Source organism: Catenibacterium sp. GCM10023432 (genome assembly GCF_042651925.1).
GTDB classification, from domain to species: Bacteria; Bacillota_I; Bacilli_A; order Erysipelotrichales; family Coprobacillaceae; genus Catenibacterium; species Catenibacterium mitsuoka.
The window spans coordinates 1-41,185 of record NZ_JBHSEB010000069.1 but is presented as its reverse complement, the minus strand read 5'-3'; the positions used below and the strand labels follow the sequence as shown (position 1 = coordinate 41,185).

The 41,185-nt window shown below is 35.1% G+C and carries 40 protein-coding genes and 1 other annotated feature; of the genes, 2 read left to right on the top strand and 38 right to left on the bottom strand.

All coding sequences use genetic code 11. The annotated features are described in order from the left end of the window. The first annotated feature begins 72 nt into the window (after positions 1-72). Positions 73-729, top strand: a complete 657-nt coding sequence (locus tag ACFOZZ_RS09090) for a sensor histidine kinase (protein ID WP_376815104.1) — start codon at positions 73-75, stop codon at positions 727-729. Positions 730-750: 21 nt separating this feature from the next. Here ACFOZZ_RS09090 and ilvB read toward each other — a convergent pair whose 3' ends face one another. The 38 genes from ilvB to ACFOZZ_RS08900 form a co-directional block, all read right to left on the bottom strand. Continuing rightward, positions 751-2,427 (bottom strand): biosynthetic-type acetolactate synthase large subunit, encoded by a 1,677-nt coding sequence (ilvB, locus tag ACFOZZ_RS09085; RefSeq protein WP_278779405.1) that lies wholly within the window; start codon positions 2,425-2,427, stop codon positions 751-753. 16 nt (positions 2,428-2,443) lie between these two features. Then, the gene (ilvD, locus tag ACFOZZ_RS09080; RefSeq protein WP_376815103.1) at positions 2,444-4,117 is read right to left on the bottom strand and encodes a dihydroxy-acid dehydratase; all 1,674 of its coding nucleotides are present in this window, start codon (positions 4,115-4,117) and stop codon (positions 2,444-2,446) included. A gap of 9 nt (positions 4,118-4,126) precedes the next feature. Then, entirely contained in the window at positions 4,127-5,209 is a 1,083-nt protein-coding gene (leuB, locus tag ACFOZZ_RS09075; RefSeq protein ID WP_278779407.1) for a 3-isopropylmalate dehydrogenase, read from the bottom strand. Between the two features lie 5 nt (positions 5,210-5,214). After that, entirely contained in the window at positions 5,215-5,706 is a 492-nt protein-coding gene (gene leuD, locus ACFOZZ_RS09070; RefSeq protein ID WP_006505167.1) for a 3-isopropylmalate dehydratase small subunit, read from the bottom strand. Continuing rightward, positions 5,706-6,983: a 3-isopropylmalate dehydratase large subunit gene (gene leuC / locus ACFOZZ_RS09065; protein WP_278597099.1), complete on the bottom strand. Its 1,278-nt coding sequence runs from the start codon at positions 6,981-6,983 to the stop codon at positions 5,706-5,708. The genes leuD and leuC overlap by 1 nt, the downstream gene beginning before the upstream one ends. 196 nt (positions 6,984-7,179) lie before the next feature. Next, entirely contained in the window at positions 7,180-7,710 is a 531-nt protein-coding gene (locus tag ACFOZZ_RS09060) for an RNA-guided endonuclease InsQ/TnpB family protein (protein WP_376815105.1), read from the bottom strand. A gap of 19 nt (positions 7,711-7,729) precedes the next feature. Beyond that, positions 7,730-8,317 (bottom strand): RNA-guided endonuclease InsQ/TnpB family protein, encoded by a 588-nt coding sequence (locus ACFOZZ_RS09055; RefSeq protein ID WP_376815102.1) that lies wholly within the window; start codon positions 8,315-8,317, stop codon positions 7,730-7,732. Between the two features lie 665 nt (positions 8,318-8,982). Then, on the bottom strand, positions 8,983-9,999 hold the full coding sequence (gene ilvC / locus ACFOZZ_RS09050) for a ketol-acid reductoisomerase (protein WP_278779476.1): 1,017 nt from the start codon (positions 9,997-9,999) through the stop codon (positions 8,983-8,985). Between the two features lie 6 nt (positions 10,000-10,005). Further along, entirely contained in the window at positions 10,006-10,530 is a 525-nt protein-coding gene (gene ilvN / locus ACFOZZ_RS09045) for an acetolactate synthase small subunit (RefSeq protein ID WP_055232799.1), read from the bottom strand. Continuing rightward, the gene (gene leuA, locus ACFOZZ_RS09040; RefSeq protein WP_055232797.1) at positions 10,530-12,218 is read right to left on the bottom strand and encodes a 2-isopropylmalate synthase; all 1,689 of its coding nucleotides are present in this window, start codon (positions 12,216-12,218) and stop codon (positions 10,530-10,532) included. The genes ilvN and leuA overlap by 1 nt, the downstream gene beginning before the upstream one ends. 53 nt (positions 12,219-12,271) lie before the next feature. Beyond that, positions 12,272-12,525 (bottom strand) — a binding site (T-box leader). 276 nt (positions 12,526-12,801) lie between these two features. After that, positions 12,802-13,830 carry a D-alanine--D-alanine ligase family protein gene (locus ACFOZZ_RS09035; RefSeq protein WP_278779478.1) on the bottom strand — a complete coding sequence of 343 codons (1,029 nt, stop codon included), beginning with the start codon at positions 13,828-13,830 and terminating at the stop codon, positions 12,802-12,804. Position 13,831: 1 nt separating this feature from the next. Beyond that, positions 13,832-15,175: a UDP-N-acetylmuramoyl-tripeptide--D-alanyl-D-alanine ligase gene (locus ACFOZZ_RS09030; protein ID WP_055232790.1), complete on the bottom strand. Its 1,344-nt coding sequence runs from the start codon at positions 15,173-15,175 to the stop codon at positions 13,832-13,834. 78 nt (positions 15,176-15,253) lie between these two features. Continuing rightward, positions 15,254-16,480 carry a DUF5050 domain-containing protein gene (locus tag ACFOZZ_RS09025; protein ID WP_376815101.1) on the bottom strand — a complete coding sequence of 409 codons (1,227 nt, stop codon included), beginning with the start codon at positions 16,478-16,480 and terminating at the stop codon, positions 15,254-15,256. Beyond that, the gene (locus tag ACFOZZ_RS09020) at positions 16,481-16,750 is read right to left on the bottom strand and encodes a hypothetical protein (RefSeq protein ID WP_055232787.1); all 270 of its coding nucleotides are present in this window, start codon (positions 16,748-16,750) and stop codon (positions 16,481-16,483) included. A gap of 127 nt (positions 16,751-16,877) precedes the next feature. After that, positions 16,878-17,084 carry a helix-turn-helix domain-containing protein gene (locus ACFOZZ_RS09015; RefSeq protein ID WP_006505158.1) on the bottom strand — a complete coding sequence of 69 codons (207 nt, stop codon included), beginning with the start codon at positions 17,082-17,084 and terminating at the stop codon, positions 16,878-16,880. Then, positions 17,084-18,028, bottom strand: a complete 945-nt coding sequence (gene whiA, locus ACFOZZ_RS09010) for a DNA-binding protein WhiA (RefSeq protein WP_055232785.1) — start codon at positions 18,026-18,028, stop codon at positions 17,084-17,086. The genes ACFOZZ_RS09015 and whiA overlap by 1 nt, the downstream gene beginning before the upstream one ends. A 15-nt stretch (positions 18,029-18,043) precedes the next feature. Continuing rightward, a complete protein-coding gene (gene rapZ, locus ACFOZZ_RS09005) occupies positions 18,044-18,892 on the bottom strand; it encodes an RNase adapter RapZ (protein ID WP_320803243.1) in 849 nt (282 codons plus the stop codon). Positions 18,893-18,969: 77 nt separating this feature from the next. Next, positions 18,970-19,881 carry a thioredoxin-disulfide reductase gene (gene trxB / locus ACFOZZ_RS09000; RefSeq protein ID WP_320803242.1) on the bottom strand — a complete coding sequence of 304 codons (912 nt, stop codon included), beginning with the start codon at positions 19,879-19,881 and terminating at the stop codon, positions 18,970-18,972. A 3-nt stretch (positions 19,882-19,884) separates the two neighbouring features. Further along, the gene (ppaX, locus tag ACFOZZ_RS08995; protein WP_055232779.1) at positions 19,885-20,532 is read right to left on the bottom strand and encodes a pyrophosphatase PpaX; all 648 of its coding nucleotides are present in this window, start codon (positions 20,530-20,532) and stop codon (positions 19,885-19,887) included. A 24-nt stretch (positions 20,533-20,556) separates the two neighbouring features. Then, positions 20,557-21,615 carry a histidinol-phosphate transaminase gene (gene hisC, locus ACFOZZ_RS08990; RefSeq protein ID WP_055232777.1) on the bottom strand — a complete coding sequence of 353 codons (1,059 nt, stop codon included), beginning with the start codon at positions 21,613-21,615 and terminating at the stop codon, positions 20,557-20,559. Continuing rightward, positions 21,615-22,391, bottom strand: a complete 777-nt coding sequence (locus ACFOZZ_RS08985; RefSeq protein ID WP_278779484.1) for a Cof-type HAD-IIB family hydrolase — start codon at positions 22,389-22,391, stop codon at positions 21,615-21,617. Before ACFOZZ_RS08985 ends, hisC begins: the two co-directional genes overlap by 1 nt. Before the next feature lie 101 nt (positions 22,392-22,492). After that, positions 22,493-25,390 carry a SpaA isopeptide-forming pilin-related protein gene (locus ACFOZZ_RS08980; RefSeq protein ID WP_376815100.1) on the bottom strand — a complete coding sequence of 966 codons (2,898 nt, stop codon included), beginning with the start codon at positions 25,388-25,390 and terminating at the stop codon, positions 22,493-22,495. Positions 25,391-25,521: 131 nt separating this feature from the next. After that, complete coding sequence (locus tag ACFOZZ_RS08975) at positions 25,522-26,325, bottom strand: zinc ribbon domain-containing protein (protein WP_278779488.1); 804 nt, start codon at positions 26,323-26,325, stop codon at positions 25,522-25,524. A gap of 6 nt (positions 26,326-26,331) precedes the next feature. Then, positions 26,332-26,835, bottom strand: coding sequence for a thioredoxin family protein (locus ACFOZZ_RS08970; protein WP_055232769.1), 504 nt, complete (start codon positions 26,833-26,835; stop codon positions 26,332-26,334). A gap of 77 nt (positions 26,836-26,912) precedes the next feature. Further along, positions 26,913-28,439, bottom strand: coding sequence for a 2,3-bisphosphoglycerate-independent phosphoglycerate mutase (gene gpmI, locus ACFOZZ_RS08965; protein ID WP_279067500.1), 1,527 nt, complete (start codon positions 28,437-28,439; stop codon positions 26,913-26,915). Positions 28,440-28,516: 77 nt separating this feature from the next. Next, complete coding sequence (locus ACFOZZ_RS08960; protein ID WP_244985372.1) at positions 28,517-28,909, bottom strand: hypothetical protein; 393 nt, start codon at positions 28,907-28,909, stop codon at positions 28,517-28,519. A gap of 48 nt (positions 28,910-28,957) precedes the next feature. Next, entirely contained in the window at positions 28,958-29,866 is a 909-nt protein-coding gene (gene ftsX, locus ACFOZZ_RS08955; protein ID WP_278779492.1) for a permease-like cell division protein FtsX, read from the bottom strand. Then, the gene (gene ftsE / locus ACFOZZ_RS08950; RefSeq protein WP_278860870.1) at positions 29,854-30,546 is read right to left on the bottom strand and encodes a cell division ATP-binding protein FtsE; all 693 of its coding nucleotides are present in this window, start codon (positions 30,544-30,546) and stop codon (positions 29,854-29,856) included. Before ftsE ends, ftsX begins: the two co-directional genes overlap by 13 nt. 70 nt (positions 30,547-30,616) lie before the next feature. Then, on the bottom strand, positions 30,617-31,513 hold the full coding sequence (locus ACFOZZ_RS08945) for a YitT family protein (protein ID WP_279078738.1): 897 nt from the start codon (positions 31,511-31,513) through the stop codon (positions 30,617-30,619). After that, on the bottom strand, positions 31,506-32,621 hold the full coding sequence (gene prfB / locus ACFOZZ_RS08940) for a peptide chain release factor 2 (protein WP_055232763.1): 1,116 nt from the start codon (positions 32,619-32,621) through the stop codon (positions 31,506-31,508). Before prfB ends, ACFOZZ_RS08945 begins: the two co-directional genes overlap by 8 nt. Continuing rightward, entirely contained in the window at positions 32,621-35,263 is a 2,643-nt protein-coding gene (gene secA / locus ACFOZZ_RS08935; protein ID WP_278779494.1) for a preprotein translocase subunit SecA, read from the bottom strand. Before secA ends, prfB begins: the two co-directional genes overlap by 1 nt. Positions 35,264-35,330: 67 nt before the next feature. Continuing rightward, positions 35,331-35,741: a ComF family protein gene (locus tag ACFOZZ_RS08930; RefSeq protein ID WP_376815099.1), complete on the bottom strand. Its 411-nt coding sequence runs from the start codon at positions 35,739-35,741 to the stop codon at positions 35,331-35,333. Positions 35,742-35,962: 221 nt separating this feature from the next. Beyond that, positions 35,963-37,099 carry a DEAD/DEAH box helicase gene (locus ACFOZZ_RS08925; protein WP_376815098.1) on the bottom strand — a complete coding sequence of 379 codons (1,137 nt, stop codon included), beginning with the start codon at positions 37,097-37,099 and terminating at the stop codon, positions 35,963-35,965. Positions 37,100-37,751: 652 nt separating this feature from the next. Further along, positions 37,752-38,024, bottom strand: a complete 273-nt coding sequence (locus ACFOZZ_RS08920; protein ID WP_055234081.1) for a hypothetical protein — start codon at positions 38,022-38,024, stop codon at positions 37,752-37,754. After that, on the bottom strand, positions 38,011-38,406 hold the full coding sequence (locus ACFOZZ_RS08915; protein WP_215657375.1) for a hypothetical protein: 396 nt from the start codon (positions 38,404-38,406) through the stop codon (positions 38,011-38,013). Before ACFOZZ_RS08915 ends, ACFOZZ_RS08920 begins: the two co-directional genes overlap by 14 nt. A gap of 1 nt (position 38,407) precedes the next feature. Further along, positions 38,408-39,037, bottom strand: a complete 630-nt coding sequence (locus ACFOZZ_RS08910; RefSeq protein ID WP_215657374.1) for a DUF4417 domain-containing protein — start codon at positions 39,035-39,037, stop codon at positions 38,408-38,410. A gap of 228 nt (positions 39,038-39,265) precedes the next feature. After that, a complete protein-coding gene (locus ACFOZZ_RS08905; RefSeq protein ID WP_286696530.1) occupies positions 39,266-39,943 on the bottom strand; it encodes an ImmA/IrrE family metallo-endopeptidase in 678 nt (225 codons plus the stop codon). Continuing rightward, positions 39,933-40,292 carry a helix-turn-helix domain-containing protein gene (locus tag ACFOZZ_RS08900; RefSeq protein WP_055234077.1) on the bottom strand — a complete coding sequence of 120 codons (360 nt, stop codon included), beginning with the start codon at positions 40,290-40,292 and terminating at the stop codon, positions 39,933-39,935. The genes ACFOZZ_RS08905 and ACFOZZ_RS08900 overlap by 11 nt, the downstream gene beginning before the upstream one ends. A 238-nt stretch (positions 40,293-40,530) precedes the next feature. Between ACFOZZ_RS08900 and ACFOZZ_RS08895 the strand changes: the two genes are divergently transcribed. After that, a partial coding sequence (locus ACFOZZ_RS08895; protein ID WP_417281978.1) for a transposase occupies positions 40,531-41,185 on the top strand: 655 nt, incomplete at its 3' end.

Here is a 41,185-nt window from a genome sequence, read left to right as displayed (position 1 = left end):
TTTACTGTTTATATAGATAAAATTGAGGGTAGTGTATTTGTGCTATGTAATATAGATTTTTGACACTACCGAGTGACATTAGAGGAAAATTATGAGAAAGAAAAAGAAATGCAGCAGACACATCATGATCTGATTACTGCCATGTCCCATGATTTAAGAACTCCTCTCACAAGTTTAAGAGGTTATCTGGATATTCTTGCCTTACATTGTTTCAAGGATCAGGAACAGATGGATAACTACTTACATAGATGTATTGACAAAGTAGAACAAATCAAAGAATTGTCTAATAAGACATTTGCCTATTCACTTGTGTTTGAACAGAATAGTCATCCTCAATTAGAAAAGATATCTACAGAAGAACTCTTAGGTTATATAGAAGAGAATCTTAACTATCTAGAATTAGAAGGTTTTATCATTCACAAAGACATTAAATACATAAAAAAAGAAGTCCTTTTAGACTTCTCCATGATCAAAAGAATGATCAATAACCTCTGTTCTAATATCCAGAAGTATTCAGATAAACATGTTGATATGACTCTTACTCTTGATGATTCTTTTGATCTCCTCTTAACCAATAAAAAGAAGAGTGACTTATCTAAAGTAGAAAGTAATAAGATTGGTTTAAAAAGTGTAAAACGTATTGTAGAATTACATGAAGGAGCATGTTCTATTGAAGATAGTGAAAAAACATTCTCCATCCATATCTCTATCCCATTAAAAAAGGCTTGATTTTATTTCAAGCCTTTTTAATTACTTATTAATATCTGCTTCATCAAATACTTCCGCAATAGAGCTTCCTGGCGCTACCATTGGGAATACTTTGTCATCATCATCAATGATACATTCGATTACAACTGGACCATGATAATCCACTGCTTCCTGTAAAGCAGGCATCACTTCTTCTTTCTTAGTGACACGGATGGCTTTACAGCCTAATCCTTCTGCTACCTTACAGAAGTCTACCTTATCATGAAGTACTGTTGCACTATAGCGTTCACCATAAAATAATGTCTGCCACTGTCTTACCATTCCAAGTACATGGTTATTAAGTACTACTTCAATGATTGGGATATTGTAACGTGATGCAGTGGCTAATTCATTGAGGTTCATACGGAAACATCCATCCCCTGCAATATTGAATACTAACTGATCAGGACAGCCATATTTAGCTCCCATTGCTGCACCTAGTCCATAACCCATAGTACCAAGTCCACCAGAACTTAAGAACTGTCTAGGACGTCTATAGTGATAATACTGAGCGGCCCACATCTGGTTCTGACCTACTTCAGTTGTAATAATAGCCTGAGAATCAGTGAAGTTATCAATCTGTTCAATTACATATGGACCAGTTAATCTAGACTGATCATAAGTTAAAGGATAACGATCCTTTAATGTACGTACTTCCTTCATCCATCCCGGATGGTTCTGTTGTGTTAAAGTCAAATTAATAGCTTCAATAACATCTTTTGCATCTCCGACAATACCTAAATCAACAGGCACATTCTTATCGATTTCTGCATCATCGACATCAATATGAATAATCTTCGCATTCTTCGCAAATGTATCCACATTACCTGTAATACGGTCACTGAAACGTACACCAATCGCAATCAATAAATCACATTCTGATACACCGATATTACTTGCTTTAGTCCCGTGCATTCCTAGCATCCCTGCATAACGTGGATTAGTGCCATCATAAGCCCCTTTACCCATTAATGTATCAGTAACAGGTGCATCGATCTTTTCTACTAATTCTTTTAGAGCTGCACTCGCCTGAGAGGTAATACATCCACCACCGACAAATACGAATGGCTTTTCTGATGCTTCAATCATCTCTACAGCTTTCTTAATAGAAGCTGTAGGGAATGTATAATGACGGCTGCCAATGACATCTGGCACCTTTTTAGTATATTCACATGAACTTACAGTCGCATTCTTAGTCATATCGACTAGTACTGGACCTGGACGACCTTCTTTCGCAATCTGAAATGCTTTACGAATAGTAGGAGCCAATTCTTCTGGTGATTTACAAATAAAGTTATGTTTAGTAATAGGGATAGTCACACCCTTGATATCAATTTCCTGGAAGGCATCTTTACCTAAGGCATTAACACCTACGTTGGCAGTTAAAGCAACTAAAGGAATAGAATCCATCATGGCTGTCGCAATACCTGTGACAAGGTTAGTGGCACCTGGTCCACTTGTTGCCATACAGACGCCCACTTTTCCAGTGGCACGTGCATAACCATCAGCTGCATGAGCCGCCCCCTGTTCATGAGATGTAAGGATATGATGAATCTTATCCTGATATTTATATAAACTATCATAGACTTCTAGGATTGTCCCTCCTGGATAGCCAAAGATAGTATCAACGCCCTGTTCAAGAAGGCTTTCTACTACAATGTCCGATCCTTTCATTAACATTTTGGATTCTCCCCCTTTACTTATCATTTGGCTGTAATACAGCACCTGTATTGGCACTTGTTACCTGTGCAGCATAACGTCTTAAGTAACCTGTAGTGATACGAGGTTCTCTTGGCTGCCATTTAGCACGACGTGCTTCTAATGTAGCATCATCTACAGCTACATTAATTTTATTATTTGGAATATCAATAGAAATCATATCTCCTTCTTCAATTAAAGCAATAGGTCCTCCTACTGCTGCTTCAGGAGATACATGTCCAATAGAAGCCCCTCTAGTTGCCCCTGAGAAACGACCATCTGTAATTAATGCAACATCTTTATCAAGTCCCATACCAGCGATTTCACTTGTAGGAGATAACATTTCTCTCATACCAGGACCACCTTTAGGACCTTCATAACGAATAACAACAACGTCACCCTTGACAATCTTACCAGCACGAATTGCCTTGATTGCATCATCTTCACTATCAAATACTCTCGCTGGTCCAGTATGTGTCATCATTTCAGGAGCCACTGCAGCTGCCTTAACGACACAGCTATCAGGTGCAATATTACCCTTTAATACCGCAATACCACCTGTTTTCATATAAGGGTTATCAACAGGACGGATGATTTCTGGATCTAAGTTTACACATCCTGCAATATTTTCTTTAACAGTCTTACCAGTACATGTGATACCTGTTGTATCTAAGATACCTAATGAATCAAGTTCATTCATGACTGCATATACGCCACCGGCATCATCTAAATCTTCCATAAATGTAGAACCTGCTGGTGCTAAGTGACAAAGGTTTGGTGTATATTTAGAAATTTCATTCGCAATTTCAAGATTTAATTCAACACCTGCTTCATGTGCGATAGCTGGTAAATGAAGCATTGAGTTTGTAGAACATCCTAAGGCCATGTCCACTGTCATCGCATTCTTGAATGCAGCAGAAGTCATGATATCTCTTGGTTTGATGTTCTTTTCTACTAATTCCATGATCTTCATACCAGCATGTTTCGCAAGTCTGATACGTGCTGAATAAACAGCTGGAATAGTTCCATTACCACGAAGACCCATACCGAGTGCTTCTGTTAAACAGTTCATAGAGTTCGCTGTATACATACCTGAACATGAACCACATGTTGGACATGCTTTTTCTTCAAATTCTTCAAGATGAGCCGCATCTAGAGTACCTGCATTATATTGACCAACTGCTTCAAATAGTGAAGAAAGACAAGTTTTCTTACCATTTAATTTCTTACCTGCAAGCATTGGTCCACCTGATACAAAGATAGTTGGAATATTTAAACGTGCAGCTGCCATTAATAAGCCTGGAACGTTCTTATCACAGTTAGGAATCATAACAAGACCATCAAACTGATGTGCTGTCGCCAGACATTCTGTACTATCTGCAATTAATTCTCTTGTAACGAGTGAATATTTCATACCTGTATGGTTCATCGCAATACCATCACATACTGCAATCGCAGGTACTTCAACTGGTACACCGCCCGCTAAATAAACACCTTTCTTAACTGCTTCACTGATCTTATCGAGATTCATATGACCAGGAACAATTTCATTATATGAACAAACTACCCCGATTAGAGGTCTTTCTAATTCTTCTTCTGTCATGCCTAAGGCATTGAAGAGTGAACGATGAGGTGCACGTTCTACTCCTTTTTTTACATTATCACTTCTCATATTACCCTCCTAAAGTCTTTCTACTACAGCATCACCCATCTGTGATGTAGATACTTTTGTCATTCCTTCTTTATAAATATCAACTGTACGGATATTATCCGCAAGAACCTTTTCTACTGCTTTTTCAATACATGCTGCTTCTTCATCCATATCAAATGAATAACGTAGCATCATAGCAGCACTTAAGATAGTCGCAAGTGGATTCGCAATATTCTGTCCGGCAATATCAGGTGCACTGCCATGGCTTGGTTCATACATACCTAGACTGTCTTCACGAAGTGAAGCACTTGATAACATACCAATAGAACCTGTGACCATAGATGCTTCATCACTTAAGATATCCCCAAACATATTCTCAGTGAGGACAACATCAAACTGTGCTGGATCTTTAACTAACTGCATGGCACAGTTATCTACAAGCATATGTTCTACTTTTACTTCTGGGAAGTCCTGAGCCACTTCATTCACAATCTTACGCCATAAGCGAGATGTATCTAAAACATTGGCTTTATCCACACTTGTAAGTTTCTTACCACGTTTCATCGCAATTTCAAATCCTCTTTGTGCGATACGTTTAATTTCATGTTCTGAATAAACAAGATTATCATGAGCCACTAATTCACCATTGATTTCTTTTGTGTTTCTTTCACCAAAATATAAACCACCAGTAAGTTCTCTTACGATAATCATATCAAAGCCTGCTTCTGATGTGCTTTCCTTTAAAGGACATGCACCTGCAAGTTCTTTATATAAATAAGCAGGTCTTAAGTTTGCGAACAAACCTAATTCTTTTCTAATCTTTAATAATCCTGCTTCTGGTCTTAATGTAGGATCTAATTTATACCATGGAGATGTATTAGTATCTCCCCCAATAGAACCTAATAATACAGCATCGCTGTTTTTTGCGACTTCCAATGCCTCATCAGTTAATGGGACTCCATAAGCATCAATAGAACAGCCTCCCATGAGGATATTCTTGTAGTTGAATGTATGATTATATTTCTTTGCGATGGCATCAAGTACCTTAATTGCTTCATTCACAATTTCAGGACCGATTCCATCACCTTTAATAACCGCAATATTCTTTTCCATATCCTCTATCCTTTCTTATTATTGACATAGTTTACAAGACCACCCTGTTCAATAATCTTCTGCATGAATGGTGGGAAAGGCTGACCCTGATATTCTGTATTCTTAGTGAGGTTATAAATCTTACCTGTTTCATAATCTACTTTTACTTCATCGCCATCATCAATACCATCTACGGCTTCTGGACATTCAAGAATCGCAAAACCGATATTAATAGAGTTACGATAGAAGATACGTGCAAAGCTTTTTGCGATAACACATGAAACACCTGCTGTCTTTAATGCAAGAGGGGCATGTTCTCTTGATGAACCACAGCCAAAGTTCTTCTTTGCGACAATAATATCACCAGGCTGGACTCTTTCTACAAATGTAGGATCTAAGTCCACCATAGCGTGACTTGCTAATTCTTTGGCATCAAATGAATTAAGATATCTTGCTGGAATAATAACGTCTGTATCAACGTTATCACCATATTTAAATACTCTACCTTTAGCTTCCATTAGTTATTACCTCCGAATTTTTCTGGATTTGCGATATAACCTGCAATCGCACTTGCAGCTGCTGTTTCAGGAGATGCAAGATAAATTAATGATTCTACATCACCCATACGTCCAACGAAGTTTCTATTTGTAGTAGAAACACACTTTTCACCTTTCGCAAGTACACCCATATGACCACCCATACATGGACCACAGCTTGGTGTATTGACAGCACATCCTGCTTCTACAAATGTTTCTAGAATACCTTCTAGGATACACTGTAAGTAAATCTTCTGAGTTGCTGGTACAACCATCACTCTCACATTATCAGCCACTTTCTTACCTTTAAGAATAGCGGCTGCTTTTCTTAAGTCTTCCATACGACCATTTGTACATGATCCAATAACAACCTGATCAATATAGATCTTATCCATTGCTTCAATTTCATCCACTGTCTTTGCATTACCTGGAAGATGAGGGAAAGCAACAGTTGGTCTAATAGCAGATAAATCTACATCTACCACTTCTTCATATTCTGCGTCTTTATCTGCTTCATAGATCTTATAGTCACGTTTAGCATGTTTATCTAAGTATTCAATAGCGGCTTCATCAACAGGGAAGATACCGTTCTTAGCTCCTGCTTCAATAGCCATATTACAAATAGTGAAACGATCTGCCATAGATAATTCTTTGACACCCTCACCCGTAAATTCCATTGATTTATATAATGCTCCATCTACACCAATACGTCCAATAATATGTAAAATAACATCCTTACCAGATACGTATTTTGGTAGTTTACCATGAAGATTAAATTTAATGGCTGAAGGTACCTTGAACCATAATTGTCCAGTCGCCATACCTGTCGCAATATCAGTTGTTCCTACACCTGTAGAGAAAGCACCAATAGCCCCATAAGTACAAGTATGTGAGTCTGCACCAATGACAGCATCACCTGCCACAACAATGCCGCTTTCAGGTAAGATAGCATGTTCTACACCACATTTACCCTGTTCCATATGATGTGTTAATCCCTGCTCACGAGAGAATTCTCTGATTGCTTTAGAGTTCTCTGCAGATTTAATATCTTTATTAGGTGTAAAGTGATCTGGCACTAAGACAACCTTATCTTTATCAAAGACCTTATCAGCCATTTTCTTAAAGATTGGTAAAGCCATAGGTCCTGTAATATCATTTGCCATTACAATATCTACATTTGCTTCAATTAATTCACCTGCATGAACTTCTTTTACTCCCGCATGATCAGCTAAGATCTTCTGCGTCATTGTCATTCCCATTATATATAATCCTGCCACTCAAAATGTGATTAAATATACTCACATCAAGATAATGTAAGTTCTCACGAACATTACTTACTATGTCATCGTGTATGCTTTTGATTGACCGAAATCATATCTACTCACAAGTTCTAGTACACTCCATAGTCGTAAATTCCCGAAATAGCCTTCGGTACATACTTACGTTTGCGTTTGTTTATGCAACTTCGTAAGTCGTAGCATCTCTAAGATTAAGTGCAGCATTGAAATCTCTGTCTTCGATATAACCACAGTCACATCTGAAAATTCTATCTGAAAGCTTTAAATCTTTCTTGATTCTTTTACAGCAATGACATGTCTTAGATGATGGAAACCATCTATCTACTGTTCGTTGTTCGATTCCGTTCTCTTTGCATTTAGCTAGAAGCTTTGTTTTAAATTCATAAAACTTCTGCGAAGCAACTGCCTTTGAAAGATGTCTGTTCTTCATCATTCCTGATACGTTTAGATCTTCAATCGTTATATAAGACGGCTTGGTTTTCACTATCTCTGCGATTGTCTTATTGATGTAATCAGTACGAATATTGTCAATTCTATGATGAAGTTTCTGTATCTTAAGCTTTTGTTTCTGTATATTTCTTTTTTGAGTGGACTCTCCTTTCTTTAGATTTTCATACTTTCGAGAAAGACTTCTCTGTTCTCGAATAAGCTTTTTCTCAAGCTTTCTTAATTTTGCAGATTTATTGATGTTCTTATAAGCTTTTCCATCAGAGACAATCGCAAAGTCCTTTACTGGAATTATTGGCTGTTCTTCTATCTGGGATTTCTATAAGAACTGAAACATAGTATCTGTCAGCCTTTATTGAGACATGACCGCTCTTAATTACATATCCATCCTTTGTTGTGGGAATATATCCTTTTTCTTTGATGCGCACCCACCCAAGTGACGGAATCTTGATTCTATGTCTTTCACATTGGCAATCTTTTGGATTATTCCTTACAAAGTACATTTTCACATTAGATTTGCCTTTTTTCTTAAATTTTGGAAAGGCGCTCTTGTGATCGAAGAATCTTTTAAATGCGGTCTGTCCGTTATTTACTGCTTGTGTTACCGATTTTGAATAAGCTTCCTTGATCCAGGAATATTCTGGATGGCTTGGAAGAAACTCATTGTTCAGCCATACTCTAAATTGGCTGCTGCTCATAAACTTTCTGCCACTTTCATGAAGCTCCTTATTATGAGCAAGATAGAAGTTATAGATAAATCTGCAAGTACCTATTGTTTTACGAATCTTGACTTTCTGCTCATCTGTTGGGTTTATTTCCGTCTTGAAGCTCTTCAGCAATTTCCTCATCCCTTTCTATCATTTTTTTATACTTACGAAGCCCTTTGCAACCTGCAGGAGAACACACGGAGTATTGAAACAATATCTTGCGCGAGTTCTTCATCTGATTTCTAATCTAATTATAGAATAAATGGAAAATTCATGCATCAAGTTCAGCTTCATGAACGCCTATTAATCGGCGTTAATAAAATTTAATTTTCACTAACCTGTGGTTTATGGGTATTCAAATTATGGTCTTGATTTTTTGTTCCATTACCTCATCTGATAAATCGTTACACGCTTTCAACAATTTTCAATACACTGGTCTACAATAATTCTTTTGCATTACAAAACTATCTTGAAAATGTAACTCGATTTAGTAAATGACGATTATAAGTATAATAATGCCTATTAGTTTGGGTTCGGTTTGCCTTTAAAGTTCCTTCTCTATATCAACGTTATAATACCTTAACAGATACGCCTAAAAGTCAATAAAATCCGTTTGTTTAGAATTTGTGATATTTGATGTGTTCATTTTAATGCTCTCCTTTGCGGGAATCTGAACACATTTAATCACAATAGTCAATATATTTAGTTACTTATATTTTCCTCCTCAAGTTATTTTTGAATGTTGTAACGAGAAAGTACGAATGTACTTCCTCGTTACAACACACAAAGTGTGTGTTGCTTAGTGATTAGTTATTTAAAAGTTTATCTTCATCAGACCAAGAATATAATGAACGGATATCAGCACCTACTTTTTCACATTCGTGTTCATTATGTAACTGTCTCATTGCTTTGAAGTGAGCCTGTCCACCTGCTGCTGACATTTCAAGTAAGAATTCTTTAGCAAATGAACCATCCTGGATATCAGCTAATACTTTCTTCATTGCTTTCTTAGTGTCTTCAGTGATTAATTTAGGACCAGTGATATAGTCACCATATTCTGCAGTATTAGAAATAGATTTTCTCATACCTTCGAAACCAGACTGGTAGATTAAGTCTACGATTAACTTCATTTCATGGATACATTCAAAGTATGCATTCTTTGGATCGTAACCAGCTTCTACTAATACTTCGAAACCAGTCTGCATTAACTGACATACACCACCACAAAGAACTGCCTGTTCACCAAATAAGTCTGTTTCAGTTTCAGTTCTGAATGTAGTATCTAATAGACCAGCTCTTGCCCCACCGATTGCAGCACCATAAGCTAATGCATAATCATGAGCCTTACCAGTATAATCCTGTTCAACTGCTACTAGACAAGGAGTACCTTTACCTGCCTGGTATTCTGAACGTACTGTATGACCTGGAGCCTTTGGCGCAATCATAGTTACATCAACATTCTTTGGTGGAACGATCTGATTGAAATGAATATTGAAACCATGAGCGAACATTAACATATCGCCTTCGTTTAAGTTTGGTTCGATAGTTTCCTTATAAAGTTTAGCCTGTAATTCATCAGGAATTAATACCATGATGATATCTGCCCAAGCAGCTGCATCAGCAGATGTCATAACCTTAAGTCCCTGTTCTTCTGCTTTCTTCCAAGACTTAGAACCTTCGTATAGACCAACAACAACGTCTACTCCAGATTCTTTAAGGTTTAATGCATGTGCATGTCCCTGAGAACCATAACCGATGATAGCAACCTTTCTACCATCCAATAAAGATAAATCACAGTCTGTGTTGTAATAGATTTTAGCCATATTTAATTACCCCCTATTTTTCTGAGCTTTCATCTTTTCTATATCAAAATCATCTAGTCCTCTTCCGATGCCAGCAATACCAGTACGGACGATTTCGGTGATATTGAACGTATCTAACATTGTGAGAATACCATTGATCTTATTTTGATCACCTGTCACTTCCACAACGAGTGAATTTGGCGCAACATCTACAATCTGCGCTCTAAATATATTGACTATTGACACAATATCAGGTCTTTGTGAGTGGTCTGCTTCTACCTTAATAAGCACCAATTCACGATAGACTGAATGGTCATCATCTAACGGAAATATTTCAATTACATCTTCCAGCTTTCTTAACTGCTTCTTAATCTGTGCAAGAGTGGCTGGTTCTCCTCTTGCAGATACTGTCATACGTGAGACTGTTGGATCATTTGTTTCCCCAACAGTCAATGAATCAATGTTGTAGCCTCTTCTAGAGAATAATCCAGCGACACGGCTTAGTACACCGGATGTATTATCAACTAGAATAGACAGGACAAGTCTTTCCATTAAGCGGCCTCCCTCATATCTTTATGTATTCTATTCATTGCTGAAATAATTGCTTTAATAGTTGCAGTTGTAATATTTGGATGAACACCTACACCCCACTCAATAATAGATGTACCTTTTGCTCTAAGCTGTACATAAGCAGCTGCTTTAGCACTTGAACCAGATGTTAATGCATGTTCTGAGTAATCTAATAAGTGAATATAATGGTAGCCATTATCATTGAAGGCATTCTTAACTGCATCAATTGGTCCATTACCATAACCAACAATTGTACGCTTCTCGCCATGATCACGAATTGTTAATTCTACTTTTCTTTCATATTCGTTTTCGGCATCTTCTGAGATGTCTGTTAGTTTCTGATATACGAACTGGAATGGTTCTTCATTTTCAATATATTCATTTCTGAAAGTATCATAGATTCTTTCTGGTGATACTTCACCTTCTGCTTCAGAAATATTCTGTACGATCTTTGCGAAGTCACCCTGTAATGCTTTAGGTAGATGATAACCAAAGACTGTATCCATAACGAAGGCCACGCCACCTTTACCTGACTGAGAGTTAATACGAACAATTGGTTCATATTGTCTATTTAAGTCAGCTGGATCAATTGGAAGATAAGGTACTTCCCACTGCTTCTGCTGTCTTTCATGATATTTATGAATACCTTTATTAATCGCATCCTGATGACTTCCAGAGAAAGCAGTAAATACTAACTGACCTGCATATGGTGAACGAGGATCCACTTCCATCTTTGTACATTCTTCATAGACACGCTTGATTTCATTCATCTGTGTGAAGTCAAGTTCTGGATTGATACCATGTGTATACATATTTAATGCAACAGTGACAATATCAACATTACCTGTTCTTTCACCATTTCCAAATAGTGTTCCTTCTACTCGATCAGCCCCTGCCATTAATGCAAGTTCTGTAGCGGCTACCCCACAGCCTCTATCATTATGTGGATGAACAGAAAGAATCACTCTTTCACGATCCTTTAGGTTTCTACATACATATTCAACCTGGTCCGCAAAAACATTTGGTGTGTCCATTTCTACAGTAGAAGGTAGATTGACAATCACTTTATTATCCTTAGAAGCTCCCCATACATCTAAGACTGCATCCACTACTTCTACCGCATAATCCATTTCTGTACCAGTGAAGCTTTCAGGTGAATATTCAAGAATAACTTGACCTTTAAAGTTATCACATAACTTCTTTACAAGAGCACAGCCATCTGTCGCAATCTTCTTGATTTCATCTTTATCTTTGTTGAAGACAACATCTCTTTGAAGAATACTTGTAGAGTTATAAATATGCACAATAGCACGATCTAAGCCATCAAGGGCTTCAAATGTTCTTTTAATCAAATGTTCACGACACTGAGTTAATACCTGAACAGTAACATCATCAGGAATGAGGTTTTCTTCAATCAATAGTCTTAGGAAATCATATTCAATCTGTGAAGCAGATGGGAAACCTACTTCAATTTCCTTGAATCCAAGTTCTACTAATAACTTGAACATTCTGACCTTTTCCTGAATATTCATTGGTGTCACTAATGCCTGGTTACCATCACGTAAATCTACTGAACACCAGATAGGTGCTTTTTCAATTGTCTTATCTGGCCAGGTGCGGTCTTTCAAGCTTACTGTTTCAAATCTCTTGTACTTTTGGTAATTCATCATAATTGTTTATTCTCCTTTCCAACCTATAAAAAAAGCCCTCGCCCCTACTAGCGTAAGAGGACGAGAGAATGATTCTTCGTGGTTCCACCTCAATTTATTGATACCTCACAATATCAACCTTATCGAGTACGCTTTATATGTAAAGTTCATACTCTAGCGAGATAACGGTCGCAAATGCCGTAGCAGCCTACTTAATTCAGTGCTCCACTCAAGGATGAGTTCAAAGATGATCAAACAGTTCTTTACACCAGCCAGAACCTCTCTGCGCTTTCATCATTCCCCTACTAGTTCCTATCAAAGTCGTTTTCTTTTGGGTTGTTGTGTTTATCATATACTTCTGATATAGACATGTCAATAAACTTTTTAACTTTTTTCCTTATTTTCCTAATTATATTAATAATTTGTCGGATATTCAGTTTTATAAGCGGTTTCTTATCATAACTTATATAAATTTTATCGTAATATTCAATATTTTCTTCATTGTTTTTAATTACAGACATTTTCACACTTACTTCGCAAATTATTTATTATTTTAATAATTATTTATCTATTAAAACCATAAAAAAAGATGTCTTTCGACATCTTATCTCTGTAATGCAAGCTTGATTAATTCATCAATAAGAGCTGGTGTATCTAGTCCAGCATCCTTCATTAACTGAGGATACATAGAGATATTTGTAAAGCCAGGCATTGTATTGATTTCATTTAAATATACATTTCCTGTATCGTTATCATAGAAGAAATCACATCTAGCTAGACCTGTTCCATCTACTGCCTTGAATGCTTTCACTGCAGCCTGTCTAATATAATCCTGGATAGACTGATCTACTTTTGCAGGAATGCAGGTAGCACTCTGTTCATCTTCATATTTAGATTCATATGTATAGAATTCACCATGAGGTAAAATCTGTCCTACACGTGATGCACTGATATCATCATTACCAATAACAGCACATTCTAATTCTGTAGCATTAATAGCTTTTTCTACAACAACATGACGGTCATAAGTTGCTGCTTCATGAAGTCTTGGTAATAATTCAGTAAGACTATTTACTTTATAACATCCTACACTTGAACCAGAACGACTTGCTTTCACAAAGCAAGGGAATCCTAAGTGTGTATAGATTTCCATTTCTACGTTAAAGCTTTCTCTTCCTTCATCGTCTACTACAACTAATTTATCATCATATCTCTTCTTAACATATAAAGAAGGCACCTGAGGAATATTAGCCTGATCAAATAATTTCTTTGCATAGATCTTATCCATTGCCGTACATGATGCCATCACACGGCATCCAACATAAGGAATCTGAGCCATTTCTAATAAGCCCTGGATTGTTCCATCTTCACCAAACTGACCATGTAGTACAGGGAATACAACATCAAATGATTTTAAGAAAGTAAAATGATCAGTGATCTTTGTTGCACCTTCTAACCAGTTATCACTAGAGAAATCAGTAGATACTAAATCATACCATTCTCCTTCTTTTGTGATACCTGCAACTTTAACGTCATATTTAGTCTTATCGGCATTTTTATAGATATTCACACATGACATACGGCTAACAGCATGTTCTGTAGACTGTCCACCACATACTAATAATAATTTCATCCTAATTATTCTCCTTTAAATCATTAATGACTTCTTTTAAATGCATACCATTAGAAGCCTTGACTAGAACAACATCATTTTCTTCTAGACATTCCTGTAAATAAGCACTTAAAGAGGCATTATCATCAAAATGATAGGCAACACCTGGTTTTGCTTTATTTACTTCGTCTGAAATATAACGCGCAGCAGGACCTACAGTCAAGACTAAATCAATATTCTTTTTAAGTAAATGAGCACCTACAGCACGATGAAGTGTTTCTTCATAGTCTCCAAGCTCTAACATATCCCCTAATACTGCAATCTTACGATCTGCATAACCTGATAATACATCAATACTTGATTTCATAGAATCAAGGTTCGCATTATAAGTGCCATCAATAACACGGATATGACGCTCAAGTGTTAAGATATCATTTCTATTTTTAGTTAATTCAAATGTTTCAATACCCTTGATACATTTTTCCATTGGAATATTTAATAATAAACCAACCTGAATCGCTATCAATGCATTAAAGATAAAGTGAACACCGGGTACATAGACTCTTACTGCATAGTCCTTACCATCCACCTTCACTCTAAATGATGACATATCTTCATTCAAGATAATATCTGTTGCCTTTAAGTCTGCATCACTTTCGATACCAATTGTTTTCAAAGAGATTCCTTCAGGATGTACTGTAGATAAAAGATCATTGTCGTTATTCACAACTAAAGTACCATGGTTCATACCATGAACGATTTCCATCTTCGCCTGTAGAATATTTTCTCTTGAACCAAGTTCACCAATATGTGCTGTACCGATATTTGTGATAGCCGCAATATCTGGTAATGCAATCTTAGTTAAGTAATCTATTTCTTCTAAATGGTTCATACCCATTTCAATAACCATGACTTCTTCACCATTATAACGAAGAATAGTGAGTGGAAGTCCAATATTATTATTGAAGTTTCCTTGTGTTTTTAATGTTGTATATTGCTGTGAAATAACACTTGCAATCATATCTTTAGTACTTGTTTTTCCTGCTGAACCAGTAATACCTACAACTTTTGCATTTGAATGAACACGTACATAACGTGCCAAATCACCTAATGCCTTCATTGTATCTTCTACTAAAATGACATTGTGTGAATCATCCTCAATAGGATGACTTGTCAAAGTTGCAGCTGCACCATTTTCAAATGCCTGTGGAATGTAGTCATGCCCATCTTTAATGCCTACAAGAGGGATATATAAGTTTCCTGGCTGAATCACACGTGTATCCTGTGTAAAGCCATTCACCTGGTCATCTAAGTGACCATTTAAGAGTTTTCCGTTTGTTGCCTCAATAATTTCGCTTATTAACATATAATCATCTCCATTTTTTACCCACCCATTATAGCATAAATCCTGCGTACAAAAAAAGGCACTGAAGTAAATCAGTACCTAATTCTCAAATATAACTGCATACTTTGTATTAGACGTATTCACGACTTTCCAATCCTGATTGTCTTTGATATATAGCTGATCATTCACAATCTGCATACCATTAATACGATGTGACTGGAATTGATAAACTGCAGTAGGTTCTTTTTTTTCAAAATCAAGACGATACATTTTTGCATCACTTCCTACATAGTAGATAGCCTCATCACTCATCACAAACATAGAATAACCCATATCAGTAAGTATGATCTGCGATTCTTTTGATTTCACACTCACTCTGCCAAGTGACTGTCTATCTGTAATGAAATAAAGATAACCATCATTATAGACTGAACCATATACCTGTTCATTATAGATAGTATCAGTGGCTTTTGTTGTCATATTATATGAAATAATAGAAGACTTACCTGTGAGATAAATGGTATCTCCTACAAAATTCATATTATAAATATGTTCTTCTAATAGTTTTGTAGATATCTTTGTAGAAAGGTCATAGACATAAAGACTTTCATTGTCATCATCATTTTGATAATAAAGCTTATTGTCATGATAAGTCATATAGAATGCCTCTATATTCTGTAATATTTCATGTTTACCTGTCTTTGTATCAAGAACAGAGATATGATGATCACTATCAGTATAATAAAGCTTCTCACCTACCAGATTTAGATAAGTGGCCTGTTTAATACCATAATTCTTGATGACATTCATATTCTTATCTAATTTCACTAACTCATTATTGGCATTAGACATATAGATATAATGGTCATCCGCTGCTACCATTCCATCATTGGACAAGTTAGAATATTGCTCAATGTCAGTTGTTTTCTTAAGCTTTACAATAGAATTAATCTCTTCTGAAACACTTGGACTCGCATCAGAAAACTTAATACTCTTAGAATGTTTAAGATAATATTGTGCACCTGTAGTAGCAAGTATAAGAACTAATACTGAAATAAGAACAACTTTCCAGTTTACTTTACGTGATACCTTTTCTGGTTCATATGTTTTTTCTTCTTCCTGATAAATATCCTCTGTTGGTGTAAAGGACCCCTGTGGACGACGTGTTGTTCCTGCTACAAGTGGTCTTCCACAAAAAGCACAGAATTTCGCATTAGGAATATTCTGATGTCCACAATGTGGACATTTATCATCAAGTGGTGTACCACAGTGAGGACAGAAATGAGCCCCTTCGGGGACTTGTCTATGACATGAAGGGCAGATCATTTATTGGTCATCCCCTGTCTTTTCTTCATCTACAACTTTATATTCTACATCAATGATATCAGGATTATCATTACGTGTACTTGACTGAGATTGAGATGAATACTGTGATTGTGCTTCTTCATACTGCTTTCTGATCTTCTTGAGTTTGAAATATTTCCAGATTTCATATACAACAAACATAATTAATAAAAAAGGCCATGCATACGCAATGATGTTTAAGAAAACAGATAGAATTAAAAATATAATTATAAAATAGATTAGTACATCCATAGAGTTTCTCCTTTAAGTGTAGTCATTATATGTCTCTATTGTAAACATATGATGAACTTACAAAAATTATACCAATTTCAAATAAAAAATAGAAGATGCCTAAGACATCTTCTGAAATTTCACATGATTAGTAATCAAAAAGTTCTTTAAGAGTAATACCTAAACCCTTCGCAAACTGATCTATTGCTTTAAGACTGACATTTCTAGTGCCTCTTTCTACATCAGATATATAATTCTTGGAAAGATGACATCTAAAGCCTAGTTCTTCCTGAGAAATCCCCTGCTGAACTCTTAATTCTTTGATACGCATTCCAAATCTTTCTGTTACGGTCATTATTCTTCCTCCATCTGACGAAGACGTGCTGCTTCATCTTTGATTTTCTTAAAACGATGGTGAAGACCTGATTTAGAAATAGTCTGTCCTGTTTTATCAAAATAAACATCTGCAAGTTCATTAAGTGTAAGTTCTGGATTTTCTAAACGGATCTGAGCGACTTCGGCCGTTTTAGAATCTAGAATTTCTATTCCTGCTTTATCAATCACATAAGCAATATCTTCAATCTGTTTGGCACTGGCTGTCATTGCCTTCATTTCGTTCGCAATATCGCAATTATTCCATCTGTTTACAGTATTGGCCATAGAACGATCAATACGTGTTGTTTCAAACTCCATAACAGAAGTAGAAGCACCAATCGCACGTAAGAAGTCACCTATTCTTTCTGCAGATTTCATATAAATAACAAAACGATTACGTCTCTTGATAACATGCGCATTTAACCCATAATGATTCATCATATCTTCAATATACATAGCAAGAGGTTCATCCTGTACACTCATTTCTAGATGATAGTTAGATGTATCAGGGTTATTCACTGAACCGCTTGCGAGAAAGATTCCTGCAAGATAAGCTCTTCTTGTACGATCATCATAAAGGATTTCATCAGAAGGCAGCATAGTGAAACCTAAACCTTCTAATAAATGAAGATCTTCAAGTATTTCTCTTGCTTTTGAGACCTTAAGAAGATAGATATTATTCTTCTTAAGTTTCATCATCTTTTTAACTTTAAATTCTATTGAAGGTGCATAAAGTTCTTTAAGAAGTTTATGCATCTTTGACGCTATTTTTGCGTTTTCTGTACGGATCAAGAGAGAGAGTCCCTGTCCTAACATAAGGGTTCCATTGGTTTTTAATAAAGCACAAAGAATCGCTTTAGAGCAGTCATGATCAAAATCATTAAAAACGATCTCTTCCTTTACTTTTCTTGAAAACGACAACATTTCTTTTCACATCCTCTAATGGTCAGCATCACGATGCCACTTATATACTTTGTAATATTTCTTGTAATGGTTCGCAAGGAAATTTGTAAGAGTAACAGAACGGTGCTGACCACCTGTACAGCCAATACCAACTATCAATTGCATCTTTCCTTCTTTTTCATATTCTTTCAATAAATAATCATAATAAGCCAGAGTCTTTTCTACAAATTCCTGAGTTTCTGGCTTTTCCATGACATAGTCATAGACTTCCTTATCATTTCCTGTCTTATTTCTAAGTTCAGGCACATAAAAAGGATTAGGTAGGAATCTTACATCAAGAAGTAGATCTGCATCCTTTGGAATACCAAACTTATATCCAAATGAGACAAAAGAGACACGGAATGTTTCTCCTGTTTCATGATAAAAAGATGCTTCTAGTCTATCCTGCAAAGCCGTACGCTTTAATAAAGTCGTATCAATGACTAAATCAGCCTGTGTTTTAATCTGTTCAAATTCATGACGTTCTAGTTCAATAGAATCATAAAGTGTGTTAGCTTTATTCATAATCATCATTGGATGAGAACGTCTTGTCTGCTTATAACGCTTCAAGATTTCTGAATTATCACAATCTAAAAATACAATAGTCAGCTTGATCCAATCCATATTAGATAGTTCACGAATTGCCTGCAAAGCATCCCCTAATGAAATACCCATTGCAATCTTACTACCTAATGTTTCATTGAATAAATAATCTCCAAACTCTTCTAATAAAGCAACTGGATAATTATCGATGCAGTAATATCCCATATTTTCAAAAACAGCCATAGCGGTAGATTTACCTGCACCAGACATACCAGAAACTAATACAACTTCTACATTTGACATAGACCTTCCTCCTTGATAACAAGGTTATTATAACATACATCAATGTGTGTATAAAGCATTCAAAAAGAGAACTATTATTAGTTCTCTTCTACAAGTTTGGCAGCATATTGTCCAGCAATCGCACCATCATTTGCAGCTGTGACAACTTGTCTTAATGTCTTAGTTCTTACATCACCAATCGCAAATAAACCTTGAATAGATGTTTCCATATGTTCATCAACATCAATATAACCCTGTTCATTTGTAATACCTAAATCCTTCACAAAATCAGTAACAGGATCTAAGCCAATAAATGGGAAAATGCCCTGTACATAAAGTGGTTCTACTTCTTTTGTTACACTATCTTCTAGTTCTAAGCCCTTTAATGTATCCTCTTCAACAATCAATGCATGAGGCTTCTTTTTAAAGTGGAATTCAATCCTTTCATTATTGAGTGCTTTTTTCACCAAATAATCATCTGCACGGAATACATCACGTCTCATGATAATATGAACTTTTTCTGTAATACCTGCCAAATAAAGTGATTCTTCAATAGCGCTATTACCACCACCAATAACAGCAACCTCTTTACCTCTAAAGAAAGGCCCATCACAAACAGCACAATAAGAAATACCTCTACCTGTCATTTCATCTTCTAAGTCGAGCCCCATCTTACGTTCTTTAGTCCCTGTCGCAATAATGACAGCACGTGCTTCTAGTTCTTCTTTAGATGTAATAACCTTCTTATAGTCACCTTCATCTACAATAGATTTCACTTCTGTCATCTTTAATTCAGCACCGAAGTTAAGAGCCTGTTCATACATATCATAGGCTAATTGTGGGCCCATCATCTCTTTTATGCCAGGATAGTTTTCTATATGCGCTGTTAAGTTTAATTTACCACCAGGTGCCCCTGATTCAATAACCATCACATCTGCTCCGGCACGACTTGCATATAAAGCGGCAGTTAAACCAGCTGGTCCACCACCAATAATAATGATATCTTTCATAATCTACATCCTTTCTAGATATTGGTATAAATCATCATAAGACTCCATCATATAATCTGGATGTTCTTCTAGGAGGAACTGAGTTCCTTTAAGTGACCAGGTCACACCTATTGTCCCAATACCTGCATTTTTACCTGCTTGAATATCTGTCACATTATCACCAATCATATAGCCTTTTGTCGCATTAAGATGAGACAAGGCAACGCGTAATGCTTCTGGATGAGGTTTACCATGAGTGACTTCATCACTTCCTATCACTACATCAAAATATTGATCTAAATCTGCACACTTTAATCCATAGACAGCTGCATCCTTGTATTTTGTAGTGACAATAGCCATCTTTATACCCTCTTCATGAAGCTTTTTTAATACTTCTGTTTCATGAGGATAAAGAGTAACATAATCATTATGCTTCTCACGATTATAAGCACGATAGACCTCTACTGCTTCATCTACCTGGTGACCGGAAAGATAACGCGCAAATGATTCTCTTAAAGGAGGCCCTAAAAAAGAAAGTAATTCTTCTTCTGATAAAGTATATTCAGGAAGAAACTGCTTAAATGTATGTCTGAATGATTCAAAAATCAATTCATCGGTATTGAGTACTGTACCATCAAGATCAAATAGAAGTACGTTATCTGTATTTATCATATCATTAATTGTTTCCTTATGCTTTTATGATGCTTGAATAATTTCTTTAACAGCATCTAAGAATGCATCCATCTCTTCATCATTTCCGATAGTCACACGTAAATACTGATTAATACGTGGTGCATTGAAATATCTTACAATAATATGTTTCTTTCTTAACTCTTTAAAGATATATTCTGCATCAAAATCATCATGATGAATAAAGATGAAGTTAGAATAGCTGTCTGTCATTGTGAATCCCATTTCTTTAAGGGACTTCTTTGTACGTTCACGTGTTGCCACAATCTTTTTCGCATGTTCTTTGATGACATCACTGTCTTGTATAGATGCTTCACCGATAACCTGTGCAAGTGCATCAATTGGATAAGAGTTGAATGAATTCTTCACATCATATAAATGTGAAATCAATTCTTCATTACCTAACGCAACACCCAGTCTGCTTCCTGCAAGTGAACGGAATTTAGAGAATGTATGAATCACAAGTAAGTTATCATACTTCTTTAATAGTGGAAGTACTGTTTTTCCACCAAAATCAATATAAGCTTCATCAATCACAACAACACTATCAGGATTATGACTGATGATCTCATCAATGTCTTCTACAGACATAAGTTCACCTGTAGGTGCATTGGGATTAGGGAAGATGATGCCACCATTTTTTGTGAAATAATCTTCTTTCTTAATCTTAAATGCATCATCTAACGGCATTGTTTTATAGTCAATATTAAATAATTCACAGTAAACAGGATAGAAAGAATAAGTAATATCTGGGAATAGAAGTGGATCTTTTCCATTGAAACATGTTAAGAATGTTAAGGCAAGAACCTCATCACTTCCGTTTCCAATAAATACCTGTTTATCATCTAAACCATGATATTCCGCAATTAAATGTTTAAGCTTTGATGCATCGGCATCAGGATAAAGTCTTAGTTTAAATGGATCAAAAGTTTGAATAGCTTCTTTAACCTTTTCTCCTGGTTCATATGGATTTTCATTTGTATTTAGTTTGATAAGATTAGACATCTTAGGCTGCTCCCCAGCAACATAAGGTTCTACATCTCTCAAGTTATTTCTCCAGCTCATTATATTTTACCCCCTAGTATATCATCGATCATTTCATAGACATAACTATAGACATGATCAGCCTTTTTTTGAATATCATCATGTGCATAATCAAATGTGCAGCCATGATCTCCTGCTTCAATCATCGATAAATCATTCCATGAATCACCTATCGTATAAGTTGTCGCATTTGTGTTTTCTTTTAGATAGTTCACACCTGTTCCTTTTGAACAGTTGTTAGGAACAACATCTAGAAAATGAAGATTAGGATGACACTCTACATAGCTGCCATACTTTTCTTCAATTCTCTTCTTAATCATATCAATTTGGTCTGTCTGCATATTTTCCTGATTCAAACTGATAATCTGGAATGAAGGACTTTTCTTCATTAGAGTCATATAGTCATCAGGAATAGGTATATCTCCCTGGTCACTATGTGCAAAGGATTGATGATTAAAACAGCCATAACTCTTCTTTCCATCACACATATGGACAAACATGTTCGCATCTACGCCCCATTGTAGAATATCGAGTCCAACTGATGCTTCTATATGTTTTTCATAAAGAGTATCCTTATTGCCGTCTAGTATAGCCCCACCATTGTTTAATACTAGATAGTCAAAAGGATAACAATCTTTTTCAAGAATCATTCCCATTTCTAGAATATGACGTCCTGTACAATAGACAACCTTGCCACCTGTATCACGAAAACGCATCAGAGCTTCTTTATTTAATGGTGATATTTGTTTGTTATCACGATAAAGCGTACCATCTATATCACAAAATACCATTTTCATAGCAATGTCCCTCCTTATTTCCCCATTATATAGGAAGGGCTCAATAAAAAAAAGTCATATTAATAGAAAAAGACTGGAGAAAACTCTCCAGCCTAAATGAACTATTCAATTTTCTTCTTTCTAAGAAGTAATACAATAGAAATCAAAGATAAAATACATAGAATTACAATTATCATCATCTGCGTTGAATCGCCTGTATGAATGATTTCTATCGGTGTATTCATATAATCAAATGTATAAGTATCTCCTTCTACATTTTCATCTAAAACAACCTTCTTGACTTCCTGAGATAGATAGTAGCCAAGAGGAGCTTTTGTTTCCTTGATATAATAAGTTCCAAATCTTAAAGACTTGAATGTAGCGATACCATCATGAGAAGAAATAGAGGTGAGACTCTTTGTACATTCAGGATCAGTATATAATGTGAATTCAAAGTTTTTGTCTTTAATAAGCTGTTTTGTCTTCGCATCTAATTTATTCACCTGGATGTTAATTAGTCTTGGCTGTTCTTTAATTTCTAGAGTTACATCTTCACTTGATGCAATAAATGTCTGATTCGAGATTGTTAAAAAGCCTTTAGGTGTTTTAGTTTCTTTAAGACTATATTCTTTTCTTACTTCTAGATGATTTACTGCATGAAGTGAGCCATCTGTGATCCATTGATCCACTAGATTTCCTTGCTTATCAAAAATAGAGAACTCTGCACCCGATACATCTTCACCTGTCTCTTCATCAACTTTAGAAACTTTCATCTGAGCATCCTTCATTGTCACATTTATGTTTTCCTTATGAGTGAGAGTAAATGTGATTGATTCCGCTTTGATATATCCATCAGGTGCAGTTGTTTCAATTAAAGTATAAGTCTTGCCTTCTTCTAAACCATTGACAAAATGAGAATCTTTTGTGGAAGTCCAAGAATCGACCACTTGATTGAATTCATTTCTTACTTCAAGCTTTGCACCTTCTAATTCTTTTTTACCTGAAACATCTGTCTTTGATACTTTTACTTGTGTATCTTTCATAACAATTGTTTCATCCTTCTTCTCTTTAGAAACAGTAAACTTTATAGATTGCGCTTTAACATAGCCATCAGGTGCACTTGTTTCAGTAAGAATATAATCATGTCCTTCGATTAATCCTTTAATAGAGTGAGGCTGTCCATCAGAAACCCAAGAATCCATGATTTCTCCATTTAAATCAGTTACCTGAAGCTGAGCCCCTTTGATTTCTTTTGAACCTGTGACATCTGTCTTAGTCACATATACTTTCTTATCAATAAAAGCAACAGGTGTTGCCACAATCAGCATACGTGCACTACTATAACCAGTAATCTTGACATGCTGTGTTTCATCAGATAATACAAAGTTCTCTTTGTTTCCATCTTCTGTGCTTGGTGCCTTTAACTCTTTTACATAATATGAACCATAAGGAAGTATATCAGATGACGCAATACCATTCTCATCTGTCTTGATAGACATAACAAGCTGCCCCTTCTTATAAAGTGTAGCACCTATATACATATCAGCATTCGCATAGATTCCAAACTCTCCACCTTTTAATGGCTTTGAATCTGTATCTGTCTTTACTATTTCAATACTTCCTATCTTTGCCATATCCTTAGAATTGACATGCCCTAGAATAATAGAAGATGTCTGGTCCTTGTATGTTAAATCCACTGTATAAGTATTCCAATCTAAATTATAACCAACAGGTGCTTTTGTTTCTTTAACTGTATAAGTACCTAGTGGAAGATTATCCAAACGACCATCACCTTCTTGATTAGTAATGATTTTTCCGACTTCTTTCTTATTTAAATCATAAACAGTATATTCTGCTCCTTCTAATGACGCTTCTCCTTGTACGATACCTGTTGTATCTGACTTCTTAATTGTAATTTGTCCTGTAGGGGATTCATCAGTAATTGTAATCACTGATGTTTCACCTGCTTTGATTGTTGTACTGTATGTTGAAGTATTGAGTAAATAACCATGAGGTGCACCTTTTTCAGTCACTGTATAATCACCAATAAGCAAATTATTGAGCACTATTTCACCCTTTGTGACTGTTACGTCTTTCTCATAATCATGACCTGACACATGAAAGATAGCACCATCTAAAAGTTTTCCACCCATGTCTGTCTTTCTAAGTTTTAAACTGCCAATTACTGCATGAAATGTTGCATTTAAATAAGTAGACTGAACTGGAGCAATGGCATACCATGTACCAATACGTTGATTTTCACTCTTTCCATTAGAAACAATTAATGGTGCAAAAGTGAATCCACCTGATTTCTTGCCAGACTGGATTGTACCTGTATATGAAGCATCCGCTTCTAAATGAATTGTATCACCACCATAGATATCAACTGTTTCGCCTGATTGATTTCTTGATTCATTGATGACTAAAACGCTCTTTGTCCCAGTATTAAGTGTGAAATGATATCCACTTGGACCATTTAGTTTTACTGATTCAGATTTTTGAACCTTTGCGTTCTTATCATAATAAGTATATAAATCATTCTTACTGAACATCAGGTTATTCTGATTTAATGGATCAGCCTGCGCAGTGGCATAATTATAAAACTCAGTCACCTTTCCTTTATTAAGTGATGTTCCTGAATAAGCATGAGACAATGCTTTTGACATAATAACATTCTTCTGTGCATCTGTAAGACCATTCATGCCTTCCCACATCTGATAACCAAACCATCCATAATACATAATTTTACGAATATTTGCATATTTTGGTTCTGCACTTGTATAAAAGTCACCAGACATCGTTTGAGATGGTGGTGTAGTCTTATTGTGTTCTAGGCACCAGGCTCTTCTTCCATCAATCGCAAAGCTCCCCACTGTACTGCCATAGGCTGTTGTCTTTCCATAATACTGCATTTGATATGATGCTGCATTGACGATATTCATACTTTGTGTAGTGATTCCAACTATCATCAATAGAGATAATATTGCTGCACTTATTCTTTTTAAAATCTTCATCTTCATTTCCTTTCCACAAATAAAAAAAGACATATATTGCTATGTCATGAGAGAATCTATATAAAACAGTCTATTTGACTGGAATTGGCATGAAAAAAGGAAGCATGCGTTTTGCATACTTCCCTGAGGAATACTCGTTAGCGAGCAAGAGAATGATTTCCTTCTGTCTGTGCTTTAAATTGTGATTGGTATTTATTTCCCGGGTAAACGACTAGAGATACTTGACTATCATTGATATAAGCACCTAACCCATAGTGACCTAGGAATTTTTTATTTGTTTCAAATTCTTCTTTTTTACCATTGAAAGCTTTCATCAGCTTATTGTATGTAGGCTGATCAATGACTGTAATAATCAATTCTTTATTTTCAACTTGCAACAGATCGTTGAAGTTTTCACAATTATCTTTTGTGATTGTTGTCTTGATTGTGTCAGTCTTAGAACGATTGTATGTACGTTTCAATACAATCTTTGTATTGTCATCTATACGAGCCTTGCAAGTAATAGTCGTATAGAGATCATTATTCGAATAAACAGTATAATCATAAGTTGCAGTAAAAGTTTGACCATATTGTTTTTCTAATGATTTCTTATAAGACTCAGCCGGCTTGATGAATGTTTCAGCATTTGAAAACTTCTTTTTAAACGCTTTAGAAGAATCAAAGTGATAGACTTCTTCTCCTTCTGTTTTCTTTAATTCACCTAATTCATAGAGATTTGACTGCTGGAAATTAGATGTAATTGACTTTCCTGTAAAGAACTGACTATAGAATATAATAGCCATAGGAAGTGCAACTGTAAGTAACATGATAACAAGATAACCTTTCATCATACGACCTAGAATAGAAGTACTTCTGGGTGGATTTCTTCTTAAATCATAACCACAATGAGGACAGAAATGATCTGTGGGTCTGATATCTTTATGACAGTGTGGACATTTCATAGTTTACTACTCCTTAAAATAATTATTCATAAATACTTTGAATTCTTTAATGAATTCTTTTTTCTTTTTAATCTGTTTACTACGATCCTTGATAGAATAATAGTCTTCATCAAGATACTGATATTTTTTCTGTACCTGTCCTTGTGAAATAACTTCTAGTGTTGGTGTCCAATTAAAATCAAATGTCTTATAAAGATTCTTATAGAACTCTTTCTCTTCTTTTGTGGCATCTTCTTTTAATGACGCATCACGATATGCTTTGATATTTAAATAATAAACACCTTCATTAGGATGATTATTAAGATAGTCTTCAAGGATGGGTTCAAAAGCCTGACAGTCTCCACAATCAGGACGACCAAGATAAAGTATGAAAGAAACATCTTCTTCCATCACTTTCTTTAATTCTGCATATTGTATCTCTTTAATACCTTTTACACTCTTTTTTTTAACTGAAGATGTACTACAGCCTAAAAGCATAAAAGAAAGGCATAAAATGAGTAATTTCTTCATTTTGATTTCTCCTTTTCGACTATATTAACACAAATACAAAAAAAGCGAAACTAAGATGTCTCGCTTTAATAGTTCAATTATTTAATAAGGCTTGTACCATCCATTTCTTCTGGGATAGCAAGTCCTAGAAGCTGTAACATAGTTGGAGCTAAGTCTCCAAGTTTTCCGCCTTCTTTTAATTCAAGGTGAGAATTTGTTACGATTAAAGGTACATCATTTGTAGTATGTGCTGTGAATGGGTTACCTTCTTCATCAAGAAGTCTTTCTGCGTTACCATGGTCAGCAGTGATTAACATAGTACCACCAAGTTCAGCAACCTTTTCATATACTTCACCAACACAGTCATCAACAACTTCAACTGCCTTGATAGCTGCAGGAATGACACCTGTATGACCAACCATGTCGCAGTTTGCGAAGTTAACAATAACAACATCGAATTCACCAGAATCTAATTCTTCGATTAACTTATCTTTTACAAGGTAAGCACTCATTTCTGGCTGTAAATCATAAGTAGCAACCTTAGGTGAGTTGATCAAGTCACGCTTAGCACCTTCGATTTCCTTATCTTCTCCGCCATCAAAGAAGAATGTTACATGGGCATACTTTTCAGTTTCAGCAATTCTCAACTGCTTTAATCCCTGAGCTGATATATAATCACCAAATGTATTAGTTAATTCTGGTAAAACGAATGCTATATGACCATTTACTGAATCAGCATATTTCATCATACATACAAAGTAAATACCATTTCTCTTTGTAGCAGGTGTATATCCTTTATCAGCATAGAAATCAGGGTTTGTCATAACAGTAGCAAGCTGGATTGCTCTGTCTGGACGGAAGTTAGCGAAGATGATTGAATCGTTATCTTCAACAGCGCCATCTACAGCTGAGTTGTATCCTGGTACAACGAATTCATCAAATACTTCTTCAGCATAAGAATCTTTTACAAACTGTACTGGATCAGTGAAGCTGTTTCCCTTATGATCAACAATTGCTTCATAAGCTAAGTTAACACGGTCAAATCTCTTATCACGGTCCATTGCATAGTAACGACCTGAGATAGATGCGATTTCACCCACACCGATCTTCTTTATTTCTTCAGCAAGTTCTCCAATGAAATCTACAGCTGAATCAGGTGCTACGTCACGTCCATCTAGGAATGCATGTACATAAACCTTAGTTAAACCAGCATCTTTAGCAAGCTTTAATAATGCATAGATATGTTCATTTGAAGAGTGAACTCCTCCGCTAGATAATAATCCCCAGATATGTAACTTAGAATCATTCTTCTTAGCATTTTCTACTGCTTCTACAAATTTTTCATTTGTGAAGAAAGTACCTTCATCAATTGCCTTATTGATTAAAGTAAGTGACTGATAAACAGTACGTCCTGCACCAATATTCATATGACCAACTTCTGAGTTACCCATCTGTCCTTCAGGTAAACCAACAGCGTTACCACAAGCTTTAATAGTTGTAGTAGGATACATTGCCATTAAATCATCAAGATTAGGTGTATTAGCAAGTTTTACTGCGTTACCATCAACTCTATCAGTTAATCCGTAACCATCCATAATACATAAAACAATAGGTCTTTTTTTCATAACTTTTCATCCTCCGTATACTCCAAAGATAATAGCATTATCCACTTTGAAATTCAATAAGCATGATTTAAAAAATATCAATTACCATAACTTTCTAAGAGGTCTTCACCAAAAGAAATCAGATGTTCTATATCAATATCTTCTTCTCCTCTTTGTGAATAAACGATAATCACATGATCATGATACTCAAAGCGGTTACAATGAATTAATGCATTAATATCCTTACTCATAGCAGGAAGATAATTAATAAACTGATTTTCTTTCATCTTTCTTAATAGAATACAATAATCTGCCAAGGCAAGTTCTAGATGCAATATTGTACGCATACGATCCTTATTTAAAACAGCTTCTTCGAGTATGCCTTCTTGTAAATCAATCTTTTTCATATGATTCAATACAACCTTTACATTTGATATAGAACCATCTAGCGCTTCCATATAACATTTCTCTTTGAGATCTCTTTCCTTCATGATTATCACCTCACTCTTATTCTACAAAAAAACTGCACATATGTGCAGTTATAATTTCAAGAATTTACGTACTGAGAAGAATGAACCAATTAATCCTACAACAGCACCAAGTAGTGCTAAGAATGCACCTAATTCCCATACAAGTGGATAAGGTGGTACAAATGTGATCAAGTTAGAAGACATCAATGATGTCATTGTCACATAGGCAAACTTATAACCATAAGCAAGGATAATTAAAGGCACAATAGAACCAATAAGTCCAATAAAGATACCTTCTAACATAAATGGAATACGGATATACCAGTTAGAAGCACCAACCATTCTCATGATTGAAATTTCAGTTGAACGAGATGTAATAGTGATTTTAATTGTATTTGCAATCATAAAGAGTGCTACTACGATTAAGGCAACCACAAAGATAGCCCCACCATTACGTACTGATTCAAGGATATCTACTAATTTATTTGTAGAAGAACCACCATAAGTGACTTCTTTTACATAAGGGATATCCCCAATCTTTTTCGCAACCTTATCAAGATTCTTCGCATTCTTGACTTCTACAATATATGCATCACCAAGAGGATTATCACTACGATAGTTTTCAAATAACTGTTTTGAACTTTTATCCTGAGTTGCAATTAATTTGTCTAATTCTTTATCTTTACTAGAATAATTAACCTTCTTGATACCAGTTAATTTATTGATTTCATCACCAACAGCTTTACTTTGTTCATCAGTAGCACCACGGTCTACCTTCACATAAATATTCAAGCTATTTTCAATATTAACAGTCATATGATTCACATTGATAGCAATGACTGATACAACACCAATCAAAATCAACGTAATCGTAACTGCAAAAATAGATGAAATAGACATCACACCGTTTCTCCAGATATTCTGGAAAGCAGTTTTACAATGCTTAGGCATTGCTTTCAATTCTTCTACGAATTCCATGACTGATAACCTCCTAAACTTGTATCTGTTGTGACACAACCATCTTCAATAAGAATAGTTCTCTTCTTATTTCTCTGAACAATTTCACGGTCATGTGTAACAACAAGTACAGTTGTTTGACGGACATCATTGATTCTTTCCAACAATTCAATGATTTCCTGAGATGTATCAGGATCTAGGTTACCTGTTGGTTCATCCGCAATTAAAACCTTAGGCTGATTGACAATAGCACGCGCAATCGCTACACGCTGCTGCTGCCCACCTGATAATTCATGCGGGAACGAATTCGCTTTGTTTTCTAGACCTACAAGTTCTAGTACATTACGAACCTTTTTTCTAATTTCAGCTTTTGGTGTATTAGTTACTTCTAGCGCAAAGGCGACATTTTCAAATACTGTCTTTTTTGGCAGAAGACGATAGTTTTGGAATACAACTCCAATTTTACGTCTGAAAAATGGGACTTTAGAGTTCTTAATACGAGACACATCGGTACCATCCACAAAAACTTTACCTCTTGTAGCTTTTTCTTCACGATAGAGGAGCTTGATAAATGTTGATTTACCAGCACCAGTAGGTCCGATGACATAAACGAATTCGCCGGCATCGATTGTAAGTGAGATATCATTTACTGCACGTACGCCAGTTTTATATACTTTTGTTACGTTTTCAAGTTTAATCATTTCTTGCATATCATCACACTCCTTTGTTTCCCCATTATAACACATACTCATTATAATACATGCTTTATTTTTAATTTTCTTTAGAAGACCATCTCTCTAAGTTAACATTCGGTAATGTGAATCCTCTACCATTGACACTATGTACTTCGCTTGTGATTTCAAAAGCTTCTGGATCCATATTTTGAACAATATCATGGAAAGCCGCATATTCACGACGATTCAAGACAACCATGACTGCTTTAGAATCATTTTTCATAAATCCTGTTGTGATATTCAATAAAGTACATCCTCGATCTACGTCTTTCATTAAAGATTCTGCAATTTCTTCATATTTTTCTGAAACAACGATGACCTGGATGTTATTTTGTCCAAGTAACATCATCTTGTCAATAATATATGTAGAAATAACAACAGTAATAATACCATAGAGGATTTCTTCAATATCAGAGAATGGAATCTGAATAATTAAGATAATAATATCAAAGATATTAATTAATAATCCTAATGCAAGCCCTGTATATTTATTGATAAGTAATGGTGGAATATCCATACCACCTGTACTATATCCAAGTCTTAATACGAGTCCTAATCCAACACCAATAAGGAATCCTGCATAAACAGCTGCAAGTAAAGTATCCTTAGTCAAATGTGTTAAATAGTAACTCTTTTCAAATATAGCAAGGAAGAATGGGAATGCGAATGTAGAAACAAGTGTTCCCACCGCAAACTTCTTTCCTAATAAGAAATATCCAGCAATAAATGCAATAACGTTGATTCCAAGTACAAGTGTTGATAAATGAACATAGAACACATAATGCTGGAATGAAAGGGCAAGACCTGATGCTCCACCAAGGATAATCTTAGCAGGTACCGCAAAACCGGCAGTACCAAGAGCCATAATGGCATTCCCTAACATCACTAAAATAAAATCAATCACTAATTTCTTTGCAGAATGCATTTTACTCATTTCTTTTCTCCTTTACTTGAGATCTTAAATAAGCATAAATAAGATCATCAAGCTCACCATCTAATATTTTCTTTGGATCATTTGATTCATAACCTGAACGGTTATCTTTGACCATAGAATAAGGATGAAGAACATAAGAACGGATCTGTGATCCCCATTCAATATTCTTCTTTTCACCTTGAATTTCAGATAGTTTTTCAGCATGCTCTTCCTGCATTAATAAATACAATTTACTCTTCAACATCAACATAGCCTGTTCTCTGTTCTGTAACTGAGAACGTTGTGACTGACAAGAAACAACTGTATTAGTAGGAATATGAGTAATACGGACTGCTGAATCAGTTTTATTAATATGCTGTCCTCCAGCACCGGATGCACGATATGTATCAATACGTAGATCCTTTGGATCAATCGTAATCTCAATATCATCATCTAATTCAGGTGAAACTTCTACAGACGCAAATGATGTATGTCTTCTCTTTGATGAATCAAACGGTGAAATACGTACAAGTCGATGAACACCCTTCTCTGCTCTTAAATGACCATACGCATTATAACCAGTAAAACGGATAGAACATGATTTTAATCCTGCTTCATCACCTGCAAGATAATCATCAACGTCAACCTTCCATCCTTTCTTTTCGCCATAACGTATATACATACGCATAAGCATCTCAGCCCAGTCCTGAGATTCAGTTCCTCCAGCACCTGGATGAATTTCTACAATCGCATTCGAATGATCATATTCCTGATCAAACAATAATGTCTTTTCAAACTCATCCAAATTCTTATGGAACATCATATAATCTTCTTCTAAAGAAGCCATAAAGTCAGGATCTTCAGTATCCTTAACATATTCATAAACTTCCATGAGTTCTTCATAGCTTGCTTCTAAAGAAGCGTCTGTATCAGCCACTTTCTTCATTTCATTCAGATGCGCATATACTTTAGTCGCATGTTCCTGATCATCCCAGAAATGTTCGTCCATTGTCTGTACAGTTAATCCTTCTATTTCTCTTTTTAATACTTCAATATTCGCAGAAACATATAATTGGTCTAATAATAAACGGGCGTCTTCCAGCCCGTTTTTGATTTCATATAATTCCATTATTTAAATTCAAGTTCAACCTTAATTTCTGGAATGTTCATTTCTGCTTCTGTACCAGGACGGATACCCATATGGACAATGTTACGAGCAATTTCCTGAGAAATAGATTTTGTCATCTCTTCGAACATATAGAAACCTTCTTCTGTATATTCCTGAAGAGGATCACGCTGTGCATAAGCTCTTAAATAGATACCATTTCTAAGTTTCTGCATTGCATCAATATGGTTGATCCATGTATGGTCAATGATACCTAAAAGAACACGACGTTCATAATCAAGTTTTACTGAATCTTCAAGATCCTTATTGAATCTGTTTTCATAGCTCATAAAGACTACTTCACTCACAGCATCAATCACCTTCTGAGGATCATTCACTGCTACGTCAGGATTCTTAGCAACTAATTCACTTAATAACATGTAGTTCTTACCAACATAGCTTAAGAATTTTTCTACATCTACAACTGGCTTCTTACCTTCATTATTAGTGAACTTAGGAATATCTAGTTCGATTGCTGTTAAGAATTCACCCTTGATGATTTCCGATAAGTCTTTAGAACGCATGATATCATCTCTTTCTTTATACATAATTTCACGCTGCTGACGCATAATATCATCATATTCTAGCAACTGTTTACGCATATCGAAGTTCTGACCTTCAACACGCTTCTGAGCAGTTTCAATAGACTTAGTAATCATCTTAGATTCAATGGCTTCATCCTCCATGAATGAATCAGTGAGAGCTTTAATCTTTTCACTTGCAAATCTCTGCATCAATTCATCTTCAAATGATACAAAGAACTGTGAACATCCTGGGTCACCCTGACGACCAGAACGTCCTCTTAACTGGTTATCGATACGTCTAGATTCATGACGCTCAGAACCAATAACCATTAAACCACCAATTTCAGCAACACCTTCACCTAGCTTAATATCAGTACCACGACCAGCCATGTTAGTAGCGATTGTAACAGCACCCTTCACACCAGCCTTAGCGATAATAGCTGCTTCTTTTGCATGGTTCTTAGCGTTTAATGTATTATGCTTAATACCTTTTTCGCTTAACATCTTAGATAGGATTTCAGATGTTTCTACAGCTACAGTACCAAGAAGGATTGGCTGACCATAAGCATGGCGCATTTCTACTTCTCTAATAATAGCTGCATATTTAGCTTTCTTGCTTGAGAATACTAAATCTGGTTTATCATCACGAATAACAGGCTTGTTTGTAGGAATAACAACTACACGCATGTTATAGATCTGACGGAATTCTTCTTCTTCAGTCTTTGCAGTACCTGTCATACCAGCTAACTTATCAAATAATCTGAAGAAGTTCTGATAAGTAATTGTTGCAAGTGTAACAGTTTCTTCTTTAATTGGTACACCTTCTTTTGCTTCAATAGCCTGATGTAAACCATCAGAATAAGCACGACCTGGCATAACACGTCCAGTAAACTGGTCAATAATCATAATAGAAGCATTTCTAATATCATGGCTGCCATCTTCTGTTGCAATCATATATTCAATGTCCTTAGTCATTGTATAGTTTGCTTTAAGTGCCTGGTTGATATAGTGTACTAATGCAGTATTTTCTGGATCATATAGGTTTTCTACATTAAATGCCTTTTCTGCTTTCGCAATACCATCAGGCGTTAATGTACATGTCTTACTTTCAACATCTACCTGATAATCCTTTTCATTCTTTAAGCTCTTCGCAAAGTGGTCAGCAGATATATACATAGAAGCAGTCTTCTTCTTACCACCGCTGATAATTAATGGAGTACGTGATTCATCGATTAAGATAGAGTCTACTTCATCGACTAATGCATAATGTAATGGACGAAGTACTTTATCTTCATAGTTAGTCACCATGTTATCACGTAAGTAATCGAACCCTAATTCAGCATTTGTAGTATATGTAATATCACATGCATGCTGTTTTCTCTTATCATCTGCATCTAGTTCTCTTTCATTTAAACCAACAGTCAATCCTAAGAACTTGAAAACCTGACCATTTAATTCACAGTCACGACGTGCTAAATATTCGTTAACTGTAACAACATGAACACCCTTACCATCTAAGGCATTCAAATATACTGGGAAGAGAGATGTTAAAGTTTTACCTTCACCTGTTTTCATTTCGGCAATATCGCCATTATGAAGTGTAATAGCACCCATTAACTGTACTTTGAAGGCTTTGAGTCCTAGTACTCTGTAAGCTGCTTCACGTACAACTGCAAATGCTTCTGGTAAAATATCATCTAATGTTTCACCCTTTGCAAGACGATCCTTAAAGAACTGAGTCTGAGCACATAATTCTTCATCGCTCATTGCCTGTGCCTGAGGTTCTATCGCAATAATTTCATCTGCCTGTTTTTCTAATTTACGTAGAATAGAACTATCCTGTGAGAAAATACTCTTAATACGGCCAGTAATTCCTTTTTTCTCTTTCTGTGGTGTTGTAGAGAATGGTAATGGTTTTGCATCTGTCTTGATATCATCAAATGATTCTACAATGATATCATCTCCACGACGATCGCCTAAATCGACGATTTCAGCGTCTGTAGCGAGTTCCTGATGCTCCATTCCTTCCTTTTTTAACTTTTTCTTAACTTGTTTTCTAATTTCTTGTTTTTTACTAGGCATGATGTGTCTCCTTTCAATACAAAATCGTATACATTATATCATACATATAGCAAAAAACAAAAGCATTTTATATACTCCTTGCTTGTTTAATTATTCCCAAGTTTACAAGGTATTTCTCTTTTATTGCGAGGATCAATATTTCGATTTTCTGGGGCTTTTCTTTTTCAATTAATTTAAGACAAGTCTTAATGGTTTCTCCAGAAGTCATCACGTCATCTAATAGAAGTATTTTCCTATTTTTAAGAAATAATCCACCCCTTAATCCAATCACATCACGTATCCCTGCTCTTTGCGTATAAGACTGGTCACTTTGTTTATAATTCACTTTCTTATAGAGTCCATTGAAAACATGAGAGTGAATTGTCATTGCAATGGCCTGGTTGGGAGCAAAACCACGCACATCATTCGCTTTTGAAGCACTTGGTGCAACAACAATCAAATAATCCTTATAGCGTCTTTGTAGTTCTTTTTTGTACATATCTAAGAAAGCATCCTTTAAAGCATAATCATATTGTCCCTTATAACGAAAAAGCAGGGTACGGAAGAAATCATTGTAAGCATATAATATGCGTAGCGGATAACCTTGAAAGTTTGTCTTAATATCAATTCTCTTAAATAAAGATAAACAGGAGGAACAGATACAGTGATGGGAAAATAATTGATGAAAAGAAGATGTTTTAGATGTTGAGGATAAACAGATCAAACAGACATCCTGTTGAGAGATTGAATGGTTTTGATACATCCTTTCATTGCCTTTGAATAATGGTTATCTATTAATAATATTCTTCCATCCTCATATCCTATTTTTCTTCCTACTCTTCCCGCAATCTGTATCAATGTTCTTTCATCAAATATACGATCTCCTGCTTCTAATACAATCACCTGTACATCCTCTATTGTGATTCCTCTTTCTAATATCGTTGTGGTGATTAAGACATCTAATAATCCTTCTTTAAAATCCTTTGTATATTTATTTAAATAAGGAGACTCTGAACTCACACCCTGTACTTTATATGTATCCCTTAACAAGTCTGCATAGTATTGTGCATCACTTTTCCTAGGTACATAAACAAGTACTCTAAGGTGCGTTTCTAACAGTTTCTTAACCCAATATTTCAAGGATATGAGCCACAAAAATTGAGGAATGATATAAATATGAGGAACAGGCAGATCATGACCATGGTAGCGTCGATTCATGATCATGACACATTCATCATGAATATCTTCCTCAAGTAATGTAGCGGATAATTTAATATACCTTTTAGAGGCATGATAAAAGATAGAGTTCAATACATCATCTCCATAAAAAGGAAATGCATCGGCTTCATCCATAATAATTAAATCAAAAGGAGAAGATACAAATCGATAGAGCTGATGGGTAGTACAAATGATTAAGGGGGCATCATTATTCTCTTGATAGCCCCCATATAGAAGACCAATGGTTAAGTGAGGGAAATCCTTCTGAATTCTTTCATGTAATTCTATACATAATTGTCTTCTAGGGATTGTGAAACATACGCGTCCCCCTTTTTCAATCACATGCTTGATTATCGCATAAGAGATTTCTGTTTTACCAGAGCCACATACAGCAAGGACAATAGAATTCGTGGCATTCTCATAATTCGTGATCAGTTGTTCAGAGATGAACTGCTGGCGGGACGACAAGGTAAAAGAAAGATGGTAGGACGCATCAGTCATTATTAAAGGAGACGTATGTATTGGATAAGATTCATCTAAATAAGTACGTCCAAACGCTATACACTTTCTACAATAAGGTCTCTTATTGATATAGCTGATATAGTGTTCATCCTCATTACCACATACAGGACATTTCACAATCACCACCTCCTTTGGCCCTCTACTTACCTATACACTTAGAAGATGGTTTTTTTCTCAAAAAAAGTTAAATTTTTTTCAAAAAAACTATGAGCATCACTCATAGTCACATATATTGACTTTAAATTTGTTGTAAACTATAATAAAAACGAAAGAAGGAACAGCCAGTAAGCGGCTGTCCTTGGATTTATTTTTGGTAAGTAACTACCCCAAACTTTTCCTAGGAGCGAGGTAGTTACTTTTTTTCGTTCTTATCAATAATGATAAGAAGTAATCTAACAACAAGTGTCAATAAAGATATGATCGGTGTTAAACATGTTAACATAATCATAATTATTTCATACGTTGTCATTAGGCATCACCTCCGTTTTCAACTTAAGAGAAGAATCACGAAGGGTTGCGTACCTTCGTCATAACGACCAAGGATAACCACCTACCGTATACGGCTGTTCCACGCATGAATTATATCATAGAAATCTATAGGTCGGGATAAGTTATCAATTATTACATTTTCATAATAAGTCGAAATTTATTGGTAGAAATGCAGCATAAAACAACCCCTAAGCCATTGTACTTGCTTAGAGGTTGTTTCAATTTTTTTATTGTCTATAAAACGCAGAAGAAGCATTAATATGTTGTTTTCAGCATAGAATTAACAATCAACCCACGTAATATCATTTTCTATTTCCCAAAAAGTCTTTCCATCAAAAATTCTATCTGATAAAAAATCTTCCACAGGATAATTATTGTTGTCACCTTTCCACTTATAGTCCCGACCGTTTTCTTTCATTTCGTAGAGCACTAACTCTAATATATCATTTTCTATCCACCCTTCTAGAAAATATTTTGTATCATTATATAGGAACCACAATTCATCACCATAATGTATATGATCTACAAATTCCTGAACATTACCATTTTTCATATTGAGGCACTCCCTTAAAAAACTTTTTGTACTTTTCATACTCTTCTTTTGTTATAAGATGGACAGGTCGAATTTTAAAATTATCTCTTTCTAAATAATCATGTACATGCAATATATTATGTTTTCTGTCCCCGTTATTTATTGCAGGTTCTGGATGATAAGCTATCTCTTTGATTAAATAATGATTTTCGTCATATATTCTCATTTCATGAAATGTACCATCTGGTTTTAACTTTATATATGCAGTACTTGAATGAGATTCTTCTGGCAATCCATGCTTACCATTCTTTCCACTCAATACTTTAACACCTTCTATTTTATCAATAGTTTCATAAGTATAATCCACATTATTGCCTATTGCAAAAGTTCCTCTGCCACCCATACTATCTCACAACCTTTCTTGACTTTAAATAGTCTACAGTTATAATATTCCCTTTCATTTCATCAAATGGTTTTCCAAAACAAATAACCTTTTCAGGCTCAATCCTTTTCAACATTTCGTTGTAACCATTCATAAAATTGAATCTATTATTTTTACAACCAATCATACCTACTGCAACAATAGAATGTTTTTCTATGCCATCAAAGCAATAATCGTAACTACTAGGTGTACTCCATGTAACTGTCGGGATAACTTTCAACCCTTGACTTTGCCAATATGCTCCTACCCAACGGCTATGAGCAATACTTTCTATTTGCCTCCAAGTATTCATTTCGGCATATGTTGAAAAATCTGGTGTCAAGAGAAAAGCGTATTGGCTATACTTTTTTAAAGACCTTTCAGGATTTCTATAGATATTTTCAAAGCGATAATCATCAACAAAGAAATGAACGCCAGATTGCTTATTAAAATCCGAAGCATTTGATTGCGTATCAGAACAAGCAATAAGTGAAATATCTTGTAATGATATGTCTTGTTTTTTCACAAGGGGAATCCCAAACTTCCCCTCAACTTTAAATTGATTCCTCATAAACAAAGGATTAAGTCTTTTATTTTTACTATTCACATTCATATAAGCATCCTCCTAAGTTCATAATTTGAACTTTTGATATAGTAAAATTTCATTGATGTGCCATATGTGAATGTGATATACTCAATTTGGTCGAAGAATTGTGTATTAACACATTCACAGAAAACGTATTAAACAGTTTTTATACATGTTTAATACGTTTTATTTTTACATTCATATCTAACCACCTCCTATATCACATCGTTTATATCATGTGATTTTTATAATATTCTAATACCAATGATCTCGTTCATTTTGCATTTTTTCTTCATCATATGTATCATATGCTAAAAATGAATTGGATATTGGTGCTATTTTATTGATAAAATCTTGGAATTTCGAAACTATATAATTATCCATCTCTTTTTCTTCATCCGTACGATGTGTATAATCTACCTTTCTCAATGTTTCTATTCTTTTTTTTGCAGCTGATTTAGAAACTCCAAACCATCTTTGTAAATATTCTTGTGTTATTTGCATTCCTCTTCTACGTAATTCATTAATTACTTGCTCTGGCATAAGCAATTGAGCAGCAAAAAAATTAGCTTCAACTTCATATAAACTATAATCACTCTTATTATTTAAATCATGATTCATCATATAGTGCCCAAATTCATGCCCTAAACTAAATTTTTTTCTTTCATTCATAATATATGGTGCATCATTAAAGAAAATGATGAAGCGTCCACGAAAGTTCTGAATTATAGCATCTTCTGAACCAAATGCACTTATATCTACTCCATATGTTTCAGCTTTTTCATAGTTTCTACAAACAATTCCTGTTTTTTCTTTAATTACTTTAGTAATTGAAAACGGAAAACTTTGAATATTATTTGATGACAACAATATCAAATTAACTTCATCAACTATTTTTTTAAATCTAGGTTTTGTTTCTTTATTATAAATCATCATTTTCACCTTCATCATCATCAAAAATATCATCAAATACAACTTTTAATACATTCTCAGCCTTTTTCAATTGTTCATCGTCTAATCTATCCAAATTTCTTTGAATATATGATAACTTTTCATTTGAAGCATCCACATCCATAAGATTGTTTCCAAGTAATTTATCAATTGAAATTCTATACTTTTTTGATATTTTCATCAAAATATCATCACGTGGTACAATTCCCTTATTTTCCCACATGCTCACTGCTCCTTTAGTTACACCTAATTGGTCTGCAAGTTCCTGCATTGTCAAATTATTATTACTCCTTAATATTCTTATCGTATTACTAAACTCCTTATTCGCCATTTTGAATACCTCCACCTTTTCGTACAATATTATTATACTTGTATAATATTGTCGTATTATATTGATATAAATTAATATCTGTTCTGCTATTTAATTTATAACGCTAAGTTTATGAAAAATGTTGCTACTAGATCATTAAATTTAACTTAACGCCTGTTTTTCTACTTTATAGCCACCTAACTCAAATCATCATTTCTTGAATAGTTGTAAAATGATCTTAAAAGGTCAGGTGAGTGCTATGATAACTGAAAACCAGGTAAAAAACTATTTAAGATCTAAGGATAAGGATTATGTAAATAAACTTATTGAATCATTATATGAACAGGATGATGAAGACATTGATCCATCTCATAAGGCATGCCCTATATGTGGTTCAGTTCATTTCAAGAAGAATGGAAAAGATAAGAACAGACATCAGAGATATATCTGTCTTGACTGTCACAAGTCTTTTAGTGATAGAACCAACACCTTATTCTACTGGTCTCATTTTACTTTGGACCAGTGGCTTCACTTCATTGAACTGGAATTATATAAAATGCCTCTAGAGGGTGAGGCTCAAGTCTTGGAGACAAGCAAGACGACCTGCTTCTATATGCGTCATAAACTTTATCATGCAGCATCTGAAATCATGGGTCATCAGAAATTATCTGGTGAAGTTGAAATAGATACACAGTATAAAAGTATAAACCTAAAGGGAACACGTCCTCAAAATATGCCTAGATACTCAAAAAAAAGAGGTAAACAGGCTGCATATAGAGGAATATCTCATCACAAGGTTGCCATTGTCTGTGCTACAGATGAAAATGATCATATGATGATGCAAGTATCAGGTCTTGGAAGTGAGTCATTCGATAAATATAAAGCGAATAAAGACTACTTTAAGGATGTGGAAG

Coding starts and splice junctions, on each gene's coding strand:
- ftsE (WP_278860870.1), bottom strand. CDS start 30,546: ATGATTAAACTTGAAAACGTAACAAAAGTATATAAAACTGGCGTACGT.
- ACFOZZ_RS08900 (WP_055234077.1), bottom strand. CDS start 40,292: ATGGCGAATAAGGAGTTTAGTAATACGATAAGAATATTAAGGAGTAAT.
- ACFOZZ_RS08980 (WP_376815100.1), bottom strand. CDS start 25,390: ATGAAGATGAAGATTTTAAAAAGAATAAGTGCAGCAATATTATCTCTA.
- ftsX (WP_278779492.1), bottom strand. CDS start 29,866: ATGGAATTCGTAGAAGAATTGAAAGCAATGCCTAAGCATTGTAAAACT.
- hisC (WP_055232777.1), bottom strand. CDS start 21,615: ATGAGCTGGAGAAATAACTTGAGAGATGTAGAACCTTATGTTGCTGGG.
- ACFOZZ_RS08945 (WP_279078738.1), bottom strand. CDS start 31,513: ATGAGTAAAATGCATTCTGCAAAGAAATTAGTGATTGATTTTATTTTA.
- leuD (WP_006505167.1), bottom strand. CDS start 5,706: ATGGAAGCTAAAGGTAGAGTATTTAAATATGGTGATAACGTTGATACA.
- ACFOZZ_RS08985 (WP_278779484.1), bottom strand. CDS start 22,391: ATGAAAATGGTATTTTGTGATATAGATGGTACGCTTTATCGTGATAAC.
- ACFOZZ_RS08920 (WP_055234081.1), bottom strand. CDS start 38,024: ATGAAAAATGGTAATGTTCAGGAATTTGTAGATCATATACATTATGGT.
- prfB (WP_055232763.1), bottom strand. CDS start 32,621: ATGGAATTATATGAAATCAAAAACGGGCTGGAAGACGCCCGTTTATTA.
- gpmI (WP_279067500.1), bottom strand. CDS start 28,439: ATGAAAAAAAGACCTATTGTTTTATGTATTATGGATGGTTACGGATTA.
- ACFOZZ_RS09020 (WP_055232787.1), bottom strand. CDS start 16,750: ATGGATGTACTAATCTATTTTATAATTATATTTTTAATTCTATCTGTT.
- ilvN (WP_055232799.1), bottom strand. CDS start 10,530: ATGGAAAGACTTGTCCTGTCTATTCTAGTTGATAATACATCCGGTGTA.
- leuA (WP_055232797.1), bottom strand. CDS start 12,218: ATGATGAATTACCAAAAGTACAAGAGATTTGAAACAGTAAGCTTGAAA.
- leuC (WP_278597099.1), bottom strand. CDS start 6,983: ATGGGAATGACAATGACGCAGAAGATCTTAGCTGATCATGCGGGAGTA.
- ACFOZZ_RS08915 (WP_215657375.1), bottom strand. CDS start 38,406: ATGGGTGGCAGAGGAACTTTTGCAATAGGCAATAATGTGGATTATACT.
- ACFOZZ_RS09055 (WP_376815102.1), bottom strand. CDS start 8,317: ATGAGGAAATTGCTGAAGAGCTTCAAGACGGAAATAAACCCAACAGAT.
- ACFOZZ_RS08905 (WP_286696530.1), bottom strand. CDS start 39,943: ATGATTTATAATAAAGAAACAAAACCTAGATTTAAAAAAATAGTTGAT.
- ACFOZZ_RS08970 (WP_055232769.1), bottom strand. CDS start 26,835: ATGAAGAAATTACTCATTTTATGCCTTTCTTTTATGCTTTTAGGCTGT.
- trxB (WP_320803242.1), bottom strand. CDS start 19,881: ATGAAAGATATCATTATTATTGGTGGTGGACCAGCTGGTTTAACTGCC.
- ACFOZZ_RS09030 (WP_055232790.1), bottom strand. CDS start 15,175: ATGTTAATAAGCGAAATTATTGAGGCAACAAACGGAAAACTCTTAAAT.
- ACFOZZ_RS09015 (WP_006505158.1), bottom strand. CDS start 17,084: ATGACCGTAACAGAAAGATTTGGAATGCGTATCAAAGAATTAAGAGTT.
- ilvB (WP_278779405.1), bottom strand. CDS start 2,427: ATGTTAATGAAAGGATCGGACATTGTAGTAGAAAGCCTTCTTGAACAG.
- ACFOZZ_RS08910 (WP_215657374.1), bottom strand. CDS start 39,037: ATGAATGTGAATAGTAAAAATAAAAGACTTAATCCTTTGTTTATGAGG.
- ACFOZZ_RS09035 (WP_278779478.1), bottom strand. CDS start 13,830: ATGAAATTATTATTAGTATGTGGTGGACAGTCTACAGAACATGCTGTT.
- ppaX (WP_055232779.1), bottom strand. CDS start 20,532: ATGATAAATACAGATAACGTACTTCTATTTGATCTTGATGGTACAGTA.
- rapZ (WP_320803243.1), bottom strand. CDS start 18,892: ATGTCAAATGTAGAAGTTGTATTAGTTTCTGGTATGTCTGGTGCAGGT.
- ilvC (WP_278779476.1), bottom strand. CDS start 9,999: ATGGCTAAAATCTATTACAACACAGACTGTGATTTATCTTTATTGGAT.
- secA (WP_278779494.1), bottom strand. CDS start 35,263: ATGCCTAGTAAAAAACAAGAAATTAGAAAACAAGTTAAGAAAAAGTTA.
- leuB (WP_278779407.1), bottom strand. CDS start 5,209: ATGGAAAAGAATATTGCGGTTATTAAAGGTGATGGAATCGGTCCTGAA.
- ACFOZZ_RS08960 (WP_244985372.1), bottom strand. CDS start 28,909: ATGAAGGAAAGAGATCTCAAAGAGAAATGTTATATGGAAGCGCTAGAT.
- ACFOZZ_RS09025 (WP_376815101.1), bottom strand. CDS start 16,480: ATGATCTGCCCTTCATGTCATAGACAAGTCCCCGAAGGGGCTCATTTC.
- ilvD (WP_376815103.1), bottom strand. CDS start 4,117: ATGAGAAGTGATAATGTAAAAAAAGGAGTAGAACGTGCACCTCATCGT.
- whiA (WP_055232785.1), bottom strand. CDS start 18,028: ATGTTGTCGTTTTCAAGAAAAGTAAAGGAAGAGATCGTTTTTAATGAT.
- ACFOZZ_RS08930 (WP_376815099.1), bottom strand. CDS start 35,741: ATGTACAAAAAAGAACTACAAAGACGCTATAAGGATTATTTGATTGTT.
- ACFOZZ_RS08975 (WP_278779488.1), bottom strand. CDS start 26,325: ATGAAATGTCCACACTGTCATAAAGATATCAGACCCACAGATCATTTC.